Annotated in this window: 50 protein-coding genes and 2 pseudogenes; 35 read left to right on the top strand and 17 right to left on the bottom strand. The window is 67.9% G+C overall.

All coding sequences use genetic code 11. The features are described from left to right. The first annotated feature begins 96 nt into the window (after positions 1-96). Positions 97-774, top strand: a complete 678-nt coding sequence (locus tag RJ1_RS15490) for a YrhK family protein (RefSeq protein WP_073361240.1) — start codon at positions 97-99, stop codon at positions 772-774. Here RJ1_RS15490 and RJ1_RS15485 read toward each other — a convergent pair. Continuing rightward, positions 732-1,640 carry a dienelactone hydrolase family protein gene (locus RJ1_RS15485; RefSeq protein WP_073361335.1) on the bottom strand — a complete coding sequence of 303 codons (909 nt, stop codon included), beginning with the start codon at positions 1,638-1,640 and terminating at the stop codon, positions 732-734. The genes RJ1_RS15490 and RJ1_RS15485 overlap by 43 nt on opposite strands. A 193-nt stretch (positions 1,641-1,833) precedes the next feature. On the opposite strand from RJ1_RS15485, the gene RJ1_RS15480 reads away from it, so the two are divergent. The 6 genes and pseudogenes from RJ1_RS15480 to RJ1_RS15455 all read left to right on the top strand — a co-directional run. Further along, entirely contained in the window at positions 1,834-2,454 is a 621-nt protein-coding gene (locus tag RJ1_RS15480) for a flavin reductase family protein (RefSeq protein WP_073361238.1), read from the top strand. Further along, positions 2,451-3,911, top strand: coding sequence for a 4-hydroxyphenylacetate 3-hydroxylase family protein (locus RJ1_RS15475; protein WP_073361236.1), 1,461 nt, complete (start codon positions 2,451-2,453; stop codon positions 3,909-3,911). The genes RJ1_RS15480 and RJ1_RS15475 overlap by 4 nt, the downstream gene beginning before the upstream one ends. Beyond that, complete coding sequence (locus tag RJ1_RS15470) at positions 3,908-4,321, top strand: RidA family protein (RefSeq protein WP_073361234.1); 414 nt, start codon at positions 3,908-3,910, stop codon at positions 4,319-4,321. The genes RJ1_RS15475 and RJ1_RS15470 overlap by 4 nt, the downstream gene beginning before the upstream one ends. Continuing rightward, positions 4,318-4,989, top strand: coding sequence for a DUF1028 domain-containing protein (locus tag RJ1_RS15465; protein ID WP_073361232.1), 672 nt, complete (start codon positions 4,318-4,320; stop codon positions 4,987-4,989). The genes RJ1_RS15470 and RJ1_RS15465 overlap by 4 nt, the downstream gene beginning before the upstream one ends. After that, positions 4,986-6,140, top strand: a complete 1,155-nt coding sequence (locus RJ1_RS15460) for a M20 family metallopeptidase (RefSeq protein ID WP_073361230.1) — start codon at positions 4,986-4,988, stop codon at positions 6,138-6,140. The genes RJ1_RS15465 and RJ1_RS15460 overlap by 4 nt, the downstream gene beginning before the upstream one ends. A gap of 19 nt (positions 6,141-6,159) precedes the next feature. After that, positions 6,160-7,448, top strand: a pseudogene (locus tag RJ1_RS15455) (aspartate ammonia-lyase); the annotation flags it as partial. A gap of 44 nt (positions 7,449-7,492) precedes the next feature. On the opposite strand, the gene RJ1_RS15450 reads toward RJ1_RS15455, so the two are convergent. Then, positions 7,493-7,900, bottom strand: coding sequence for a VOC family protein (locus RJ1_RS15450; protein ID WP_073361228.1), 408 nt, complete (start codon positions 7,898-7,900; stop codon positions 7,493-7,495). 179 nt (positions 7,901-8,079) lie between these two features. Next, a complete protein-coding gene (locus tag RJ1_RS15445) occupies positions 8,080-9,498 on the bottom strand; it encodes a purine-cytosine permease family protein (protein WP_073361226.1) in 1,419 nt (472 codons plus the stop codon). Positions 9,499-9,643: 145 nt separating this feature from the next. On the opposite strand from RJ1_RS15445, the gene RJ1_RS15440 reads away from it, so the two are divergent. Next, positions 9,644-10,387: a DUF429 domain-containing protein gene (locus tag RJ1_RS15440; RefSeq protein WP_073361224.1), complete on the top strand. Its 744-nt coding sequence runs from the start codon at positions 9,644-9,646 to the stop codon at positions 10,385-10,387. A 111-nt stretch (positions 10,388-10,498) separates the two neighbouring features. Beyond that, positions 10,499-10,954 (top strand): tellurite resistance TerB family protein, encoded by a 456-nt coding sequence (locus RJ1_RS15435; RefSeq protein WP_073361222.1) that lies wholly within the window; start codon positions 10,499-10,501, stop codon positions 10,952-10,954. Positions 10,955-10,996: 42 nt separating this feature from the next. Here the strand turns inward: RJ1_RS15435 and RJ1_RS15430 are convergent, their stop codons facing one another. Together RJ1_RS15430 and RJ1_RS15425 are read right to left on the bottom strand one after the other, a co-directional pair. Then, positions 10,997-14,269 carry an arabinosyltransferase domain-containing protein gene (locus RJ1_RS15430; RefSeq protein ID WP_073361220.1) on the bottom strand — a complete coding sequence of 1,091 codons (3,273 nt, stop codon included), beginning with the start codon at positions 14,267-14,269 and terminating at the stop codon, positions 10,997-10,999. Positions 14,270-14,600: 331 nt separating this feature from the next. Beyond that, on the bottom strand, positions 14,601-15,233 hold the full coding sequence (locus RJ1_RS15425; RefSeq protein ID WP_073361218.1) for a DUF4232 domain-containing protein: 633 nt from the start codon (positions 15,231-15,233) through the stop codon (positions 14,601-14,603). A 163-nt stretch (positions 15,234-15,396) separates the two neighbouring features. Here RJ1_RS15425 and RJ1_RS15420 point away from each other — a divergent pair, with 163 nt between their 5' ends. Then, positions 15,397-16,821, top strand: a complete 1,425-nt coding sequence (locus tag RJ1_RS15420) for an aldehyde dehydrogenase family protein (protein WP_073361216.1) — start codon at positions 15,397-15,399, stop codon at positions 16,819-16,821. A gap of 161 nt (positions 16,822-16,982) precedes the next feature. Further along, positions 16,983-17,780: an SDR family NAD(P)-dependent oxidoreductase gene (locus tag RJ1_RS15415; protein ID WP_073361333.1), complete on the top strand. Its 798-nt coding sequence runs from the start codon at positions 16,983-16,985 to the stop codon at positions 17,778-17,780. Here the strand turns inward: RJ1_RS15415 and RJ1_RS15410 are convergent. The 3 genes from RJ1_RS15410 to RJ1_RS15400 form a co-directional block, all read right to left on the bottom strand. Further along, entirely contained in the window at positions 17,774-19,156 is a 1,383-nt protein-coding gene (locus RJ1_RS15410; protein WP_073361215.1) for a flavin monoamine oxidase family protein, read from the bottom strand. The two genes, RJ1_RS15415 and RJ1_RS15410, sit on opposite strands and share 7 nt — an antisense overlap. 179 nt (positions 19,157-19,335) lie before the next feature. Further along, positions 19,336-20,406, bottom strand: coding sequence for an LLM class flavin-dependent oxidoreductase (locus tag RJ1_RS15405; RefSeq protein ID WP_073361213.1), 1,071 nt, complete (start codon positions 20,404-20,406; stop codon positions 19,336-19,338). 1 nt (position 20,407) lies between these two features. Further along, positions 20,408-21,706 (bottom strand): O-acetylhomoserine aminocarboxypropyltransferase/cysteine synthase family protein, encoded by a 1,299-nt coding sequence (locus tag RJ1_RS15400; RefSeq protein WP_073361211.1) that lies wholly within the window; start codon positions 21,704-21,706, stop codon positions 20,408-20,410. 220 nt (positions 21,707-21,926) lie between these two features. On the opposite strand from RJ1_RS15400, the gene RJ1_RS15395 reads away from it, so the two are divergent. The 11 genes from RJ1_RS15395 (at position 21,927) to RJ1_RS15345 (ending at position 32,621) form a co-directional block, all read left to right on the top strand. After that, a complete protein-coding gene (locus RJ1_RS15395; RefSeq protein WP_073361210.1) occupies positions 21,927-22,625 on the top strand; it encodes an alpha/beta hydrolase in 699 nt (232 codons plus the stop codon). A gap of 44 nt (positions 22,626-22,669) precedes the next feature. After that, a complete protein-coding gene (locus tag RJ1_RS15390) occupies positions 22,670-24,034 on the top strand; it encodes an aminotransferase class I/II-fold pyridoxal phosphate-dependent enzyme (RefSeq protein ID WP_073361209.1) in 1,365 nt (454 codons plus the stop codon). Between the two features lie 150 nt (positions 24,035-24,184). Then, complete coding sequence (locus RJ1_RS15385) at positions 24,185-25,576, top strand: LLM class flavin-dependent oxidoreductase (protein WP_073361208.1); 1,392 nt, start codon at positions 24,185-24,187, stop codon at positions 25,574-25,576. 35 nt (positions 25,577-25,611) lie between these two features. Continuing rightward, positions 25,612-27,135, top strand: coding sequence for an ABC transporter substrate-binding protein (locus RJ1_RS15380; protein WP_073361207.1), 1,524 nt, complete (start codon positions 25,612-25,614; stop codon positions 27,133-27,135). Further along, complete coding sequence (locus RJ1_RS15375; protein ID WP_073361205.1) at positions 27,132-28,157, top strand: ABC transporter permease; 1,026 nt, start codon at positions 27,132-27,134, stop codon at positions 28,155-28,157. Before RJ1_RS15380 ends, RJ1_RS15375 begins: the two co-directional genes overlap by 4 nt. A 6-nt stretch (positions 28,158-28,163) precedes the next feature. Then, complete coding sequence (locus tag RJ1_RS15370) at positions 28,164-29,021, top strand: ABC transporter permease (RefSeq protein ID WP_073361203.1); 858 nt, start codon at positions 28,164-28,166, stop codon at positions 29,019-29,021. Continuing rightward, positions 29,011-29,877 (top strand): ABC transporter ATP-binding protein, encoded by an 867-nt coding sequence (locus RJ1_RS15365; RefSeq protein WP_073361202.1) that lies wholly within the window; start codon positions 29,011-29,013, stop codon positions 29,875-29,877. The genes RJ1_RS15370 and RJ1_RS15365 overlap by 11 nt, the downstream gene beginning before the upstream one ends. Beyond that, complete coding sequence (locus tag RJ1_RS15360) at positions 29,870-30,697, top strand: ABC transporter ATP-binding protein (RefSeq protein ID WP_073361200.1); 828 nt, start codon at positions 29,870-29,872, stop codon at positions 30,695-30,697. Before RJ1_RS15365 ends, RJ1_RS15360 begins: the two co-directional genes overlap by 8 nt. A 174-nt stretch (positions 30,698-30,871) precedes the next feature. Beyond that, on the top strand, positions 30,872-31,381 hold the full coding sequence (locus tag RJ1_RS15355; RefSeq protein WP_073361197.1) for an NADPH-dependent FMN reductase: 510 nt from the start codon (positions 30,872-30,874) through the stop codon (positions 31,379-31,381). Beyond that, the gene (locus RJ1_RS15350) at positions 31,378-31,878 is read left to right on the top strand and encodes a flavin reductase family protein (RefSeq protein ID WP_073361195.1); all 501 of its coding nucleotides are present in this window, start codon (positions 31,378-31,380) and stop codon (positions 31,876-31,878) included. The genes RJ1_RS15355 and RJ1_RS15350 overlap by 4 nt, the downstream gene beginning before the upstream one ends. Positions 31,879-31,883: 5 nt before the next feature. Next, positions 31,884-32,621, top strand: a complete 738-nt coding sequence (locus RJ1_RS15345; RefSeq protein WP_073361193.1) for a GNAT family N-acetyltransferase — start codon at positions 31,884-31,886, stop codon at positions 32,619-32,621. Between the two features lie 16 nt (positions 32,622-32,637). Here RJ1_RS15345 and RJ1_RS15340 read toward each other — a convergent pair whose 3' ends face one another. The 6 genes from RJ1_RS15340 to RJ1_RS15315 form a co-directional block, all read right to left on the bottom strand. Further along, positions 32,638-33,912 (bottom strand): NtaA/DmoA family FMN-dependent monooxygenase, encoded by a 1,275-nt coding sequence (locus tag RJ1_RS15340; RefSeq protein ID WP_073361191.1) that lies wholly within the window; start codon positions 33,910-33,912, stop codon positions 32,638-32,640. Next, on the bottom strand, positions 33,912-34,835 hold the full coding sequence (locus RJ1_RS15335; RefSeq protein ID WP_073361189.1) for a MetQ/NlpA family ABC transporter substrate-binding protein: 924 nt from the start codon (positions 34,833-34,835) through the stop codon (positions 33,912-33,914). Before RJ1_RS15335 ends, RJ1_RS15340 begins: the two co-directional genes overlap by 1 nt. A gap of 38 nt (positions 34,836-34,873) precedes the next feature. Continuing rightward, entirely contained in the window at positions 34,874-35,566 is a 693-nt protein-coding gene (locus RJ1_RS15330) for a methionine ABC transporter permease (RefSeq protein ID WP_073361187.1), read from the bottom strand. After that, positions 35,563-36,582, bottom strand: coding sequence for a methionine ABC transporter ATP-binding protein (locus RJ1_RS15325; protein ID WP_073361185.1), 1,020 nt, complete (start codon positions 36,580-36,582; stop codon positions 35,563-35,565). Before RJ1_RS15325 ends, RJ1_RS15330 begins: the two co-directional genes overlap by 4 nt. Positions 36,583-36,728: 146 nt before the next feature. Continuing rightward, on the bottom strand, positions 36,729-37,655 hold the full coding sequence (locus RJ1_RS15320) for an LLM class flavin-dependent oxidoreductase (protein WP_073361184.1): 927 nt from the start codon (positions 37,653-37,655) through the stop codon (positions 36,729-36,731). Positions 37,656-37,698: 43 nt separating this feature from the next. Beyond that, a complete protein-coding gene (locus RJ1_RS15315; protein WP_073361182.1) occupies positions 37,699-38,079 on the bottom strand; it encodes a DUF3592 domain-containing protein in 381 nt (126 codons plus the stop codon). Between the two features lie 249 nt (positions 38,080-38,328). Here RJ1_RS15315 and RJ1_RS15310 point away from each other — a divergent pair, with 249 nt between their 5' ends. From RJ1_RS15310 to RJ1_RS15260, 11 genes and pseudogenes are all read left to right on the top strand, one after another. After that, positions 38,329-39,294, top strand: coding sequence for an ABC transporter permease (locus RJ1_RS15310; protein WP_073361180.1), 966 nt, complete (start codon positions 38,329-38,331; stop codon positions 39,292-39,294). Then, a complete protein-coding gene (locus RJ1_RS15305; protein ID WP_174694991.1) occupies positions 39,291-40,160 on the top strand; it encodes an ABC transporter permease in 870 nt (289 codons plus the stop codon). The genes RJ1_RS15310 and RJ1_RS15305 overlap by 4 nt, the downstream gene beginning before the upstream one ends. Then, positions 40,160-41,842, top strand: a complete 1,683-nt coding sequence (locus RJ1_RS15300; protein WP_073361178.1) for a dipeptide ABC transporter ATP-binding protein — start codon at positions 40,160-40,162, stop codon at positions 41,840-41,842. Before RJ1_RS15305 ends, RJ1_RS15300 begins: the two co-directional genes overlap by 1 nt. Before the next feature lie 56 nt (positions 41,843-41,898). After that, positions 41,899-43,524: an ABC transporter substrate-binding protein gene (locus tag RJ1_RS15295; protein WP_073361176.1), complete on the top strand. Its 1,626-nt coding sequence runs from the start codon at positions 41,899-41,901 to the stop codon at positions 43,522-43,524. 121 nt (positions 43,525-43,645) lie between these two features. Further along, a complete protein-coding gene (locus RJ1_RS15290) occupies positions 43,646-44,578 on the top strand; it encodes an LLM class flavin-dependent oxidoreductase (protein ID WP_073361175.1) in 933 nt (310 codons plus the stop codon). A gap of 28 nt (positions 44,579-44,606) precedes the next feature. Next, positions 44,607-45,836: an acyl-CoA dehydrogenase family protein gene (locus tag RJ1_RS15285; protein WP_073361173.1), complete on the top strand. Its 1,230-nt coding sequence runs from the start codon at positions 44,607-44,609 to the stop codon at positions 45,834-45,836. Positions 45,837-45,852: 16 nt separating this feature from the next. After that, positions 45,853-47,148, top strand: coding sequence for an LLM class flavin-dependent oxidoreductase (locus RJ1_RS15280; RefSeq protein ID WP_073361171.1), 1,296 nt, complete (start codon positions 45,853-45,855; stop codon positions 47,146-47,148). Between the two features lie 26 nt (positions 47,149-47,174). Beyond that, positions 47,175-47,903, top strand: coding sequence for an IclR family transcriptional regulator (locus RJ1_RS15275; RefSeq protein ID WP_073361169.1), 729 nt, complete (start codon positions 47,175-47,177; stop codon positions 47,901-47,903). 114 nt (positions 47,904-48,017) lie between these two features. Next, a complete protein-coding gene (locus tag RJ1_RS15270) occupies positions 48,018-48,974 on the top strand; it encodes a TauD/TfdA dioxygenase family protein (RefSeq protein ID WP_073361167.1) in 957 nt (318 codons plus the stop codon). 77 nt (positions 48,975-49,051) lie between these two features. After that, a complete protein-coding gene (locus RJ1_RS15265) occupies positions 49,052-49,993 on the top strand; it encodes a TauD/TfdA dioxygenase family protein (RefSeq protein WP_073361164.1) in 942 nt (313 codons plus the stop codon). 15 nt (positions 49,994-50,008) lie between these two features. Next, a pseudogene (locus tag RJ1_RS15260) lies at positions 50,009-51,066 on the top strand (ABC transporter substrate-binding protein). A gap of 51 nt (positions 51,067-51,117) precedes the next feature. Here the strand turns inward: RJ1_RS15260 and RJ1_RS15255 are convergent. Continuing rightward, positions 51,118-51,945: an alpha/beta fold hydrolase gene (locus RJ1_RS15255; RefSeq protein WP_174694990.1), complete on the bottom strand. Its 828-nt coding sequence runs from the start codon at positions 51,943-51,945 to the stop codon at positions 51,118-51,120. Positions 51,946-52,191: 246 nt separating this feature from the next. Between RJ1_RS15255 and RJ1_RS15250 the strand changes: the two genes are divergently transcribed. Beyond that, positions 52,192-52,794, top strand: a complete 603-nt coding sequence (locus tag RJ1_RS15250) for a C40 family peptidase (RefSeq protein WP_073361160.1) — start codon at positions 52,192-52,194, stop codon at positions 52,792-52,794. A 71-nt stretch (positions 52,795-52,865) separates the two neighbouring features. Here the strand turns inward: RJ1_RS15250 and RJ1_RS15245 are convergent, their stop codons facing one another. Next, a complete protein-coding gene (locus tag RJ1_RS15245; protein WP_073361158.1) occupies positions 52,866-54,455 on the bottom strand; it encodes a GMC family oxidoreductase in 1,590 nt (529 codons plus the stop codon). Between the two features lie 49 nt (positions 54,456-54,504). After that, entirely contained in the window at positions 54,505-56,199 is a 1,695-nt protein-coding gene (locus RJ1_RS15240) for an aldehyde dehydrogenase family protein (protein WP_174694993.1), read from the bottom strand. A 249-nt stretch (positions 56,200-56,448) separates the two neighbouring features. Between RJ1_RS15240 and RJ1_RS15235 the strand changes: the two genes are divergently transcribed. Beyond that, positions 56,449-57,630, top strand: a complete 1,182-nt coding sequence (locus RJ1_RS15235) for a PucR family transcriptional regulator (protein WP_073361154.1) — start codon at positions 56,449-56,451, stop codon at positions 57,628-57,630. Positions 57,631-57,671: the final 41 nt, after the last annotated feature.

Raw genomic sequence — 57,671 nt, 5'->3', positions numbered from 1 at the left:
CTCGCAGCCGAATTTCCGTGCCCGGCCTTGACCCGGTGAGTGTCTTCGGAGAGTCTGAGATCCTGCCGACCCGGGTGGTGAGGGGGTGACGTCACGGTGTCGAACGACCACACCTCTCCCGCACCGCGCCGAACGCTCCGGCTGCGCCGGGAGTCCTGGGGATTCGTCATAGGCTCCTTCCTGTTCGGGATGGCGGCCACGCGGATGTACGGGGACGCGGTCGGCCCCGAGATCGACAACATCACCTACTTCGTCGGATCCCTGTTCTTCACCACCGCCGGGTTCATCCAGTTGCTGCTCAGTGGCAGACCGGTACCCGGGGAAGAATCCGAGACGGTCGAACGCTACGACTGGTGGGCGGCGCTGATCCAGTTCGTCGGCACCCTCCTGTTCAACGTCAGTACCGGCGTCGCGCTCATCCAGGGGCTCACCGTCGAACAGGACCGGGTGTGGGGGTGGCGGCCCGACATCTTCGGGTCGACGGCCTTCCTCGTCGCCAGCGCTCTGGCGGTGGTGGCCACCACCGAAACCGACAAGTTGTGGGATCCGCACGCCCGCAACTGGCGCAGTACCTGGTTGAACATGCTCGGGTCGGTCGCGTTCGGGGTGTCCGCGGTGGCCGCGTTCATCGTGCCCGGCACCGGCGCGCTGGAAAACGCAACGGTCGCCGATCTGGGGACGTTCGTGGGCGCGCTGTGTTTCCTCGTCGCCGCACTGCTGATGCGCCCGCCTCACCCCACGTATTCGCCGAACCAGGCGAGGACACGTTCGTAGGCCTCCGCCGCCGCGGCCGCGTTGTAGCGGGGCCCGGTGTCGTTGAAGAACGCGTGATCGGCACCCGGAACCGTGACGTTCTCGTGCGGCAGCCCCGCCTTCGCGAGTGCCGCGGCCGCGGCGTCGCGGGACGCGTTCACCCGGGCATCCAGTTCCGCGTAGATGGCGAGGACCGCGGCCTTCGAGCCGGAGAAGTCCGCGCCCTCGGGCAGGGGACCGTAGAAGGGGACGGCGGCCGCCAGTCGCGGTTCGCCGGACGCGAGGAGTTGCCACACCATGCCGCCGCCGAAGCAGAACCCGACCGCCGCGTACTTCTCGTCCGGTACCCGGCGCGCCAGTTCGTCGACGCCGGCCTTCATGTCGGCGACGAAGCGCTCCGGCGGCACCGTGGCCAGCGCGGCGGTGGCCTGAGCCTGGTCGGTGAAGGTCGCCGTCCCGCCCTCCTCCGAGAGCAGATCGATGGCCAGTGCGGGGTATCCGGCACCGGCGAATCGGCCCGCCACCGAACGGATGTGGTCGGTCAGGCCCTTGTTCTCGTGCACCACCAGAACCGCTCCGCGGGGCTCGGCCGCTTCGGCCCAGGCCCCCTGCAGGACCAGCCCGTCCGGACCGGCGAAGGTCACGGCTTCGGTTCCGACGGCGTCGGCCATGCCCGGTGGCGGCGGCGTCGCCCCTCCAGGTGTCACCGGAGCCGAGGTGGACGACTCCCCGTCGCCGTCCGTGGAGCAGGCGGCCAGTAACGACGACGCCGCCGCCACACCGAGGCCGATGAGTCCGAGTCTTCGCAGCGCCTCGCGGCGGGACAACAGTCCGTCCGCATGGTCGATCGCGATCTCTTCGGCAATGTAGCGCTGCAGTGGCGTCATGATCGTCCCCGTCCGCATCGGCTGATGTAAGGAATTATCCCTGGTCGACGCCGTGATCGACATGCCTTCGCCCCGCATCGATTTTCCTTATGCAGTGCGCCACTTATCTGTGTTGTACAGATTTCGCCGTGCGCCCCAAGATTGGTTCCACGGCACGAACTCCTCGCTCACCGCACACAGAAAGGAGCCCGTCATGCCGATCGCTGACCGTCACGCAGCCGTCGAAACGACGGCCCGAACATCGGTGGCCCCACCGATTCCGGACAGCTCGACCGCGAACTTCGTCACGGCCATGGGCGCCGTCGCGACCGGAGTCACCGTCGTCGCGACCGACGGTCCCGGCGGCCGGACGGCGCAGACCGTGAGCGCGATGTGCTCCGTCTCGGCCGATCCGGCGCTCGTGCTGGTCTGCCTCCACGGACGCAGCCCCGTCAACGACGCGATCTCCGAGAACGGCGTCTTCTGCGTCAATGTGCTTGCCACCCAGCACGATCACGTCGCAGACACCTTCGCCGGCCGGCCCTGGCCCGGCAAGCAGCGGTGGGACTTCACGTGCGGGCACTGGACCGTCGCCGAATCCGGCTCACCGCGCGTGCACGACGCGATCGCGTCCTTCGACTGCACCGTCCACGAGGTCATCGAGGCGGGCACCCACCGCATCTACATCGGCCGGGTCGCCGCCGTCGAGACCCACCCCGGCGATCCGCTCGTATACGCCTCCCACACCTACAGCACGCCCGCAGCATTCGAACCTTCCACCTTCCCCGACTACCCGGACGCACACCCCGCGCCGAGGACCAGGAGCACGAAATGATCCGCACCGGAGACGAATACAGGGATTCCATCAGGGACGGCCGCGAGGTCTGGGTCGACGGGGAACGCGTCAAGGACGTGGCGAACCACACCATGTTCAAGCCGATCGTCGACGTGCGGGCACGCATCTACGACCTCGCGCACGAGGAGGCCACGCAGGACGCGATGACCTACGTCGACCCCGAAACCGGTGAACGCAACGCCATCGCCAACAAGCTTCCCCGCACCCAGCAGGACTGGCTCGACAAGCGCGCCGCCGTCGACCTGGTCCTGGACGACACCCGAGGAGTGGTCACCCGCGTCGGCGACGAGACCATCGGCGAGATGTGGTCGCTGTTCGACGGCCAGGACGTCCTCAACGAGGTCGACCCGCGCTTCTCGGAGAACATCCGCCGCCACCTCGAGCGCTCGGTCCGCGAGGACCCGTTCCACGTGTCGGCGAACACCGACCCGAAGGGCGACCGGTCGAAGGCGCCGCAGGACCAGGACCCCGACATGCTCCTGCACGTGGTGAAGGAGACCGACAACGGGATCGTCGTGCGCGGCGCGAAATACGAGACCGCGGCCGCCTACTCCAACCAGGCGTTCACCAAACCCACCATCGCCAACTGGGGCAACAGCGAATTGTCCGACTACGCCGTCGGATTCGTGCTCGACATGGGCGCTCCCGGGCTGAAGTACATCTCCCGCAACGGGTTCGCCGGCCGGGCGCCGTCCGCCGACTACCCCCTCGCCAACCGGGTCGACGAGGTCGAATCCCTCGTCGTGTTCGACAACGTCGAGATCCCCTGGGAAGACGTGCTGTTCTACCGGCACACCCGCGCCGCCACGTTCATCCGTTCCACCCTGCACCGCTACAGCGCGTTCCCGTTCGTGCAGCGCACCCTGCACCTCGCCGATCTGATGATCGGATCGGCGCTGTGGAACGTCAAGCAGAGCGGTCTCGAGAAGCAGCAGGCGGTGCAGGAGAAGCTCGCCCAGCTCGCCTGCTACCGGGAGACGATCAACGCCCACCTCACCGCGGCGATCTCGCTCGCCGAGCCGAGCCCCGGTGGCCTGCTCATGCCCAACCAGTCCCTGCTCTACACCGGCCGGGTGATGGCGCTCAGCCAGCTGCCCGCGATGATGCACATCGCCCGGGAGCTGTGCGGCGGCCAGATCTGCATCACCCCGGACGCCGCCACGTTCGCCGACCCGGACGTCGCGCCGTGGCTGGAGAAGTTCTACTCCATCAACGACAACTGGGTGGCCGACGACCGCCGCAAGCTCCTCGCGTTCGCCCGCGACCTGCTCAACAGCGACTACGCCGGGCACCGACTGACCTTCCAGCTGTTCGCCCAGTCGCCGCCGTTCGCGCAGCTCGCGGCCGTGTACCGCAATTTCGACTTCGACGGCCCCCTCGGGCTGGTCAAGGCCGCAGCGGGGCTGTCGGACAACGTCGACGGAGGTGCGGCATGACCACCCACACCCGCATCCGCCCGTTCAACACCCGCGACACGTACCCGGAGCAGAACCTGGACAACGACCTCGCGCAGGCCGTCGTCGCCGGCGGCGTCGTGTACCTGCGCGGCCAGATCGGGCAGGACCTCGACACCCGCGAGTCCGTCGGGATCGGCGACGTCGAGGCCCAGGCCGAGAAGGCGATGGCGAACATCGCGATGCTGCTGAAGGAATCGGGCAGTCGCCTCGAGGACGTCGTCAAGGTCACCGTCTACCTGGTCGACGTCCGGTACCGGGAGGCGGTCTACCGGGTGGTCGGGCGCTGGCTGAAGGGTGTGCACCCCGTCTCCACCGGCATCGTCGTCGACGCCCTCGCCCGGCCCGAATGGCTCGTCGAGATCGACGCGACGGCAGTGATCAGCTCATGACCTTCTCACTCGTCGCCCGCGATTCCGGAGGCGCGTTCGGCATGGTCGTCTGCTCCTCCAGCCCCGCCGTGGCCTCGCGCTGCCTGTACCTGCGGTCCGGGGTCGGCGTCGTCGCCTCCCAGAACGTGACCAATCCGCGGCTCGGGCCGGTCGGACTCGACGCGCTCGCGGCGGGCGAGAACGCGGAGACGGCACTGAAATCCGCACTCTTGCAGGAGAAATTCCCGGAGTATCGGCAGCTGGTCGTCGTCGACGCGGACGGCGGCACCGCGGTGCACTCCGGGGCGCAGACCCTGGGCATCCACAGCAGCGCGCAGGGCAGCGGCGCCGCCGTCGCCGGCAACATGCTCCGCGACGAGGGCGTCATCCGGTCGCTGCTGTTCGGTTACGTGTCCAGCACGGCCCCGACCTTCGAGGGCAGACTGCTCGACGGTCTGACCGCGGCCGTCACCGCCGGCGGCGAGGCGGGGCCCGTGCACTCGGCGGGACTTCAGGTGGTCGAGGACGTGCCCTGGCCCGTCACCGACCTGCGGGTCGACTGGCACGGCGACCCGGTCGGCGAACTGCGCCGGCTGTGGACGGTGTGGGAACCGCAGAAGCGGGACTACCGGGTGCGCGGCGTCGACCCGACGGCCGCCCCGTCCTACGGCGTGCCAGGTGACCTGTGACCGCCGGCGCGGACGCCGCGATTCGTGACGGAGCCCGGCGGGCCGAAGAGCGGATCCTCGCTCTGTCGCACGATCTCCACGCTCACCCGGAGGTCGCGTGGGAGGAGGAACGCTCGTGCGTCCGGGTCGCCGGGGTGCTGTCGGACGCCGGGTTCGCGGTGGAGCAGCAGTACGTCGGGCTGCCCACCGCATTCCGCGCGCACGTCGGCTCCGGTCCGCTGCACCTCGCGGTCTGCGCGGAATACGACGCGCTCCCCGGCCTGGGGCACGCGTGCGGGCACAACGTCATCTCCGCCGTCTCGGTGGGAACGGCGCTGGCCCTCGCGCCGCTCGTCGACGACCTCGGCATCACCCTGTCGGTGCTCGGCACCCCCGCAGAGGAAGGCGGGGGCGGCAAGATCGACATGCTGAAACGCGGAGCATTCGAGGGTGTGCACGCCGCCGTCATGGCCCACCCCGGCCCGGTCGACGTCGCCCGGGCCGAGCCGTACGCCGTGTCCCACAGCCACATCCGATACGACGGCAAGGCGGCACACGCCGCGGCCTACCCCGAACGGGGTGTCAATGCGGCCGACGCATTCACCGTCGCGCAGGTCGCCATCGGACTTCTCCGGCAACAGCTTCCGCCGAGCACACGCGTGCACGGCCTGATGACCCGCGGGGGAGAAGCACCCAACGCCATCCCCCAGCGCACCGAAGGTCGCTGGTACGTGCGCGCGGAGACGCTCGACGAGCTGGCCCGGATCGAACCCCGGGTGGTGCGCTGCTTCGAGGCCGGCGCCGTCGCCACCGGCTGTGAACTCACCATCGCCCCGGAAAGCGAACCGTACTCGGAGTTCCGCACCGACGAAGCGCTGCTCGCGTCGTACGTCCGGCACGCCGAGGGGCTGGGCCGGGTGTTCCGCACCGGCGCGGACTCGCTGATGAACCGGGCGTCCACCGACATGGGCAACGTGTCGCAGGTGCTGCCCGCGATCCACCCCTACATCGGCATCGACTCCGCCCCCGCCGTCAACCATCAGGCCGAGTTCGCCGCGGCCAGCGCCGCGCCCGCGGCAGACCGCGCGGCCGTCGACGGCGCCCTGGCCCTCGCACTGACCCTGCTCGACGCGGCGACCGACCCCGGTCTCCGCACCCGTCTGCTCCACTAGTCATCCCGAAGGAAGCCCGATGTCCCGCATCGCCCAGCCCATCCGCACACGCGTCGAACACGACCTGCTGGGGGAGCGGGACGTCCCGCTCCACGCCCACTACGGGATCCACACCCTGCGGGCGCTCGAGAACTTCACCATCACCGGGTCCCCGATCGGCCGCTACCCGGAGTTGGTCGCGGCCCTGGCGTGCGTCAAGCAGGCGGCGGCGGTCGCGAACCAGCGGCTCGGGTTGCTCGACGACCGCCGCGCCAACGCCGTCGTCGCCGCCTGCGAGCAGATCCGGGACGGCGCCCTGCACGACCAGTTCGTCGTCGACGTCATCCAGGGCGGGGCGGGTACGTCGACCAATATGAACGCCAACGAGGTGATCGCCAACCGCGGTCTCGAACTGCTCGGTCACCGGCCCGGCGAATACATGTTCCTGCACCCGCTCGAACACGTGAACATGAGCCAGAGCACCAACGACGTGTACCCCACCGCGTTGAAGGTGGCGCTGCAGTTCGCGATCCGCCGCCTGCGCATGGCGATGGCAGCGCTCGCGGAGGCCTTCTCCGCGAAGGCGGCCGAGTTCGTCGACCACCTGAAGATGGGGCGGACCCAGCTGCAGGACGCCGTCCCCATGACCCTGGGGCAGGAGTTCGGGGCGTTCGCGGTGATGGTCCGGGAGGACGCCGAACGGCTCGAGGAAGCCGCGCTGCTCGTCGCGGAGATCAACCTGGGCGGCACCGCCATCGGCACCGGACTCAACGCCCACCCCGACTACGCGAGGATCGCGTGCGAGGAGCTGCGGGCCGTCACCGGTCTGCCGCTCGCGACCGCCACCGACCTCGTCGAGGCCACCCAGGACGTCGGCTCGTTCGTGCAGTTGTCGGGGGTGCTCAAGCGCTCGGCGGTGAAGCTGTCGAAGATGTGCAACGACCTGCGGCTGCTGTCCTCGGGGCCGCGCGTCGGGCTCGGGGAGATCAATCTTCCTGCGGTGCAGGCCGGCTCGTCCATCATGCCCGGCAAGGTCAACCCGGTCATCCCGGAGGTCGTGAATCAGGTGGCGTCGAGGTCATCGGCAACGACGTCACCATCACCCTCGCCGCCGAGGGCGGCCAGTTGCAGCTGAACGCGTTCGAACCGATCATCGCGCACAGCCTCTTCGCCTCGCTCAGCCACCTGTCCGCCGCCTGCGAGGCACTGACCTCGCGTTGCGTCGTCGGGATCACCGCCAACGTCGCCCACATGCGCGCCGGAGTGGAACGGTCGATCGGCCTCGTCACGGCGATGAGCCCCTACCTCGGCTACGAGACCGCAACGTCCTCCTGCGGCTCCGCCGCCCGTGAGTACTTATTAACCTGGGGCGGTTAAGAAGTACTCACGGGCGGAGCAAAGAACTCGAGCGCGATGTTGTCGGGATCGCGGAACGAGATGCCCGAGCCGTAGTGCGCTGTCTTGATGCCCCCGTGTTCGATTCCGAGGGCGTCGAGGCGCTCCACCCACCGCGGCAGTGCGTCGGGGGAACACTGGAACGCGATGTGGTCGAGTCCGACCTGCCGTTCGTCGAATCTCGTGGGAGCGCCGCTGTCGGGGTGCGTGTGGAGTCCGAAGAGCATCCCGCCGTCGAGCGCGAACACGGTGTGGTGGAAGGTGCCCGACTCCTCGTCTTCGTCGAGTACGGGTGCCGACCCGAACAATGCGGTGTACCAGGCGGTGCTGGCCGGCAGGTCGGACACGGTGATCGCGACGTGGGTGAGGCCCGGGAAACTGGACATCTGCGACAACTTTCTTCTCCGGTGGACTGTCTCCTCTTTCGACCCTAACGAGCCGGCACCGCCATGTGGTCGACAACGAGGAAACCCTGCCCGAGCGGACAGGACGCGAACACCGGCCCCGGCAGCGAACGCACACCGCCCGAGCCTGTAACAGGCTCGGGCGGTGCGGTGTTCGGACTCTACAGCCGCGCGGGTTCACGCGTGGCGGCGGTGGCCTTCGCGTCGGTGGGGCGACCGGAACCGCGCCGCGCCAGAAGCAGGTAGATGGGCCCGGTCACGACCAGTCCGGCCACCCACGACAGGTCGGCGCCGCCGAGGAACGCGGACACCGGGCCGGTGTAGAGCGACGTGGCCATGAACGGAATCTGGACGACGATGCCGAGCAGGTAGGCGGTGATGGCTGTCCAGTTGAACCGGCCGTAGATGCCGCCGTCGAAGCGGAAGATCGAATCGAGGTCGTAGACGCCCTTGTGGATGATGTAGAAGTCGATGAGGTTGATGGCCGTCCACGGCACCAGCACCACCAGCAGCACGACCACCAGATCGACGAAGTGCGAGACGAAGTCGGCCGACAGCGCGATGGCGACGACGGACGCCGCGACGAGGATGATCGTCGAGAGGATCACCCGGGCGCGTGCGGTCGGAATCCAGCGGGCACGGAACGTCTGGAAGGACGTGATGATGGCGAGGACGGCGCCGTAGAGGTTCAGTGCGTTGTGGCTGATCACGCTGAGCAGGAACAGCACCAGCATGATGCTGCCGAGGTTTCCGGTCGTCGCCTTGACTCCGTCCATCGTGCCCATGCCGACGGGTGCGGCGAGCGTGACGACCGCGCCGAACGAGAAGGCCAGGAAGGACCCCAGGGTGCAGCCGAAGTAGGTCGCCCAGAACGTCGACGGCACCCCCACGTCCTTCGGGAGGTAGCGCGAGTAGTCGGATACGTAGGGGGCGAACGCGATCTGCCAGAGCGCGCCGAGCGACACGGTGGCGAGCCACCCGGCGAAGTTGAAGTCGCCGCGCGTGAGGAAGTCCGACGGCAGGTCGCCGGTGAGGATCGCGACGAATCCGACGAGAATCCCGATTCCGAGCACCCAGGTACCGATGCGGTTGAGGATGTGGATCAACCGGTAGCCGATGATGCAGATGACGGCGGAGCCGAGAGCACCGGCGACGATGCCCGCGTCCACGGGGATGCCGTTCACGATCCCGTGCATGGACTGGCCGGCGAGCACGATGTTCGACGAGAAGAACCCGAGATACATGACGGCGGCGATCACCACGATGATGAGCGCCCCGAACGTGCCGAACTGTCCGCGGCTCTGGATCATCTGGGGGATACCCATCTGAGGTCCCTGCGCCGAATGCAACGCCATCAGGGCGCCGCCGGCCAGATGCCCGACGACGAACGCGACGAGACTCCACCAGAGCGAGAGTCCGAACAGGCTGGGACCGAGGGCGCCGGTCACGATCGGGAGCGGGGCGAGATTGCCGCCGAACCACAGCGTGAACAGGTCACGCACCTTCCCGTGGCGATCGGATTCCGGGACGAACCCGATGGTGTGCTTCTCCAGCATCGGGGCGACGTGGTTGTCGGGCATCAATCCTCCGAACGGGGCGCCGGTGCGCCACTTCTAGGCGAGTAGTGGAGACCACAATGGTCGGAGGCACTGAATCTGTACAGAACAACTAACTGATGCGTTGCATCACTTCTTCTGATTCAGCAGTTCGGACTAGCCTGGGTCGATGCGCACCGTGGGAGTCGACCTGGCGGCCGAGCCGAAGAAGACGGCCCTCGCCGTCATCGACTGGACCGACGGCGTCGCCCGCGTCGAGTCCGTTCGGCTGGGCGTCGGTAACGACGCCGTCATCGAGGCCGTCCTGGCCACCGGCAGGACCGGTATCGATGCGCCGTTCGGCTGGCCCGACGCGTTCGTCCGGATGGTGTCCGAGCACCACGCCGGGCGGCTGTCCGCGACCAACGGTCTCGCGAACCGAGAGGGCCGGCGCCCTCTGACCAAACGCCGCACCGACCTCGTGGTGCAGGCCGCGACGGGGATCTCGCCGCTCAGTGTGTCGGCGGATCTCATCGCGCACGTGGCGCTTCGCTGCGCCGGACTCCTCGCGGAACTCGGCGAACTCGGTGTCGACGTCGGACGCGTCGACGGCCGGGTGGTGGAGGCGTATCCGGCGGCCGCGCTGCGCATCTGGGGGCTGGTGTCGCGCGGATACAAGAGCGCGCAGAACCGGGTGACGCTGGGGGAGTTGGTCGACGCGCTCCTGGCGGCCGCGGACTGGTTGGAACTCGGTGCATTCCAGACGCTCTGCCGCGAATCGGACGACGCCCTCGACGCCGTGCTGGCCGCCGTCATCGCGCGGGCCGCGGCCGTCGGCTGCACCGCGCTACCCGACGGTGACGACCGCGAGACCGGAGAGCGGGAGGGGTGGATTCACCTGCCGACGGGAGGCTTGCAGTCGCTGCGGCCGTGACGCGGATTCCTGCGACCTCGCAGGTAGATCGACCGCGGCGACGCCCTCCGGCGAAACCTGGCAAATTGGACACCACACGCACCGTGCGTGGGCACATGAAGAAGGAGTCCAATGGCTTTCTGGGATCAGCTGAAGGCAAAGGCGTTCGAGATGAACGGCCAGCTCAAGACCAAGACGGCACAATTCCAGAACAAGGAGTTCGCCAACGCCAGCATGGCTATGTGCGCCCTCATCGCCGCGGCGGACGGGACCATCGACCCTTCCGAGCGGCAGAAGACCTCGGCGCTGATCACCAGCAACGAGGCGCTGAGCGTGTTCCCCTCGGACGAGCTGAGTCAGAAGTTCGACTGGTACTGCAGCAAGCTGCAGTCCGATTTCGAGTTCGGCAAGATCGAGGCCACTGCCACCATCGCGAAGCTGAAGTCCAAGGAGGATCAGGCCCGGGCCGTCATCCAGATCGGCATCGTCATCGGTGGCGCCGACGGCAACTTCGACCAGCACGAGCGAAACGTGGTGCGCGACGCCTGTTTCGCCGTCGGCATCGCTCCGGAGGAATTCGAACTCTGAGGTGATCGGTGACGCGTCCGGTGCGGGGCGCGTCACCGACGCTCAGTAAGCGGTGATGATCGGCGCCGGATTCCACAGTCCCGAACGCTGGGTCCGGGTGGTGTCGATCTCCGCCGCCGTCGCGTCGGCGTCGAGGGGGGAGTACTGCTCCACTCCGCCCCAGTCGCGGTCCCAGTCGTCCTTCAGGTACGACGGTATCGTTCGGCTCGCCCGCGTCATCTCGATCCAGCCGAGCGGCCCACCGCCGTACCGGTCCTGCCACAGGCTGGTCATGATCGCGCCGGGGCGGTCCGGGAGGATCCGGTACTGGGGAACCTCCGCGACGCCCGTGCGGTGATCGAACGGTCGCTGGCACGGAAACGCAAGTCCCACAGCCCAGTCGATCATCACGGGCGCCTCGGATCCGATGACGTCGTTCAGCGTCTGCGTCCGCGGAACACGCGGCGGTGTCACCGCCAGCCATTGCTGCGGATCGCTGTCCGAGTCCGAGGCCACCAGGCGGATGACGTCCGTATTGCCCGGCAGCGAATCGAGTGGGACGCGCAGATTGCGCCAGGACGGTGCCGGGCCGATATCGATCGGCGTCACCCGCCCGGCCGCCGCGACCGTGCCGTCCGGCTGCGCGGTGCCGTACTCCACCTCGAGGTTCTGGCCGTAGGTGACGACGCCGTCCGCGTCGACGGAGCGGATGCGACCCGCGGCGGCGATGGAGATGATGTCACCCGCCCCGGCGTCCGAGTCGGGATTCGGCAGTCGGTACCAGCCGCTGGTCAGTGACGCGTCGCCCTCGCTGCCGTCACTACCGAGGACCGGCGTGCGGTCGGGGTCGAGTCCGAACGGCAGGGCCACGGCGCTGCCGTTGACACCCACAGCGCCGGCGCCGCCGCCGGTGCCTGCGGCGTTCCTGGACGCGGTCTGCTCGGTGTTGTCGGTCTTGACGGAGTTGGCGACGCCGGCATCCGACGATTCCTCGTCGGCGCTCAGATCTCCGGCGACGCCGTTCGGGGTGAAGCCGACGCTGTCGGTGCCCGCGAGTGCGGTCGCCGTGTCACCGGACAGCGGTTGCAGCAGCGACGCGTTGGGATCGGTTTCGAGCAGGACGTCGTTGGCGAGGCCGCACGGGGCGTCGGTGACGGCGTCGACGTTGGAGCGGGCGAGGGAGAACGCGGGGTACTGCGCGACCGCGCCCTTCGCCATCGACAGCACCTCGAACAGCACCATCGCGGCGGCCGCCACCGTCAAGGGCGGGATCGCCCACAGCCGTCCCGGCCGCGCGGATCCGCTCCGGGTGTAGGGCTCGCGGAAGTAGCACCACGCCGCGATCAGCAGCATCAGCAGAGTCGCGCCGAGCAGGATGGTGCCGGCACCGAGACCGCCGATCGACACCGGTTTGTCCCACCACGGGACGCTGTAACTGGACACGTACCACCACCCGTTGGTGCTGGTGAAACACATCGCCAGCAGGAACAGCACGGCGGCCGCGAACAGGGCGCGGTTGCGCGGCGAGCGCACCACTGCGGTGCTCACCGCCACCGACGCCAGCACCGCGAGCGACCCCGCCAGACCCGCGTAGATGCCGAAGTGATGGGTCCACTTGGTGGGCGTGAACATCATCAGTCCCATCGCGGCCAGCGTGATGCCGATGAGCCGCCGCGATGGTCCGGCCGCGGTCCCGGGGATCCGGCCCCCCTTGCGCAGCATCACCAGGACCGTCACCGCCAGGCACAGCACCATGGCGAACACCCCGAACCGGCGCGACAGCGAACCGTCCACGGAAATGTTCAGCAGGTACTGGTAGCGGAGGTACTCGTCGAACCAGGGGACGTTCGGGCCGATGGCGTGCACGTGCTGCATCTCCAGGACGGCGGCGAGCGTCTGGTCGGCGAACACCGCCACCAGGATCACGGTTCCCGACGCGACGAGCGGTGCCAGCAATGCGATGTATCCCACCGTCTTGGCCCGCGCGATCACGATCTGCAGGATCGGCCGGGCACCCGCGACCAGGGCGCCGAAAGAGATCAACCCGGACGGGCCCGCGGTCAGCGTCGCCGCGCCGACCAGGATCGCCACCGCGGCGGGCAGCAGACGCCGGGTGGCCACGGCGCGTTCCACCGAGCACCACGTGAGCAGGACGCCCACCGCGACGATCGGTTCGGGCCGCAGACCGTTGTTGTACGGGAGCCAGAACGCGAGGAACACCAGGCCACCCGTCCACAGCGCGAGCCGGTTGCCACGGACGGCGGCGCCGAGTCGCGGCGCCACCTCACGGCTGATCACCAGCCACGCGACGATGCCGGCGAGAAGCGCGGGCAGCCGGACGAACGGGCTGGCCGGTGTGATGTTCGCCAGCACCGCGAGGACGTCGTAGTACGGAGATCCGAACGGCGCCTCCGGGACGCCGTACCAGCGGAAGTAGTTGGCCATATAGCCGGCGGCCTCGGACGTGCGGGCCATGTTGAACTGATAGCCGTCGTCGGAGGTGGACGCGCCGATGAAATGCCACAGCACCAGCGTGCCGAGGACGACGGCGTCGACCGCTCCGAACGACCACCAGCGCGTGGGCAGGAATCGTCGGGCCCGGCGGCCGTCGACGTTGTCGAGGCGGTGTAGCGCCACCAGCGCCAGAATCGTCGCGAGCGCGCCCACCACCATGGCCACGAATTTGATCGTCGACGGCGTGGACGAGAAGCGGCTGTCGATCTGCGCGGTCATCTGCAGCCCGTCGGGCACTGGTCCGTCGAGGTCGCTGAAGATGCCCACCATCTGCGGGCGGAGGTCACCGTCGACGACGGTCGGTGCGTCCTGGCCCGCCGTGACGAATCCGGCGGCAGTTCGCGCGGAATCCGAGGACACCACGAGCGTGCAGCCGTCGGGCAGCTGGTCCAGCGGTGACGACAGGAGCACCCGGTTCCGCAGCAGCACCGCGACGCCCGCGGGACCGTCGGCGGTCTCCGGATTCACCTTGGCGACCAGTCCGTACTTCGCGGCGTCGGCGGCTCCGGCGGGGGCGGTGGAAGTCAGGATCCCGCCACTGTCGGCGAGCTCACCGACCGCGGAGCAGGGGATCCGGACGTCGAGGGTCAGCGGCGCATAGGAGACGAGCGGTGCTTCGACGCTTCCGGTGTTGCCGTTCTGCGGCCACGTGAGGGTGGCACTGTCCTGCTCGACCGGAAGGAACGGCAGCGAGAGCGTGAGCAGGATTCCGAAGACGGAGGCGATGACGGCGAGAAGGCGAGCGGAGCGGACCGACTGTCGACGGGGCGACGACTGCGGCGAGGTCCCGATCGGCGACTCGTCCGAGTCGTCTCTGGACACATTCGCCGATTCCAGCCTGCTCTCAGTCACGACGTCGGATAGTACCCATCCGCGCCGATGGTGAGCGAAGGCAAGGAACCGGCCTGGTCAGAGGGCTACCGGTCCCGGCCGGTCACTGAAAGAGGTGTCTCAGGATCCGCGACCGGCGTTCGGCGCGGGTCAGAAGATGATGGTGGTGGTGCCGCGGACCGCGGCGGTGCCGAACCTCGGAATGCACTTCGCGGATGATCTCGAACATGCCTCCGCCCTTCCTTCGGTGTGACCACGGTCAGTAGCCCGACGTTAGGTCGGGAACAGGGGTAGCCGATTCACCCGGGGCGGGTGAACCAGCTCACCCGGTCACGGGCTGCACCGACAGTTGCTTCACGCCGGTCTGCGCGCATCCGGTGGTGGGGTAGGGAAGGAACACCGACCCCGTGTCGTTCGGCGGGTACACCCTGAACCCGGCGACGGGGGTGGGTCCACACGTCTCGGCCGGGTAGTTCTGCACCACTGTCGCGCGCACCGCGGCGGTGGCCCGCGCGCGCGGAGCCACCGTCACAGGAGTCTCCGTCCCGCCGTCCCGGGCTGCGGCGGCCCCCACCTGCGGACCGTCCGGTGCCGCCAGGTACGAGACCCCGGGATACCCGTGGAGGACACAGCTGCGGGTGCCCGTGTTGGTGAACACGATCGGGATCTCCTGCGACCCGGCGGCCCCGCTCGCCTCCCCGAGCGTCACCTGCAGTTCGCCGATGAGGCAGCGGTCGGGGTGCGGTGCGGTCGTCTCGGACGGCGTGGACTCGGATGCGGTGGCCGTTGGCGTCGTCGTGGTGGTCGTCGCCGCGGTCGTCGTCGGGGTGGCGCCGCCGCCGGGCGACGGCTCGGCGGTCCCCGACTCGTCCGTCGACCCACACGCCGACGCGGTGAGCGCGGCAGCGACCGCGACCACCCCGAGAAGGGTGCGTGCCGGTGACTGTGTGCGCATGGATCACTCCTCCTGATGAACGTGCGGCGTACGTCGATGGTCCGCGATCGGTGGCATCCCGGTATGTGGTTCCGGGAGATCGCAATCGCCCCGGGCCGGCGGATCCCGGCCGTAGGCTCTGGGCGGACAAGGATCCGCGACACTTTCACTGGAGGCTGAACCGATGAGCGAAGTTCTGGACCGGACCAAGATCTACATCGACGGATCCTGGGTCGATTCGCAGGGGACGGGCCGTATCGACGTGGTGAACCCGGCCACCGAGGACGTCATCGCGGTGGTGGCCGAGGGCACCGCCGACGACGTCGATCGGGCCGCGAAGGCCGCGCGGGCCGCCTTCCCCGCGTGGTCCGCGCTCAGCGGCAAGGAACGGGGCGAGTACCTCCAGAAGGCCGCCACTCTGATTTATGAACGGCTCGACGACTTCACCGCGCTGGTGTCCCGCGACATGGGCATGCCGCTCGGATTCGCGAAGCCCATCCAGATCGGCATGCCGCTCGCGAACCTCGCCGCCTTCGCCGAATTGGCCGCGACCTACGACTTCGACGCCCACGAGGTCGGCAACTCGCTGATCGTGCGTGAGCCGATCGGGGTGGTCGGTGCGATCACCCCGTGGAACTTCCCGCTCCACCAGGTGGTGCTCAAGGTCGGCGGTGCACTGGCAGCCGGGTGCACCGTGGTGCTCAAGCCCACCGAGGTGGCTCCGCTCGCCACGTACGCGCTCGCCGACATCTTCGACGAAATCGGTGTGCCGGCAGGCGTGTTCAACCTCGTCAGCGGGTACGGACCCGTCGTGGGCGAGGCGATCGCCGGCCACCCGGAGGTCGACATGGTCTCCTTCACCGGCTCCACCCGCGCCGGCAAACGGGTCGCGGTCGTTGCGGCCGAGACGGTGAAGAAGGTGGCGCTCGAACTGGGCGGCAAGTCGGCCAACGTCATTCTCGACGACGCCGACCTGACGAAGGCCGTCACCGACGGCGTCGCCAAGTGCTTCCTCAACTCCGGCCAGACCTGCTCGGCGCTCACCCGGATGCTCGTCCCTTCGGACAAGGTCGACGAGGCGGCCGCCATCGCGGTGCAGGTCGCGCAGAACTACTCCGTCGGCGACCCGACGGCCGCCACCTCCGTGCTGGGCCCGCTGGTGAACTCGAACCAGCTGAAGCGGGTGCGCGGCTACATCGAACAGGGCATCGCGGAAGGTGCGCGTCCGGTCCTCGACGGCCGGGAGACCGGCCAGGACTCCGGCTACTTCGTCGGCCCCACCGTGTTCGCCGGCGTCACCGAGGACATGACCATCGCCAAGGAAGAGATCTTCGGGCCCGTCCTGTCGATCATCGGATACCGGGACGAGGACGACGCCGTACGGATCGCCAACGCAACGGAATACGGGCTCGCCGCCGGCGTCTGGTCCGGTGACCAGGACCGCGCCGACCGCGTCGCACGGCAGCTCCGCGCCGGTCAGGTCGAGGTGAACGGCGGCGCGTTCAACACCAACGCCCCGTTCGGCGGATACAAGCAGTCGGGCATCGGCCGCGAGGCGGGCGTCCTCGGCTTCGAGGAGTTCTTGGAGATCAAGTCGATCCAGCGGTAGGCGGCTTCGCCGCCCGTGCGTGGTTGACGAGTCTCTGGACTCGTTAACCACGCACGGGCGCGGAGAGCAATTGGCCTCACACTGAACCGAATCCGTGACTCCCAACCATCGCGGTCCTACCCTCGAACCGAGGGGTGGACAGCGGAAACGAGGAGAATGACATGGATCTCGGTCTGAGCGGCAAGCGGGCGATCGTCACCGGCGGCAGTCGCGGAATCGGTCTCGCGATAGCGCGCAGTCTCGCGTCGGAGGGGGTCGACGTGGTGCTCGCTGCCAGGAGTGTCGAGGCGCTGGAGTTGGCGGCGAAGACGCTGTCGCAGGAGACCGGACGGCGGGTGCTCGGGGTTCCCACCGACACCGGCGACGACAACTCGGTGCGCGCCCTCGTGCAGCGGACGGTGGACGAACTCGGCGGCGTCGACATCCTCGTGAACGCCGCCGCGACCCCGTGGAGTGCGGGCAAGCCGAGCGACTTCGCGTCCACCACCGACGACGTGGTGCGCGAGGAACTCGAGATCAAGGTGCTCGGATACCTGCGGACCGCCCGGGCCGTGGCACCGCACCTCGTGGAGCAGGGGTGGGGCCGGATCATCAACATCAGTGGACTCGGTGCGCGCCAAGCCAACTCCATCGCCCAGACCGTGCGAAACGTCGGTGTGTCGGCGCTGACGAAGAACCTCGCGGACGAACTCGGACCGCACGGCGTCAACGTCACCGTGGTGCACCCCGGACTGACGCGGACGGAACGACTCGTCGACCGCCTGGCGAAGCAGTCCGAGGACGAAGGTGTGCCGGTGGCCGAACTGGAGTCGCGGCTGGCCACCAACTCGATCCACCGGCTGATCGACGCCGGCGAGGTCGCCGACGTCGTCACCTTCCTGGCGTCACCGCGCAGCATCGCCATCACCGGCGACGCGGTCGCCGTCGGCGGTGGTGTTCCGGGGGCCGTCTACTACTGAGGTCGGGCGAGTGACAGCGCGCCGTCGCGTTCGGTGACCTCCCGTGCGGCGCGCTCACCGGACCGGACGGCTCCGTCGACCCAGCCGCACATCACGGACGAACTCTCCGTGCCGGCCCAGTGAATGCGACCGCAGGGCTCGCGGAGGGTGTAACCGAACTGGGTGAGGACGCCCGTCGGCGCGTGACTGAGCATGCCGCCGCCGGAGTACCGCTCGACGCTCCAGTTCTGCTCGATGTAGTCGACGGGTGACGCCGCCTTGCTTCCGAACCTCGCGGTCAGATCGTCGAGCACCGCCTTTTTCCGCTCCGCCTCCGACAGTCGTCCCAGCCTGCGGGCGACGGGGCCCTCGACGATCACGCACAGAACCCCGGGACGTCCGGTGTCGGTGCCGGCGTCGACGGTGATGGTGGCCGGGGATTCGGGTGCCGCCGACTGCCCCGACAATCCGTCGGCACGCCAGAAGGGTTCGTCGTAGAGGACGGCGATCTTGAAGATGGCACCGCTCGGCATTCTCTGGTGCAGGAAGGATCGATCCATCGGGAGCATGGGTTCGTAGCGGATCTGGCTCGCGATCGCGAGCGGCACCGCGACGATCGCCCGTCGGGCGCGTACCGACATCTCCGCGGAGCGGACGGTCACGCCGTCGCCGTCCTGCGCGATCTCACGGACGGGCTGCGACAGATGGAGCGAGTCGCCGATCTCGGCCGCCATCGGACGGTAGATGGCACCCATTCCGCCGACCGGCCGGGAGTCCTGCGCGCCGCCCTTCACACCGAGAACGAAACCCGGACCACCGCCGGACGCCATCTGGTACAGGACGAACAACATCGACACCTCGGACGCCGCGGACGTGTAGCAGCCGGCGATGGCGGTTTCGAGGAGGTCGTGGGCGGGCTTGGACAACGTGTTGTCGCCGAGCCACTTCGCGAGGCTGATCGAGTCCCACTTGGCGGCCTTCTTCGCCTCCCACGGCGCCTCGAGCGGGATCGTCTTACACATCTCACCGAGTTCGACGAAGACCGCGCCGAGGTTCGCGGCGGCCCAGGGGCTCATCGTCAACGGGATCGTGCCCTGGTACCGGTACTGCTTGCCGTCGACGACCATCATCGCTTCGCCGTCGGTGTACTGCTTGTAGGTCTTGACGCCGAATTCGTCCATGAGGGCGTAGATCCGGTCCTGCCCGGGTCCGACCCATGCGCCGCCCCGATCGATCCACGAACCGTCGTCGCGGACCTCGGTGAAGGTTCGCCCGCCGATCCGGTCACGCGCCTCCAGCAGCGCGACCGATTGTCCGGCCTGTTTCACGCGCAGTGCCGCAGTCAGTCCCGCGAACCCTGCGCCGACGACGCAATAGTCGACCTCGATGTCTGCCATGACAAATCCCCTCGCGCTCGCCCCGCGGCCCTCGTGCGGCCGTATGCAATGGATGCGTCGCGATTAGTCCTGGGGGTGTGAATTCCTCTCTCCGGGAATGAAACCGCCGCGCACAGAACGTATTCATCCTTACTCGCGGGTCGTCGTGCGGTCAAGGGCGTCCCGCCCGTGAGTACTTCTTAACCGCCCGTGGTTAACAAGTACTCACGGGCGGGGACCAGCGGGAACACCTGCTCGGCGATGCGTTCGAGTTCCTCGTGCGCGGGGGAGCACTGGATGAGCAGGAGTGTGAGACCGGCGTCCTGGTACGCGCGGATCTTCTCGGCGACCTGCTCCGGTGTGCCGACGAGGTCGGGCCGCAGTCCGCGGGTGCCGACCGAGTATTCGCGCTTGGACAGCTCGACGTCGAGTTCGGAGTTCTTCACGAACTCCTCGAACGACGCGTACCCGGGCGAGTGGGGGTCGACGGTGGTGATGCGGTCGAGTTCGGCGCGGGCTTCGGCTTCGGTATCGCGCACGATGACGTACGTGGACATACCGAATTCGGCCATGTCCCGCTGGTGGATTCGCTGCGACCGCGCGTTCATGTCCGCGATCTTCGATCGCACCTCGTCGACGGTGCCGCCGTGGAGGACGTACGAGTCGGCGAACGTCGCGATCGATTCACGGCCGCTCTCGCTTTCACCGCCCGCGAAGACCGGCGGGTGGATCGAGGGTTTCGGCGACAGGATCGAGTCGCGCACCGTGAAGTGCTCGCCCTGGTGGGTGAACGGGGTGTGTTCCCACAGTCCGCGGAGAACGTCGACGAACTCGGTGGCCTGCCGGTACCGGTCGTCGTGCCGGGTGAAGGCGCCGCCGTACTGTCGCGCCTCCTCCTCCCACCACGCGGCGACGACGTTGAGCGCGAACCGTGCCGCACTGGCTTCAGTTGTTCCGGCGATGTCGGTGATGGTCGCCGACTCCTTCGCGGTCACCGCGGGCAGGTGGAACCCGGGTCGCACCGCCGTCATCACCCGGAGTTGTTCGGTGACCGCAAGGATCGCCGACGACAGCGACCAAGCCTCGAGGCTGGGTGCGTCGACGCCCTTGCGGTCGTTGAGATAGAGCTCGGGCACGAGCGTGGTGTGATACCCGAGCCGGTCGGCCAGCTGCGAGAGTTGCTTGACGTAGTCCCAGGTGGCGGGCATCCCTTCGTCGCCGAGGTTGCGCAGGAAGCCGCCGTAGATGGGGGTCCAGTAGCCGAAGTGCATGTCATTCCTCCGTGATGGCGTCGAGCGAAGCACGCAGATCGTCGACGAGGTCTTCCAGGTTTTCCAGTCCGATCGACAGCCGGACGGTGCGGTAGCCGAATCCGGCGTCGCGGAGTTGCGCGTCGTCGAGATGGCTGTGCGTGGTGGTGGCGGGGTGCACGACCAGGGAACGGGCGTCGCCGATGTTGGCGACGATGGCGAACAGCTGCAGCGAATCGACGAACTTCGCGACCCGCGAGTCGTCGACGGCGAGATCGAAGGAGAAGACGGAGCCCGCGCCTCGCGGCAGGTACTGCTGGGCGGCGGCGTGCCACCGGTTGTCCGGCAGTCCGGGGTAGTTGACTTTGGCGACGGCGGGATGACCGTCGAGGAACCGGGCGATCGCCAGCGCGGAGCCGACCTGCCGGTCCAGGCGCAGGTCCAGGGTCTCCAGACCCTGAAGCAGCTGAAACGAATTGAACGGTGACAGCGCGGGACCGAGATCGTGGACGAGCTTGGTCTTCGCATACACGAGGTAGGCGCTCCGCTCGCGACCGAATTCCTCCCACAGCACGAGGTCGCCGATCCGGGGGTACGGCTCGGTGAACTGGATCCACCGCTGCGGCTCCGCACCGAAGTCGAACGTGCCGAGGTCCACGATCACGCCACCGAGCGACGTACCGTGCCCACCGATGAACTTGGTGGCCGAGTACACCGCGATGTCGGCGCCGAAGTCCTTCGGGCGGAGCAGATACGGGGTGGCGATCGTGTTGTCGACGATCAGCGGAACCCCGGCCTCGTGCGCGATGTCGGCCACGGCCCGGACGTCGAGCACGGAGGCGACGGGATTGCCGATCGTCTCGGCGAAGAACGCCCGGGTCTCGGGGCGCGCGGCCGCCCGCCAGCCGTCGAGGTCGTCCTGATCGACGAGAGTGACCTCGATCCCGAAGTCCGCGAACGTGTCGGTGAGGAGATCGATCGTCCCGCCGTACAGCTGCCGTGCCGCGACGATGTGCTGCCCCGACTTCGCGAGCGTGAGGAGTGCGACCGCGACCGCAGACTGCCCGGAACCCGTGGCCAGTGCCGCGACACCACCGTCGAGGTCGGCGAGGCGCTGCTCGAACACGGCCTGGGTCGGATTCCCGGTGCGGCTGTACAGGTTTCCCTTCCGCCGCAAAGAGAAGATGTCGCGAGCCTGCTCGAAGCTGCCGAAGTCGTAGGCAACCGATTGGTAGATCGGGGGGATCGCGGTGTTCTGCGCAGTTCCGGGTTGATAGCCGGTGCGGACCTGCCGGGTCGCGAACCCTGTGGTCTCGGGCATCGGTGTGCCTGTCCCTTCGTCGATACTTCTGATGGGGCCTGGGTGAATGGCAAAGCGGGTGAATGGCAGAGCAAAACAAATATGTTCGGAACAAAACACGAAGTACGCCGAGAAGGCACGTGTTTTGTTCTGCTCGAGCATTAGTCTTGTTCCGCCTCGCGCGTGTGGGTCAGGGTGACGCTGTCAATCCCGTGAACAAGCACCCCGAATGAGGTAATCAGTGGACATCGACTGGCTGGAACCCGAAGCGACCACACGAGGCTCGGTGATCGTCATCGCCGGCCGCGGCGAGCGTGCTCACGTGTACCGCCGGTTCGCCCGCCGGATCGCATTCGACGGTTACCGCGTCGCGGTGGTTGAAAACGACCTTGGGGCGGCCGGTCGGGTGATCGCAGATGCCGAGGCCGATCTCCCTGTCGTCGTGGTCGGATCGGACAGTGGTGCCCTCACCGCCCTCGACGTTGCTGCCGGTCACCCGGCGGTCACCGGGGTGGTGGCGGCCGGTCTTCTCGTCGCGGGTGCCGATACGTTCTCGGGAGAGTGGGACGGCGAACTCGAGATCCGCTCCGCCTGTCCGGTGCACCGGGGCGTCCTGTCCTCGACCGATGCCCTCGATCCGGGGGCACTCGGTGGGGAAACGCCGGTGGCCACGGCAGACTCGGTGGCCCACGTGCAGGTTCCCGTCCTCGTCGTGCACGGAGGCGCCGACGTCCTGAGCCGGGCAGCGGACGTGCGCACCGTCATCTCCGCGTTGCCCGACGCTCGGGTCGTCGTCGTTCACGAGGGGCGCCACGACATCCTCAACGACGTGTCGCACCGGTCGGTCGCCGCCGAGATCGTGCAGTTCCTCGAGCGACTCCGCCTGCCCGGCACACCGGACGTCATTCTCCGCGAACCGGCCGGTGCACTCGCGACCTGACCGCGCCCAGGGGCCGGTGGTGGTTGTCGATCGAAGGGGTGTGGATGTCAGCGGTGCTGGAGTCGGAGACGATTTCTCCGAAGTGGTTGCTCGAACGGGTCGACGGCCGCACCGGGGAACTGGCCGATGCCGTCGCCGACCTCATCCGGTCGGGCGACCTCAGCCCGGGCGATCGACTGCCGACCGTCCGCGCACTCGCGAAATCGACCGATCTCAGTGTCGGTGCGATCGTCAGCGCCTGGGGCCGGCTGCAGGAGCAGGGATTCGTGCAGACCCGCCGCCGTGGCGGCACCGTCGTCCTTCCCCCGCTCGACAGCGTGCCCGAGCGCGGCATCCCCGACTGGCGTGGCGTCGACCTGGCGCAGAATGCGCCCGACCTGGCACTGCAGCCGTCCCTGTCCGACGCCCTGCTGTCCAGTCTGGACGCGGAGACGTTGAATGTTTTCGGCCGTGAACTGATGACCGAGCGTTTGAAGGATGCCGTCGCTCCGGGGTGGCCGTTCGAACCGGAGGCCTGGGCGACCGCGGGCGGGGGTACCGAGGCATTGTTGCTGGCCGTGGAGGCGGCAGCTCCGCCCGGATCGATCGTGGCCGTCGACGAGCCCCTCGGTCCGGGCGTTCTCGACACCCTCCGCGACCTGGGGCTGGATGCAATCGGTGTCGGCGCCGACCGCGACGGGCCCCGGCCGGACGCTCTCGACGCGGCCCTGACGGCCGGTGCCGTCGCGTTCGTGTTCCAGCCCGGTGCGCCGTTCGCGGTCGATCATGCGGTCAGCGCGGAGCGCACGCGTGAACTCGCCGAGGTGCTGCGCCGGCATCCGTCGGCGTGGATCGTCGAGGACGACTCGATCGGTCCACTCGAACCCGAACAACCCCCGTCCGTCGGAGGCGAACTACCGCAACGGGTGGTCCGGATCCGCAGCTACTGCAAGGCATATGGGATCGACGTGCGGACCTCGGTTCTCGCCGGGTCGCGCGAACTGATCGAGAAGGCGATGAAGGTGCGCAGCCACGGGGTGGGCTCGAACAGCCGCATCCTGCAGAACACCCTCGCCCACCTGGTCGGCAGCGCCGACGCCGAACGCGTGGTCACCGCCGCGCACGAGCGCTACGCCACCAGGCGAGCGTCTTTGCTGGCGGCCCTGATCGACCGCGGCATCGACGCATTCGCCGGCCCGCACAGTCTGGTCGTGTGGGTCGCGGTGTCGGACGAGACGGCGGCGCTCGTCGCGTTGGCGCGGCAGGGGATTTCCGTGGGGGCGGGCTCCCGCTCGTTCGTCGCGACACCCGCACGGCCACTTCTCCGACTGTCGGCCACCCAGCTACCGGACGACGCGGAACAGATCGGGCAGCTCGCGGACGTGGTCGCGACGGCTGTCGCGGAGTCGTCGCGGGAGTTCTTCGACTGATCCGACTTTGTTCGACAGCGTTGCCGGACATACGAAATATGTTTTGAAACATCGAGAATTTAATACTCTGCACGCGGCATTTTGCTCCATACACTTCAACCCGGCGTGCCGAGGCAGGTGCCTGACGGCGGACGACGAAGGAGCGAGATCATGACGAGACGGCAACTGAAATTGGGTGCTGTCCTCACGCCCACCGGTGGGCCGGGGCACCCGTACACCTGGTTGGACCCGGACATTGCCGGTGACGCGAGCGTCGACATCGACTGGTACATCCGCTATGCGCGTCTGGCCGAGCAGGCGAAGTTCGATCTCGTGTTCATCGTCGACAGCCAGTTCATCACCCCCGACTCGCCCCCGCACTACCTCAACCGGCTCGAGCCGCTGACGCTGCTGTCGGCCCTCGCGGTGGCCACCGAGCGCATCGGTCTCGTCGGAACGCTCACCACCTCGTTCAATCAGCCGTTCAACCTCGCCCGGCGTTTCGCGTCCCTCGATCTGATCAGCCGCGGCCGCGCCGGGTGGAACGTGGTCACCAGTGGCGACTCGGGTACCGCCGGAAACTACGGCCTCGAGGAACATTACGACTACGCCACCCGCTACGGCCGGGCACTCGAGTACGTCGAGGTCGTCAAGGCGCTGTGGGACTCCTACGAGGACGATGCCTTCCCGCGTGACCGGGAAGCCCGCCGCTTCCTCGACCCGGACAAGCTGCACACCCTCGATCACCGGGGTGAGCACTTCTCGGTGGTGGGCCCGCTCAACATCGAACGCTCGCGGCAGGGGCAGCCGGTGATCTTCCAGGCCGGCGACTCCGACCAGGGCCGTGACCTCGGAGCGCGGATCGCCGACGGGATCTTCACGCACGCGCCGAGTTTCGAGGCCGGTGCCGCGTTCTACGCCGACCTCAAGTCCCGGGCCGCGGCCTACGGTCGCGCTCCCGAGGACATCGTGATCCTGCCCGGCGTGACGGTCACGGTGGGCGACACCGACGCCGACGCACGCGAAATCGAGCGCACAACTCAGCTCGCGGACAACGACTTCGGTAAGTCTCTCCGGGAATTGGGCCGGCCCTTCGGCTGGCACGACTTCCGGCAGTACGACCTCGACGCGCCGTTCCCCACCGAGGCCCTGCAGCACGCCGAGCGGAGTTTCTACACGCAAGCGAAGAAGATCGCGGACCTCGCCGCCGATCGGGGGCTGACTTTGCGGCAGACGGTCGAGGCGCTCAGCGCGCCCAAGGTGTCGCCATTCACGGGCAGCGCCGAGACCGTCGCGAACGAGCTGCAGCGCTGGCTGGACGGCCACGCCCTGGACGGCATCAACATTCACATCGGGCACCCGGCACAGTTCCAGCGCTTCGTCGACGAGGTGCTGCCGATCCTGCGTGAGCGCGGGGTCGTCCGGGACGACTACGAGCAGGACACCCTGCGCGGCAACCTCGGGCTCCCCTTCGCAGAGAACCGGTACACCCGTGCCCGGAGGGACGGCATCGACCCCGCCCCGCTGCCCGGCACCACCGCATCGCTGTCCGCGAGCGTCTGAAACACCACCCCCTTTTGCATGGTCAGGAGCACCCAGTGAGCAAGAAGAGCCGGCGGATCGTCGGCGCCGTAATACTCGGAGTGATCGTCGGGCTCGTCGCCACCGCATGCGGCGGCGGCAGCAGTTCGGACGGCGCCGAGGTCAAGTGGGCGTTCAGCCTCCCGACCTCCTGGGACCCGGTGACGAGCCGGACCGGAAACGACATCAACACCATCAGCCTCGCGTACGCGTCGCTGACCCGGCTCGACGCCGAGGGGAACGTCGAACCCTCGCTCGCCGAGAGCTGGAAATACAACGGCGACGGCACCGCGGTGACCTTCACCCTGCGTGACGGTCTGACCTTCTCCGACGGAACCGCGCTCGACGCCCAGGCGGTGAAGGCGTTCTTCGACCGCGGCAAGACCCAGGACGATTCGTTCCTCCGGGACCAGCTCGCGGGTGTCGCCGACGTCTCGGCCGACAGCGCCACCGACGTGACGTTGCACCTGACCGACGCCGACTATCAGATCCCCTACCTGGTCGCCGGACGCACCGGTGCCATCGCCAGCCCGACCGCGGCAGCCGACCCGCAGAAGCTCAGCGTGTGGCCGGTCGGGGCGGGCCCGTTCACGATCACCGATTTCGTCGCCGAGGACCACGCGTACTTCGAGAAGAACCCGAACTACTGGGACGCCGACAACATCCACATCGACCACTTCGACCTCAGCGTCGCACCCGACCCGGCGACGCTCGTCGCCGGTGTCCAGTCCGGCTCCATCGACTTCGCGACGCTGCCGGCACTGCAGTCCAAGGAAGCCGAGGCCGCCGGTCTCGACGTCACCGTGAAGCCGTCGCTGGCCGCGAACGACGTCTCCATCAACCTGAACAAGGCCCCGTTCGACAACCCGAAGGTGGTCGAGGCGTTCCGCTACGCATTCGACCGCCAGGCGTTCGTGGACGTCGTCACCAACGGTCTGGGGAGCACGACGAGCCAGCCGTTCCCCGACGGGTACCTCGCGTTCAATCCCGAGATCGAGAAGCTCTGGAACTACGATCCCGACAGGGCATCTCGCCTCCTCAACGAAGCGGGCTTCGCCCCCGGACAGTTGTCGATCGAGATCACCGCGCAGTCGGCGGCCACCAACCGGGCCGAGCTGGTGCAGTCGCAGCTGAAGAAGATCGGCGTCGAGTCCACCATCAAGGTGGTCCCGCCGGGATCGTCGACGTGGCAGAGCGAGGTCTACATCGCGAAGAACCCGCAGCTGGCGACGGACGGCACCATCGGGCGTGAATCCCCGGTGCAGAACCTGCTCGCCGTCTACGGTCCGGAAGGCATCATGAACCTCAGCGGCCCCCACGCGTCGCCGGAGTTCACCACCGCGCTCGATGCCGTGCGTCGCACACCTCTCGAGGATCCGGAGTACAAGCCGCGGTTGTGGCAGGCCGTCAAGGTAGGTGTCGAGCAGTCGCCGACGAACTACCTCTTCAGCAACCCGTGGATCATCGTGTCCAACCCGGACCTGAAGAACCTGAACATCCTGCCGTCCCAGGTGCGGTGGGAAGGCGTCACGGTCTCGTGACCACCGCAGACGTCCAGGCCGCCGGCACCGGGAGAACATTCGCTCTCCCGGTACCGGCGGGTGCCCTCGGCGCGGTGCTACGGGTCGTGCTCGGCACCGTGCTGATCGTGGTCCCGGTGTTCCTGTTCTCCACCCTGATCACCTTCCTGCTCGGCGCGGCCAGCGGGCTGAATCCGGCCGCCGGGATCGCCGGCGACGCCGCGACCCCGGAGACGATTGCCCGCATCAACGCCGAATTCGGGCTGGACAAGCCGGTCTGGCAGCAGTACGTCGACTGGATGTCGAGCATGCTGAGCGGCGACCTCGGGGTGTCGTGGTTCAGCAAGATCCCGGTCAGCGAGTTGATCGGGGAGCGGCTGGCCGTCAGTGCCTCGATCGCGGGTGTCGCGCTGGTCATCGGACTCGTGCTCGGCGTCGGACTCGGGGTGCTCGCCGCCGTCTACAAGGGCAGCCTGCTCGACCGGTCGATCACCGCCTACACGTCGGTGGTCTCGACGCTGCCGCCGTTCGTCATCTCGATCGGACTGATCCTCGTTCTCAGCGTGTGGTTGCACTGGCTGCCGTCGGCCGGGTACGTCCCGCCGGACGAGGACTTCGGTCGGTGGCTGTCGCTGATCATCATGCCCGCGATCGCGTTGAGCATGGACGTCGTCGCCGACATCGCGCGGCAACTCCGCACCGGATTGGTCGCGGAACTGGATCAGAACTACGTCACCGGCGCGGTGGTGCGGGGCATCAGCCCGTCGCGGATCCTGTTCGTGCACACACTGCGTAACGGCAGCGGGCCGGCGCTGTCGATTCTGGGGATGAAGATCCCCACGCTCATCGGCGGCGCCGTCGTGATGGAGACCATGTTCTCGATGCCCGGCTTCGGTCGCCTCGCCGCCGACTCCGCCCTGCGCGGAGACGTTCCCATCGTTCAGGGAACGCTCGTCGTGGCGATCGTGTTCGTGCTGTTCTGCAACATCGTCGTCAATATCGCTCAGAGCGCCCTGCAGCCGGCAACCAAGCGGAGAGACTGAAATCCCATGCTCACAGCAATCCTGCGGTACCACTCCGCTCGCGCCGCGCTGGTCGTCCTCGGGCTGATCGTGGTGCTCGCGGTGTTCGGACCCGCGCTCGCACCGTTCGACCCGCTCGAGCAGGACACGTCGGCAATCCTGCAGGGCCCGAGCGGAACTCACTGGCTCGGGACGGACAACGTCGGACGGGACGTGTTCAGCCGACTGCTGGCCGGTTCGACCGTGTCGGTGCTGTCGGCGCTGCAGTGCGTCGTCGTCGGATTTCTCCTCGGAGTGATCCCGGGGTTCCTGTCGGTGTACCTGGGGCGCAGCGTGGAATGGTTCACGCTGCGGCTGATGGATGCGCTCATCACGCTGCCGTTCCTCGTGTTCGCCGTCGCGATGACCGCGCTGCTCGGAAACGGGCTCGCGCAGGCGATGTTCGCGGTCGGCATTCTCATCGCACCCGCCTTCTACCGGGTCACGCGCGCCGCGGCACTGACCGTCGCCAACTCCCAGTACGTCGAGGCCGCCGAACTGATGGGGGCCGACACGTCCTGGATCATCCGTCGTCACGCGGTGCGCAAGGTGCTGCCGGCGGTGGGGGTGACGTTCGCGGCGATGACCGGAGCCAGCCTCGTCATCGTGTCTTCGCTGACGTTCCTCGGGATCGGCGTCGTTCCGCCGGACCCGACGTGGGGCGGACTCCTCGCCAGCGGACTGCAGTACTTGTACCAGGTTCCGTTCGGCCCCGTGGTTCCCGCGCTGTTGATCGTGGCGACCGTCTGGGCGCTCAACGCCATCGCCGACGCGCTGCGGGATGCGACCGGCCAACCCCAACGACGTGCCCGCAGGAAACAGGAGGTCACCTCGGATGTCCACTGACACATTGGATGCCACGTCGGCACCCGCACCCACCCGGCCCGACCGGCCCGTGCTCACCGTGAGCGATCTGCGCATCGCGCTCGACGACGGAACCGAACTGGTCCACGGCGTCGACTTCTCCCTCGCGCGCGGCGAGGCCCTCGGGATCGTCGGCGAATCGGGCAGCGGTAAGTCGCTGACCTGCCGGGCCATCCTCGGAATCCTGCCCGGCGGAATCGGTGTCACCGCAGGCTCGATCGACTTCGACGGCATCGAACTCAGCGACCTCGGTCGCACACACTGGCGGCCACTGCGGGGCACCCGAATCTCCGCGGTATTCCAGGACCCGGCGTCCTATCTGAACCCCTCCATCCGAGTCGGGGAACAACTCGCCGAGGCGCTCCGGTCGACCCTCGGGCTGTCCCGCGCCGATGCGAAACGCCGCGGCCTCGAACTGTTCCGGAAGATGGGCCTGAACGATGCCGACGCCGTGTACCGCCAGTACCCGCACGAATTGTCCGGGGGCATGCTCCAGCGGGTGCTCATCGCGATCGCGGTCTCCGCGGAACCGGAACTCCTGATCGCGGACGAGGCGACCACCGCCCTGGACGTCACCGTGCAGGCCGAGGTGCTCGACCTCCTCGAAGACCTGCGCCACGAACTGGGTCTCGCTCTCGTCCTCGTCTCGCACGACCTCGCCGTGGTGGCTCAGGTCTGCGACAGCGTGATCGTCATGCGGGACGGTGCCGTCGTCGAGTCCGGGCGTGCGGAGGACCTGCTCACCGCGCCCCGGCACGAGTACACCCGCCAACTCGTCGACAACCATCGGGAGTACGGGCTCGAGTCGTTCATCGGGAAGGAGTCGGCTCGTGTCTGAGTCGTTGCTGCGCCTGACCGACGTCCGGGTGGAGCGTGGGACCCGTGGGAACCGCAAGCAGATCCTGCACGGCGTCGACCTGACCATCGGCGCCGGCGAGAAGGTGGGACTCATAGGTGAAAGCGGCTCCGGGAAAACGACACTGGCCCGGACAATTCTCGGGCTGATTCCGACGACGTCCGGGTCCGTCGAGATCCGTGGTCAGCGGGTCGACGACCTGTCCACGGCGCAACGCAGGGCGCACCGTCGCGCCGGGGCCGTGCAGTACGTGTTCCAGGATCCGCTGCTGAGCCTCGACCCGGACATTCCGGTGGGCGAATCGATCGCCGAGGGACTGATCGTGCGCGGCGGGCTCGACCGCGACGTGGTGCGGTCACGCGTGGCAGCGGTGGTGAGCAGTGTCGGGCTCGACGCCGATATCGCGGCGCGGATTCCCGCGGAGCTGTCGGGCGGACAGCGGCAGCGGATCGCGATCGCGCGGGCCCTCGTCCTGGATCCGGCGCTGTTGCTGCTCGACGAACCGGTGAGCGCCCTCGATTCGGTCAACCGCATCCAGATCCTCAAACTGCTCGCCGAATTCGGGGACTCGAGGCAACTCGCTCAGCTGTTCATCTCGCACGACCTGGGGGCGGTCGCGGCGCTGGTCGACCGGATCGTCGTGCTGCACCGCGGCAACATCGTCGAGGACGGACCCACCCACCAGGTGATCTCTGATCCTCAGCATCCCTACACCGCGCTCCTCGTCGGGTCGGCTCCCACGTTGAGCGGCGGCGCCGTGTCGCGGGAACGTCGCCGCGAACTGAGGCTCCGCCTCCCGTGAGTACTTGTTAACCGCGGGCGGTTAACAAGTACTCACGGGCGCCGAAGGCGCAAGGGTTCCGATCGCCGTGATTCGAAAGATGAGTCGCGACTTCCGTTCCAGCCCTGCAATATTCGACCGGAACCGCCGAGTGCTCTAGGGTGGCTGGGTAGACACGCGAGAGGTGATGTAGCGATGAAGGTAACGGTAGTGGCGGGCAATCCCAAACCCGGTTCACGGACGCTGGACGCAGCCGGTCTGGTCGCGACCGCGGTCACGGGGGCGGCCGCGGGTTCCACGGTCGACGTGATCGAGCTCGGGGCGGGTCTGCTCGGGTGGGGTGACGAGAAGGTCGCGGCGGCGGTGGACACCGTCGCATCGTCGGATCTCGTCGTCTTCGCGAGTCCGACGTTCAAGGCGTCGTACACGGGTGTGTTGAAGCTGTTCCTCGACCAGTTCGCAACGGGGGACGGGTTGAAGGACGTCGTGGTGGTGCCGCTGATGCTCGGTGCCGGACCGGCGCACGCCATGGCGCCGGACCTGCTGCTCAAGCCGGTGCTCGTCGAACTCGGTGCGACGGCCCCCGCGCCGGGTCTCTACCTCATCGACACCACCTACACGACCGACACACGTATCGCCGACTACGCCGAGCGGTGGGGTTCGATCCTCACCGCGGCGGCCCGCACCCGGACGGAACTCGCATGACACACACAGACGGCACGCTGGACCAGACATCGCTTCGGGAGGCCTTCGGACATTTCCCGAGCGGCGTCGTCGCCGTCTGCGCCGAGGTCGACGGCGAGCGCGTCGGGATGGCGGCGAGCACGTTCGTGCCCGTGTCGCTGGAGCCGCCGCTGGTCGCGTTCTGCGTGCAGAACACGTCGTCGACGTGGCCGAAGCTCGCCGACCTCGACCACGTCGGGATCAGCGTGCTCGGTGAGGCGCACGACGCGGCCGCGCGTGTGCTGGCGGCGAAGACCGGTGATCGGTTCGCCGGGCTCGACACCGAGACCACCGACGGCGGCGCGTTGTTCATCGACGGCGCGTCGGTGTGGCTCGACACCACCGTCACCCAGCAGGTGCCCGCGGGAGACCACGCGATCGTGGTCCTGCGGATCAACGAGCTGAGGGTGCAGTCGGAGATCGAGCCGATCGTGTTCCACCGCAGCCGCTTCCGCTGGTTGCGCACCGTCGCGTCGTAAGCCCCGTGGCGACGGAACTGACCGTGCCGGCGAAGACGGGCGTCCATCCTCTGGACGACGCAATTCGTGAATCCCTGCGCGGCGCGCACGAACATTTTGCCAGGTGGTCGGGCAGGGTGGCGCGGTACCACCCGGATGTCGCGCCGCACGTCGGCCACCCGGCGACATTGGGGGACGAGGACTGGGCGGATCTCGCGACGCTGCTCGGTCCGTCGGCGACGGCCGCACTGCGCGGATTCGGGCACACCCCGCCGCCGGGCTGGGAGGTGGTGGATTCCTTCGGTCTGGTGCAGATGGACGGCACTGCGCTGGACGTCGAGCCGGATTCTCGAGCGGAGGTTCTCGGACCGTCGGACGTGCCGGAGATCCTGGACTTGATCGGCCGCACCCGGCCCGGACCGTATCTTCCGCGCACCATCGAGATGGGAACCTACCTCGGGTTTCGGGTCGACGGTGAACTGGTCGCGATGGCCGGCGAGCGGTTGCATCCGCCCGGCTGGACCGAGATCAGCGCGGTCTGCACCGACGAGCGTTTCCGGGGCCGTGGATTCGGCGCCCGCCTGGTGCGTGCCGTCGGCGCCGGCATCCGTGCACGCGGTGAGATCCCGTTCCTGCACGCCGCGCAGGCGAATACGACGGCGATCCGCCTGTACGAGAGCCTCGGCTTCACTCTTCGGCAGCAGTCCGCGCTCACCGTCGTCCGGACACCCGCGGAGGCGGCTCCGCCGCCCGTGCGCGGTTAGCGAGTCCCTACACTCGTTAACCACTCACGGGGAGCGGAGCGCCCTCGAAGCGCTCGCGGAGGGTGGACTCGGCGTATTCGTACCGGAAGATCCCCTTCTCGCGGAGGAGCGGCACGACGTGATCGACGAAATCGGTGAGCCCGGAGGGGAATCCGTCCGGCATCAGGTTGAAGCCGTCCGCCGCGCCCGCCAGGAACCACGCCTCGATGGTGTCGGCGATCTGTTCGGGCGAGCCGACGACGAGCCGGTGGCCGAAACCTCCCGCCTTGCGAAGCAGTTCGGACACGGAATACCGGCTTTCGAGGGCCAGTCGCACGACCGCTTCCCGGAACCCGAGGGACCCGGAGAACGACGGATCGACCGGAGCCAGCAGCAAGTCCTCCGGGATCGGCCGGTCCGGGTCGAGCGAGCTCAGGTCGACGCCGAGCATGCCGCCGAGACGTTCGGCGGAGAAGCCGTCGGCGGCCTTGGATTCCCAGTCCTCGTACCGGGCGATCGCCTCGGCCTCGGTGCTGCCGACGACGGTGACGAGGCCGGGAAGGATCTTCACTGCCCCGGGATCGCGACCGTCGGCGCGCGCGACATCCTTCACCTCCCGGTAGTGCTGCCGCCCGGCGTCGAGCGTGAGCTCCGCCGAGAACACCGCGTCGGCGCTGCGACCTGCCAGCGCGCGGCCCTGCGGGGAACCACCGGCCTGCACGAGCAGGGGGTGGCGCTGCGGCGACGGCGGCACGGGCAGCACGCCGTGAACGTGGAAGTACTCCCCGTCGTGGTGCACCGGGACCTGCGTGGTCGCCGATACCCACAACGCGGTGACGACGTCCACGAACTCGGTGGCCCTGCGGTAACGCGACTCGCGGTCGGGAATTTCGGAGAGCCCGAAGTTGTGGGCGGTGCCGGCGTGGAACGTCGTGACCACGTTCCATGCCACCCGACCACCGGACACGACGTCGAGGGAGAGGAACCGGTCCGCCAACTCGACCGGGTCGTTGAACGTCGTCGACGCCGTGCCGATCAGCCCGAGATGTTCCGTCGCGCTCGCCACCACCCCGAGAACGGTGGTCGGTTCGAGGGCCCGCGTGGGCTTGACGGCGGGATCCTCGCGGAGGGCCGGGCCGTCCGCGAGGAACAGGGCGTCGAGTGTGCCGCGCTCGGCGATCTGCGCGACCTCGGTGTAGTAGTCCGGGTCGATGAACGACGTCGGGTGCAGGTCGGGTGCCCGCCACGCGGACGGGTGGAACCCGACGTCCAGCACGTTGACGTTGAGGATGACCTCTCGCTGCCCGGACATCAGCCGGCAGGCTTCGCGGCCGCGCCGTCGACGTTGGTCTGGCTCCGGTCGGTGGCCCGCGCCGATTCGATGCTCTGCGCCACCCGGGAGAAGAACGGGTCGCTGTCGATGAGCTGACCGATCCGCGGGTCGTGGTAGGTGTCGAGCAGCGGCGCGAAGTCGGGGTTGTCCTTGTTCTTCTCGTTGATGACGACCTCGATCCAGTACAACTCGTAGGCGGGGGCGTTGAAGACGATCTTGTCGTCGGGGACGTCGGCGAGGTCGAAGTTGGATCGCCAGCCCAGCGCCAGATCGACGTCGGGGAGTGTGCGCGGCAGCTGCGCCAGCGCTGCCTCGGTGAACTCGAACGACTTCGGGTTGTCCTTCACGTCGCGGATGGTGACGCGGGACGGGTCGACACCGTCCTTCAGTGTCAGCTGGCCGAGGTCCTGCAGGGTCTGCAGCGCCTGCGCCTGATTCGACGGGTCGTCGGGGATGGCGACCTTGGCGCCCTTGGGTAGATCCTCGAGCTTGTCGTACTTCTCGGAGTAGCCCGAGAACTTGAGGACGTACCAGTCGCCGGCCGCATACAGTCCGAGGTTGCCGTCCTCGTTCTGCACCCGCATCCACTCCTGGTGCTGGCTGTGGTTGGCGTCGATGTCGCCCTGGGAGACGGCGAGGTTCTTGAGCTTCGAATCCTCGATCTGCACCGGTTCGACGGTGATGCCGTGGTCGGGGGCGAGTTTCGCGACTTCCTTGGCGAGTTTCTCGTCCAGGATCGATCCGGCGGTGTAGCCGATCTTGAACGTGGTCTGCGGGCCGTCGCCTTCGGTTCGGTCGTTGCCTCCGGCGCCGCACGCGGTGAGGAGGAGTAGCACGGTGGCCGTCAGTCCGCCTGCCGCCACAGCGCGGGCGCGCGTCACCGAGCGGGGTCGAGTCGTCATGGGAGTTGTCCTCTGATCTGTGTGGGGTGAAGGGGGATTCAGCGCCGGTTGGTGAGACGGGCGGCAAGGTCGCCGACGAGCTGGATGACCTGGACCAGCACCACGAGCGCGATGACCGTTGTGATCATCACCGTGTTGTCGAATCGGTTGTAGCCGTACGCGATGGCCAGGTTGCCGATGCCGCCGGCTCCCACCGCCCCGGCGATCGCCGACATGTCGAGGATGCCGATCAACGCGATGGTCAGAGCGCCAATGATGGTCGGAACCGCCTCGTGCAGTTGCACTTTGCGGATGATCTGGAAGTTCGACCCCGCCGACGCCCGCCCCACTTCCACCACTTCGGGGGGTACGTCCCGCAGCGAGTTCTCGATCAGGCGCGCGACATACGGCGTGGCGGCCAGCGTCATCGGAACCGCCGCCGCCTGCACCCCGAGCGACGTGCCGACGACGAATCGGGTGAACGGGATGATGGCGGCCATCAGTACCAGGAAGGGAAGTGACCGGCCGAGGTTGACCACCCAGCCCGCCACCGCGTTGATCGTCGGGTTGGGGAACAGTCCGCGAGGCGCGGTGTTGTGCAGGACGACCGCCAGCGGAGTGCCCAGCAGGATCGCGAGGATCACCGTGATCCCGACCATCTGCACGGTTTGCTGCAGGGCGGGGAGGAACAGTTCCGGAAGTTCCTCGACCGGCGTCGAAATGGCCAGAACCGCAGTGCCCGGGGCGCTCATGCCGCGGCCTCCTCGGTGGCCTCGTCGGATGCCGACGTGTCGTCGACCCGTGTTCCGTGGAGGCCCCAGGACGACAGAAGCTCGCCGACGGACGGGTGCTCACCGCCGACCGAGATGGTGACGCGCCCGGCCGGGCGTCCGCCGACCGATTCCACCGTCCCGGACAGCACGCCGATCGACCGTCCGGTGGCCGCGCCGAGAAGCTCGATCCAGTTGGCGGGGACTGCGTCGGAGCCGTAGGTGACGTGCCAGAGCACGTCCCGGGCGTCCGCGGTGATGTGTGAGCGGTCGGGGAGAAGTCCGACGCCGAGTTCGGAGTGGGGATTGCGGAGGAGTTCGATCACCGGGCCGGATTCGACGACGCGCCCCGCGTCGAGAACGGTGACCACGTCGGCGACCTGGCGGACGACGTCCATTTCGTGGGTGATCAGCACGATCGTCAGCCCGAGGTCGTCGCGCAGTTCGCTCAGCAACGCGAGGATGGATCGTGTGGCGGTGGGGTCCAGTCCGGAGGTCGCCTCGTCCGACACGAGGACCTTGGGGGCGAGGGCCAGCGAGCGGGCGATCCCCACCCGCTGCCGCTGCCCACCCGACAGTTGCCGGGGATAGAGGTCCGCCTTGTCGGACAGACCCACGCGCTCGAGCAATTCCTCCACCCGCGCCCGCCGCTCGGAACGCCCGACACCGGCGAATTCGAGTGGCAACGCAACATTCTCGGCGGCGGTGCGCCGCGCGAGGAGGCTCGACGCCTGGAAGATGGTGCCGATTGCGCGCCGCTGCTCCCGCAGCCGGCGTTCGGACAGTCCGGAGACGTCGGTCCCGTCGAGAAGGATGCGACCTTCCGTCGGACGCTCCAACAGGCTGATGATGCGCGACAGCGTGGTCTTGCCCGCACCGCTCTGGCCGATCACGGCCGCGATCTGGCCGGTACCGACGGAGAAGTCGATCTCATGGAGGACTTCGACGGAGCGGGCCCTCTTCCCGAATCGTTTCGTGACGGAACGGACTTCGATCATGCTGCACCACCTGTGTCGGGCGACGGCACCTCGGATCGGCCGTCTGGAGGGGATCCTGGCCTGCGGACGGGCCAGTGGATTCCCGAAACGATAGGCGGAGGTAAACGGAAAGTCATGTCTAAGAATCGACTTGATCGGAAGGACTGCTAGTTCTGCGTGCCCGGGTAGACCGGACGGGGATGGGACGGCGCCGGGGCAGGTTCGGGCAACCGCAGCGTCGCCCTGAGCGACCGCTGCCGGTATCCGCCGGGCCGGGAGGGCCTCGGCCATGCGGAGAACCCCCCGCCGATGTCGGTGACCGTCGCGATGTGACCATCCACCTCGGAGGCGTCGGGATCGTCGACGACGAAGAGAAGCGCGTGGTCGCGTACCGCCCGGCCGTGACGTTCGGCATCGCGGCGATCCAGCACGACGATGTCGGAAACCTCGGCAGCAGAAACGATATCGTCGCCCTCCTGCGCCCACCAGGCGACGGGTATCTTCTGCTGCGGGGGTGTGGGGACGTTGAGGGGGCCGGCGATGTCGAAGATGCCGTGGTGATCGGCGTAGACGATCCGGTCGGAATCGGCGAAGCGCACGTCGTCCGGGCGTCCACGGATTGTGTCGGCCGGCCAGCTCTCCCACAGTGTGCGGGAGGCGTGGATCGCGTCGGTCGTGACCGCGGAACTCGGCCCGGACTCGATCCACACCCCTGCCCGGGCCAGGTTGCCCGGCGCCGAGCGGTCTTCCGCACCGGTGAGCCAGCCGACGCGCCCGCGGCTGGTGTGATCGAGTGAGGCCAGCCGGCGGGCAAGGTTGTACGGGTGGTCGAGGTGGGGGACCGCGGTGACGAAGACGCCGACGTCGTCCGTGGCGGCGATCAGTGCTGCGGCGGACACGCTGGGCGACAGGGCCGCGGTGGGCCGGGGAGCGGTCCGCGACACGCGTTCGACACCGAGCAGGACGAAGTCCGCCCCCGTTCGGTTGACGAACGCGGCGAGTTGGTCGACCCGTCCGCGACGTATGGCGTCGACGAGCACATGCTCACCGAGCGCAAGCCCGTAGAAGGTCCTGCTGCGCTGGATCACGCTCATCGGAGTTCTCCCGTTCTCGGGTCGAGGGGCAGCTGTCGTGGGGTCAAGGGGTGCCTCCTGAGAAGAGGGTGGAGATCGCGAGGGTGAGGGACGTGAGTCCCAGCGCGACCAGGAGTATCGATACGGACGCACTGCGCCGGAGGACGCTGGTCCGGGGATTCTGCGGGTCGTACCACAGCCAGAGAACCTGTCCGACAACGAATTCTCGGCTGCCAGTGTCGTTCAGGGATGCGCCGGGGTCGAATGTCCTTCGCCGGCCGACGAACTCGTCGGCTCCGACCCGGTACGAGTAGCTGACCGGGCGTCGCGCGTCGACGACCTCGCACTCGGACTCGGTCCACGACCTGGATCTCCACAGCGCGAGAACGCCCGGAACCCCGCGGAGCAGGAGGAACGCGCCCGAGACGATCCAGACGGTGATCACACTGCGACGCTACGACCGCGACAGTGACGCCGTACACCTTTCTCCGCAGCGTGAGCGGAATGGTGCGCTTCCCTGGTTCCCTGCCCGTCGGGCAGGTCTCGAATAGTGTTGACTGACAGTAAATTAATCAGTGGTTGAAATCAGGACGAGTGGAACGCTCGGAGAACGCGGGGCCGAAGCTCTACGGTTGCTGCGCAGACGAATATCGCAGAACTTCCCTATCCGGCAGCATTCCCGAAGGTGCGCGTAATGAGACAGAACTACTGGTACCTGGCGCGAAGGGTGGGGCAGGCGTTCGTCGTGATCGCCCTGGCCTACACCCTCGTGTTCTTCGTACTCAACGTTCTTCCGGGCAACCCGATCGAATCGCAGATCAACAGTCCCGAGAACCCGATTTCGGTGGAGGACGCCGAGGTGCTCATCGCCTATTACAACCTCGACAAATCGGCGTTCGAGCAGTTCTTCCTCTCCGTGCAGCGTCTGGTCGTGCACGGCGACCTCGGTTACTCGCTGACCTCGGGCAAATCCGTGGAGCACCTGCTGTTCTCGGCCCTCCCGTCGACTCTGAAGCTGGCATCCGCGGCGTTGCTACTCGCCATCGTGTTCGCCTTCGGCATTGCCCTGACCGCGGTGTTCGCCAAGGCGGCGCGCATCCGTGAGGCCGCCCGCGCCATACCGGCGGCGTTCCTGTCGACGCCCTCGTTCATCGTCGGGTTGTTGCTGCTGCAGTTCTTCGCGTTCGGACTCGGTCTCGTCTCGGCCATCAGAGACGAGGGTGTGCGCTCGGTGCTTCTGCCTGCCGTCGCGCTGGCCATCCCGGTGTCGGCGCCCATCGCGCAGGTCCTCATTCAGGGGTTGCAGAACGCGTCGGGGCAACCGTACGTCGATGTGCTCCGGTCGAAGGGGCTGACGGAGAACCGGATCATCTTTCGGCACGTCCTCAAGAACGGGTCGATCCCGACGATCACGATCGTGGCCATCACGATCGGCGAACTCCTCGCGGGTTCGGTGATCACCGAGACCGTGTTCTCCCGCACCGGAATCGGCTATCTCACGGAGCAGGCCGTCCGCAACCAGGACACCCCGGTCATTCAGGCGGTGGTGATTGTGGTGTCGGTCATCTTCGTGGTCGCGAACCTCTTCGCGGATCTCGCGTACCCGCTCGTCGATACCCGTATCTCCCTCGCGCCGGACAAGAAGGTGGTCACAGCATGAGCGTTCAGGCGACCGTTCGGTGCCCAGAGGCCGGTCCCGCGGCCGCAGTGCGGGTGTCGTGGGTGCGCAGGCACGGACTGAGCGTCGGCGACGTCCTGTCGGTGGTGTTCCTGCTCCTGGTGCTGGTGTGCATTGTCCTGCCAGGAGTGCTGGCCCCCTTCGATCCGCTGGCGGAGTCCCCGGATCATCCGCTGGAGGCGCCGAGTCTCGGGCATCCGTTCGGTACCGACTACATCGGCCGCGACGTGCTCAGCCGCGTCATCCACGGGTCGGCGACCACGATCAGCGGATCGATCGTCGCGGTGATTCTCGGACTGGTGGTCGGCAGTCTGCTCGGCCTGACCTCTGCGTACTTCGGCCGAGCGTACGACACAGCCGTCAGCCGTGTCGTCGACGTGTTGCTGTCCATTCCGGCACTGCTGCTGGCGATCACCATCATCGTCGCGCTGGGCTTCGGAACGGTCAACGCCGCCATCGCCGTGGGCGTCTCCTCCGTGGCGATCTTCTGCCGGTTGATGCGCTCGGAGGTCCTCACGATCAAGCACCAGCCGTTCGTCGAGGCCAGCGAACATCTCGGCGCCAACAGAATCTGGCTGCTGGGACGCCACATTCTCCCCAACGCATACTCCTCGGTGCTGTCCCTGGCGGCGCTGCAGTTCGGCTCCGCGATCCTCTCCATCGCGGCACTGAGTTTCCTCGGGTACGGCGCACAGCCGCCGAATCCGGAGTGGGGCCTTCTCATCGCGGAGGGCCGCAACTACATCGCCACCGCACCGTGGTTGGTGGCGTTTCCGAGCGCGGTCATCATTCTGACCGTGCTCAGCGTCGGCAAGTTGAGTCAGATCGTCCGGAAGCAGGTGGGTTGATGACAGCGGTTGCGGAAGCACCGGCCACGAGTTCTGCCGCGCAGCAGGAGAACGGTCCGTTGTTCGTGGCCAAGTCCCTGCACATCGAATACGCGCCCGAGTCCCCGCACCTCCCGGCCATACAGGTGGTGGACGATGTGAGCTTCCGACTCGAGCGCGGGCAGACGCTCGCGGTGGTCGGCCAGTCGGGTTCGGGCAAGACGACCATCGCGCGGGCGGCCATCGGACTCCTCCCGGGCAACGGCCGGATCTCCTCCGGGAGTGTGCACATCCTCGGCCGGGACGTGACCCGGTACGGGCAGAACCAGTGGCGCGACCTGCGCGGCGGCACCATCGGTTTCGTGCCGCAGGATCCGCTCGGATCGCTCGACCCCTTGCAGCGCGTCGGCGACCAGGTCGCGGAAACGCTCCTCGTGCACGGGCGAGCCTCCCGCCGGGACGTCCGGGCGAAGGTGACCCGTCTGCTCGATCGCGTCGGTATTCGCAATCCGGCCGAACGAGCACGGTCGTACCCGCACCAACTGTCGGGTGGCCAGTTGCAGCGCGTCCTGATCGCCATCGCGATCGCCGTCGAGCCGGCGGTGCTGGTGGCGGACGAACCGACGTCGGCGCTCGACGTCACGGTGCAGAAGCGCATCCTCGATCTGCTCGCCGACCTGCAGGAAGAACTGGGCCTCGGCATCCTGTTCGTCACCCACGACCTGGCGCTGGTGCGCGAGCACAGCGATTCGGTCTTGGTCCTCAACGAGGGTCGTGTCCGTGAGTCCGGACCCGCGAGCGACGTCCTCGATCGTCCGAAGGACGCCTACACCGTCACGCTCATGAGCGACGCACCCGCGCTGTCACCCGACAAGTATGCCGACCGTCGCGCGGGCGCCGACGTGTCCGGGCCATCACTCCTCGATGTCCGGAACCTGACGAAGACGTTCCCGACCGGTAGGCGTGGCAAGGGGCAACCGTCCAGGGTGGCGGCGCTCGACTCGGTGTCGTTCTCCGTCGCCCGGGGCACCACGCACGCACTGGTGGGTGAGTCGGGCTCAGGCAAGACCACGACGGCCCGAATCGTCGCCGGACTCAGCACGTTCGATTCCGGTGAGGTGTTCGTCGACGGCCGGCCACTCGGCACCGATCCGCGGTCGTACCGTCAGAATGCGCGAGTCCTGCAGACGGTGCAGCAGAACCCGTTGGCCGCGATGGACCCGCGCTACACCATCTTCGACGTGATCGAGGAGCCCCTGCGCATCGCCGGATCGGGTGACCGGGCACGTCGGCGGTCCGCGGTGCGTGACGTGCTCGACCGGGTCGCGTTGCCGTCCGACGTGCTCGGGCGGAGGCCACTGGAGATCTCGGGAGGTCAACGTCAACGGGTGGTCCTGGCGCGCGCGCTCGTCCTGGCCCCGCAGATCCTGGTGCTCGACGAGCCGACGTCGGCACTGGACGTCACGGTACAGGCGCAGATCGTCGACCTTCTGGTCGATCTGCAGGCTCAGCTCGGTTTGACGTACCTGTTCATCTCCCATGATCTCAGCCTGGTTCGTCAGATCTCGGACACGGTGACCGTGCTCGAGCACGGCCGCCTCGTCGAGTCCGGTTCGATCGCGCAGGTTTTCGGCAACCCGGCGGATCCGTACACGGCGCGCCTGATCGATGCGGTCCCCGGCAGGATTCCGCTCACCGCGTGAATGCCGCCGCCCATCGAATTCGACGCCACTTCACACAACTCGGAGGTTCACAGCTCATGGCACGCAGGTTCGGACGCTTCCGCGTGGCGGCGTGCATCGCGGCGACTGCGGTGGTGGTGGCATCCTGCGGTCAGGCGCACGGCGTCACCGGAGCGGGATCGCAGGCCAAGGACGGCGGAAACCTGGTGTATCTCGACGCCGAGGTGACGGCGTCCATGCAGATCCAGGTGTCGTATTGGCAGAACAGCCTGGTCAAGGATCAGCTTCTCGACAGGCTGGTGTACCAGGATCCGGACACATTCGAGTTCGTGCCGTGGATCGCGGAGAGCTGGACTGTCGACGCGCCCGGCACCACCTACCAGTTCGTCATCCGCGACGGTGTCACCTACAGCGACGGCACTCCGCTGGACGTGGCGAGCGTCAAACGCAACATCGAGTGGCTCGCCGAAGGTGACAAGCCGAAAGGGATTCCCCGCAACGCCTGGTTCCCGAAGGTGACGGCTGTGGACACGGATCCGGGTGCACGAACTGTGACGGTGCGCCTCGCCGAGCCGAATGCACCGTTCCTGGCCGCGTTGTCGATGAACACCGCCGGCCTAGTTGCGGACGCGACCATCGACGCGAGCAAGGAGGATCAGTCTGTGGTGACCAATCTGATCGGCAGCGGTCCGTTCGTCGCGGAGTCGGAGATCCTGAACAAGGAAATCAAGCTGGTCAAGCGTCGCGGGTACGACTGGGCGCCCGCCACGGCGAAGCACCAGGGTGAGGCGTACCTGGATTCGGTGACGGTCGTACCGATCGAGGAGGACAGCATCCGCGTGGGTGCGCTGCGCTCGGGAGAGGGCGACGCCCTCCGGTACACCCAGCCGCCGGACGAAGCGCTGCTGCAGACGGAGGGCTTCACGGTTCTGGGCCTGCGCACTCCGGGTCTGGCCAACGTCCTGGACGTGCGACAGACCGCCGATTTCGTCGACGACGTCAACGTGCGCAAGGCAGTGATGTACGGGATCGACCGGGATCAGATCGTGTCCACGCTGTATTCGGACAACTGGAAACCCGCGAACAGCATCATCACCGAGGGCGCGCTGGGGTGGAAGGACCGTTCCGACGAGGTGCGATTCGACCCGGACGAGGCCAATCGTCGGCTCGACGCGTCGGGTTGGACCACGCGGAACGCCGACGGGATCCGGCAGAAGGACGGCAGGCCACTCGAACTCAGCCTGTACATCGACGTCTATGACCACACGTCGAAACCGTTGTACGAACTCGTCCAGCGGCAACTGCGTGCGGTCGGGATCTCGCTCCAGCTGAAACAGACCGACTTCGCGAACTATCCGAAGGCGACCGCGGATCCGAAACTGAGCCTGCGCCGCAACGGGTGGCCCACGGCCGACACCTTCCGCCTGACTCAGAACTACGACAGCGACCAGGGTGATCTGTTCCAGCTCGAAGGCACCGATCCGTATCTCGACGGCCTGCTCCGTTCGCAGGTCACCGAAACCGACCGGAACAAGCGGATCGCGTTGATCGAACAAATCCAGGATCACGTGATCGACAACGCCTACACGATCCCACTGCTGCTGGATACCCAGATCTTCGCCGTCGCCCCGCACATCCACGACTTCCGCAATGCCGCCAACTCGGTGCCCTGGTTCTACGACACGTGGACCGAGCGGAAGTGAGTGCTGCTGCGGAACAGTCTGTTTCGCTGGGCCGTGAAACCAGAATCAGACTGAGTGCAACGCTCGTCCCGGGGCCGATGCTCTGGGAAGGTGACGACAATCGCGGAAAAGGGGAACCGTCATGAGCCGTCATTCCGTCGTCGGGCTGCATCTCGACGCGACCGTCGTCACCGAGCTGCTCGACGCGCGGCAGCGGGTGCGGCGAGAAGAGTTCGGGCGCACCGTCGACGAGTCGGGCATCGACTTCCTCGTCCTCGGCGGTGATCGCCAGGACGAGACGGAACCCGGCCGTACGACGATCGACGCGACCGTGGCTGCCACTGTTCTGGCTCGTCACACGACGTCGGTGGGACTGGTCGTGGCCGCCGCACCCGTGCGTGATCATCCGTTCAATCTCGCGCGTCGGCTCGGCTCGCTCGATCACGGGTCCCACGGCAGGGTCGGTTGGCTGGTCGGACCCGCCGATCAGACGAGCGGGCCGTGGACCAACGCCGATCCGGTGGTGGCTGCGGTCGACGCGGTGTCGGTCGTCCGGGAGCTGTGGGAGAGCTGGCCGGGCGACAGCATCGTCGACGACGCCGACCGCGGCGTCTTCGCGGAATCCGAGCGGATCGTCTACATCGATCATGCGGGACCGTTCTCCGTGTCCGGACCGCTGAACGTTCCCGAGCCACCGCAACGCAAACCGCCCGTGTTCTGGCGCCCCGCGAACGAGGCCGAACTGGTGACGGCGCGGCGCACGGCCGACGCCCTGGTTCTTCCGGACGAGGACGCGGTACGACGCCACCGCGCGTATTTCGACCCGGATGCGGCCCGTGACCAGGTGGTACTGGTCGACCGATGGTGGGCACCCGGCGGCGATCCGTCTCCGGCGACGGAGGCTGACGGCGTCGTCTTCCGCGGGGCCACCACGACCACCTTGCCCGCCCTGCTCGACGCGGTGCGGCGGGAGCCGATCTTCCAGGACCCGCGGCACACCCTGCGTGACCGCCTGGGCTTGCAGACGGCGGAGACCCTACTGGCCGGCGGCCGCAGCGCATTCCCGGCCAGCTGAAAAATCCACCGAAGACAGGAGATTCACCATGACAGCGGTATCCGAGGCCCCCGCGCCGGGAGCGGTGCGTCCACCGGCACGCGGCTCCGCCGAACTGGCGGCCGTGATCGCCGAGATAGCCGAGGACGCAGCGCGGCGGCGTGCCCGTGGCGGGACGGAAGGACCGCACCGGGCGATCGACCTGATCCGCGAGCACCGCCTCGGTGCGGTGCGCGTGCCTCGGGAATACGGCGGCGGCGGGTACACGCTGCAGGATCTGTTCGACCTGGTCGTCGACCTCGCCGAGGCCGATCCCGATGTGCCGCACGTCGTCCGCGTTCACTACGCGTTCGTCGAGGAGCTGTTGCGGGTTCCGCGGACCGAGCGCAAGGACGCCTGGCTTCCGGAGATCCTGGTGGGCAAACTGTTCGGTGGAGCGTCCTCCGAGCTGAGCACCCGCGCCGTGGGCTCCTACAGCTTCGAATCGACGCTGACGCCGAACCCCGGCGGGTACCGTCTCGACGGAGTCAAGTTCTACAGCACCGGTTCGCTGTATTCCGATTACATCCGGGTCTCCGCGAACGTTCCGGACGGAAAGGCTCTCAGCGCCATTGTTCCCGCCGACCGTCCCGGCATCGTCCACAAGGACGACTGGGACGGAATCGGCCAGCGCCACACCGGCAGCGGCACGACGGTGTTCGAGAACGTCGCCGTCGACGAGTCCGAGACCCTGCCGTTCCGCGGTGGTGACGGCCAGACCCGGCCGCGGCAGGCACTTCCGCAGTTGTATCTGCACGCGATCGCGGCGGGCATCCTCCGCACCGTCACGACCGAGTCCGCCGAGCTGATTCGCGGCCGGGAGCGCAGCTTCGTGTACGCCGTCGCCGAGGAACCGCGTCACGACCCGCAACTGCTCGAGATCGTCGGCGCGCTGTCGGCGGCAGCGTTCGCGGCGGAATCGGTGGTCCGCGCCGCTGCGGCCGCACAGGATGTAGCCGCGGACGTCGCGCGCACCTCCGGTGTCGATCCCCGGCTCGAGCAGGAGGCCGCGGTACTGGCCGCCAAGGTGAAAATCTCCATCGAGGACGTCGCGCTCCGGGCGGCCACCCGGTTGTTCGAGGTGGGCGGGGCCTCCGCAACCCGGGAGTCGGCGCACCTGGACAGGCATTGGCGCAATCTGCGAACCCTGTTCTCCCACAACCCGACGGTGTACAAGGCGCGGGTGATCGGCGACCTCGTGGTCAACGACACTCCGCTCCCCGACACCGGATACTTCTGATTCGGAAGGCAACGCCGTGAGTAGATCCCGACGCCAACTGGTGCTCAATGTGAACGTCCTCGACGTGGGAATCGCGCCCGGAGCGTGGACGCTCGACGACGTCGATTCGCACTCGTTCGTCGATCTCGACCACTTCACCCGGGTCGCCCGGATCGCCGAGCGGGGCACTCTCGACGCCTTCTTCCTCGCCGACGGGCCGGGATTCTGGGAGAACCCCAGGGTGAAGCCGACCCGCGCATTGGAACCGTCGGTGATTCTGGCGGCAGTGGCCGAGGCCACCGAGAACCTGGGTCTGATCGGGACCGCCTCCACCACGTTCAACGACCCGCTCGACCTCGCCGAACGGTTCCTCACCCTCGACTACCTCAGCGGCGGGAGGGTGGCGTGGAACGTGGTCACCACCTACTCGCCGACGGCGGCAGCGAATTTCGGATTCGAGCAGATCCCGGACCGCGATCACCGCTATCGCCGCGCGGAGGCGTTCGTCGAGGTGGTGACCGCACTGTGGGAGAGCGCTCGGAGCGGGATCCCGGTGTCGCATCACAGCGAGTTCTTCGATCTCGACGGTGTGCTGCGGGTGCCGCCGTCGGAGCAGGGGCAGCCGCCGCTCGTCCAGGCAGGCGGGTCGCCCGCCGGGCGTGACCTCGCCGGCCGGACCGCGCACGGCGTCTTCTCCGCAGAACTGACACTCGACGCCGGGCGCAGGCACTACAAGCACGTCAAGGATGTGGCGCGTGCCGCCGGCCGCAACCCCGAGGACGTGAAGATCCTGCCCGGGCTGATCACGGTCATCGGCTCGACCGAAGCGGAGGCCGTCGCTCGGCACGAGCAGCTCCGCGCCCACGTCCCAGCCCGGTTCGGCTGGGACCGGCTGAGTCTGACTCTCGGTGTGCCGCTAGAGGAACTCGACCTCGACCGTCCCGTCCCGCAGTCGCTGCTGGACGGACCGCCCGACCCGGCGACGTTCGCGGGTTCCCTCGGGTTCCGCGAATCGGTGGTCGGGCTGGCGCGGGAGCGGAATCTGACCGTCGCCCAGCTCCTGCGCGAGTTGGACGGTGGCGGCGGACACCGCGCCGTGATCGGCACACCGGCACAGGTGGCCGACACCATCGAGGCGTGGTTCCGCGCCGAGGCAGCCGACGGATTCAACCTCATGCCCGACGCATTCCCGTCCGGGCTCGAGACCTTCGTCGACGAGGTGGTTCCGCTGCTCCGCAGGCGGGGGCTCTTCCGCCACGAGTACGCGGAGAAGACCCTGCGCGACCGTTTCGCGGTGCCGCTTCCCGAGTACACCGCCGCCCGGTCGGCCTGACTTCGTTCAGACGGTAAGGAGGCCTCGTGAATTCACCGCGTTCGGGGTCGCAGGCGGTGGAACGGGCGATCGCCGTACTCGCCTGCTTCGAGGGCGGGCCCAGCGACCTGACCGTCAGCGCGCTCGCCGCCCGCACCGGATTGGCGGTCAGCACTGCGTATCGCATCGTGCAGGCGCTCGTCCGCGGCGGATTGCTCGAACGCGACGAGCGGACCGACTGCTACCGGGTGGGTCCGAGTCTGATCTCCCTGGCCGTGCCGTCGCTGGCGCGAATCGACACCGAGTCGTTCGCCCCGCACCTGTATTCACTCGCGGCGCGGTTGAGGCTGACCGCCAGCTTCGGTGTCGTGAAGGACGATGTCGCGGTCACCGTGTTCTCCGCGCGCCCACCCGAGCGGTTCTGCGCGCACCAAGTGCCCGGTGCCCGCCAGCCTCTGGGGAGCAGCGCGATGGGGATGGCCATTCTGGCGTTCGGCTCCGCGTCGTCGCGTCGCGGCGGTTCGGTGACGGCCCCCTCGGACCTCGACCGGATCCGGCGGGTCGGCTATGCCGCAACGCTGTCGGAGGATCGGGAGGTCCGTGCCGTCGCGGTCCCCGTCCTGGACGCCCACGGGCAGCCTCGCGGCGCGCTGGGTGTCCAGGCTCTCCGTCGGCGACTGACCGACGACCTGGTGCGGGACATCGTGCCCTCGATGCGGGGCGTCGCGGCGCGAATCGGTGTGAATACAGGAACGGCATTTCCCGCGTTCCGGTAGGGAAAAACTCAGGATGAACCTTTTTCGCATTGTGAAAAGGCCGTTGTACCAATCGGGTTCGGGATTCGATGATGATCGCGACGTTTCGATTCAGCCCGAACCCAAGGAGTATTCATGACACTCACCACCGCCGCGCCCGCCGCATCGGATCAGATCGCGGACACCGCGCTCGAGGTCCGCCCCGTCGCCGGGCACATCGGCGCCGAAATCTCCGGGATCGACCTCCGGAAAGAACTGAACGAGAACGAGGTTGTGCAGGTGCGCGACGCCCTGCACCGCTACAAGGTTCTGTTCTTCCGCGATCAGGAGATCGGGCACGCCGAACAGATCGCGTTCTCCCGGAAGTTCGGTGACGTGACCCCGTCGCACCCGTACGACGACGAAGCACCCGAGGGTTTCCCGCAGATCCTCGCCGTCGACAGTCGCAAGTACGAGAAGCGCTTCGGGCGCAAGAAGTACAGCTACGACAACAAGTGGCACACCGATGTCACCGCGCTGATCAACCCGCCGGCCGGCACGATCCTGCGCGCGCACATCGTCCCGGAACAGGGCGGCGACACCCAGTGGACGAACCTCGTCGCCGCGTACGAGGGTCTGCCGGAATCACTGAAGCGCCTCGTCGACGGACTCCGCGCCGAGCACCGTTTCGGCGGACGTCACCCGCAGTGGGCCGAGGACAGCAGCTACGCCCAGAAGACGCGGGAGAACCCGCTCGTCACCGAACACCCGGTGGTCCGCGTGCACCCGGTGACGGGGGAGCGGGCCCTGTTCGTGACGCCCGGATTCACCGCCCGGATTGTGGGAGTCTCTCCGTCCCAGAGCGACCGCCTGCTGGATCTGCTCTTCGCCGAGGTGACGAACCCCGCCTACACGGTGCGTTTCCGCTGGGCGCCGGGCAGCCTCGCATTCTGGGACAACCGTGCCACAGCCCACCTCGCGCCCACCGACCTCGACCACCTCGACGTCACCCGCGTGCTGTACCGCACCACCCTCGAGGGCGACGTTCCCGTCGGCCCCGACGGCAAGGAGTCCACGTCCATCGCCGGTGCCGCGTTCCGCGGCGAGAAGTAGGCGGCTCCGCCGCCCGTGCGTGGTTAGCGAGTCTCTGGACTCGTCAACCACGCACAGAACTCGAGGAGACAGTAGACATGACAGTTATCGACGACCGTCCCGGTGTCGCGACCGGGTTCGAGATCGCGCCCATCGCCGGCTACATCGGTGCCGAGATCAGCGGGGTGGATCTCGCGGGTGAACTGGACGAGGCCACCGCGACACGACTGCGGCAGGCGTTGCTCGACCACAAGGTGCTGTTCTTCCGCGACCAGCCCCTCGACCACGCCGCGCAGATTCGGTTCTCCCGTCACTTCGGGAAGGTGACGCCTGCCCATCCGTACGACTACAACGCCCCCGAGGGCTATCCGGAAATCCTGGAGGTGGACAGTCGCAAGTACGCCGCCCGAGGCGGTGCCCGTAAGTACAGCTACGCGAACTTCTGGCACACCGACGTGTCGGCGCTGGTCAATCCACCGGCCGTCACGTTCTTGCGGTCGGAGCTGGTGCCGGACGTCGGGGGAGACACCACCTGGACCAATCTCGCTGCGGCGTACGCGAATCTGCCGGATTCGTTGAAGACGTTCGTGGACGGCCTGCGCGCCGAGCACCGCTTCGGGGGGCGGCAGAAACGCTGGGAGGCGGGCAGTGACGCCGAACAGAACGTGACCACCAAGCCGATCGTGACGGAGCATCCGGTGGTCCGGGTGCATCCCGAAACCGGTGAGCGCGGGCTTTTCGTCACGCCGGGCTTCACGAGCCGCATCCTCGGTGTCTCTCCGGCGCAGAGCGACCGGATTCTCGATCTGCTGTTCGAGGAGGTGACGAATCCGGCCTACACCGTGCGGGTTCGCTGGCAGAACAACAGCATCGGGGTGTGGGACAACCGCATCACCGCACATCTCGCGCCGGCCGATCTCGACCACCTCGACGTCGTGCGGGTGCTGTACCGCACCACCGTCGAAGGCGATGTTCCGGTCGGTGTCGACGGTGAGCCGTCGCGGTCGGTGGTCGGCAGCGCGTTCCACGGCGCCGACTGAGCCCGGGGAGAGGACATGAGGGCTGGGTCACCGATCGGGTTGCGCCGCATCAGATCGATCGTTGCGGCGGTTGTGGCCGCGGGCATGGCGCTGGTGATGGCCGCGTGTGGTGGGTCGGCGTCCGGCGGCGGCACCACGGCGGACGGCAAGACGGTGCTGCGGTACGAGGGCAGCCCGGCCAGTGTCACGTTCCCGGAGCTCGCGGAGGATCTGGGCTTCTTCGAGAAGGTGCAGCTGGAATGGCTGGGTGACACCACGAGTGGACCGCAGAGCATTCAGTCCGCTGCCACCGGCGACACCGATTTCGGGTCCGCGTTCAACGGCGCCATCGCGAAACTCGTCGACGCCGGGGCACCGTTGACCGGTGTCGTGTCGGTGTACGGCTCGGATGGCGACACGGAGGCCGACAGCTTCAACGGCTACTACGTGCTCGAGGGCAGCCCCATCCGGACTGCCCGCGACCTGATCGGCAAGAAGGTGGGGATCAATACCCTCGGCGCCTACCACGAGTACGTCATCAAGGAATGGCTGTTCCGCGCCGGACTGTCGAACGACGAGATCAACCAGGTCGAGCTGACGGTCGTGCCGCCGAACAACACGGAGCAGGCGCTGAGGTCGGGACAGATCGATGTGGGGAATCTCGGCGGGATCGTCAAGGATGCGGCACTCGGCCGGGGTGGGCTGACGCCGCTGTTCACGGACGTCGATCTCACCGGCCCGTTAGGCATCGGGGCGGTGGTTTCCGGGACGACTTCATCGCGAAGAACGAGGACGCCGTCCGCGACTTCGTGCAGGGTGTCGCGCGTGCCGTGCGATGGACGCAGACGGTGCCGAAGGAGGAGGTGGTCGACAGATTCGTGAAGATCATCGAGGGTCGTGGGCGGAACGAATCCACGGAGTTCGTCCGGCAGTGGAAGAGCGCCGGCGTGCCCGCACCCGGGGGAGTGATCGATCCCGGGGAGTTCCGGATCTGGATCGACCAGGGCGTGCGGTTGGGGGTGCTGAAACCGGGGGGAGCGAGGGCGGAGGATCTCTTCACGAACGCGTACAACCCGTACGCGAACGGTACGTAGGCGGCTCCGCCGCCCGTGCGTGGTTGACGAGTCTCTGGACTCGTCAACCACTCACGGGGCGCGGAGCGTCCGGCGGATCGCGTCGGCGAAACGGGTGGGATCGTGGATCAGCCAACCGTGGCCGCCCGTGACGGTGACGACGGGCGGATTGCGCAGCGCCTTCCGCAGCGACTCGAAGCTGGCGAGGGGAATCATCCGGTCGCCGCGACCCCACACCAGGGACACCGGGAGACCCCGATCGGCGAGGACGCCGAGTTCGTGGCGCAGGTCCGCGCGCCGGGCCAGGTGCGCGGTGCGCCAGACCGCACCCGGATCGCGCAACGTGTTGGGCAGGAAGCCGTTGACGAACGATGCCGTCGTGTGAGCGATGGATCGGATCGACAGCGCCTCACCCAGTATCGACGCGCCCCAGTCCCACAGTGGTCTTTCGCCGATGGGCCGGGTTCCCCAGCCGTCGGGCGACCACGCGCCGCCGCCGACGGAGTTGACGAGTACCAGGCGTGCGATCCGCTCGGGAAGGTCGTGGGCGGCCTGAATCGCGACGCCCCCGCCGAAGGAGTGGCCGACGAGCGTGACCGGTTCGTCGATTCCCGCCGAGTCCAGGAAGCGTCCCAGCCAGGCCGCGTAGCCGGCGAAGCCGCGTTCCTCGGGTGGATGGTCGGGAGTTCCGCCGAACCCGGGGAGCGTCGGAGTGATGACGCGATGGCCCTGCTGGGCGAGCATCGACAGGCTGCGGCCGTACACCCGCGGGGTGAGCCCCCAGCCGTGGAGGAACACGACAGGCGAACCTCGCCCCACGACGGTGAGGGTCGCGGCCTCCGCGCCTGCGGGTTCCCCGAAGATCTCGGGTTCTGAGTTCTGGGTCAGTGACACGCTCAACAGCGTGGACGACGCGCATGCCGTCGGGAACGGGCCGAATTGCCTGAAGGCATACCTGTTTTTGGTGTTTCGTGACAGACTGGTCGGTACGAGACCCGATCGTTATATACCTGTATTGCGAAAACAGGTATGTGTATGGGCCATTCGGCCGTTGTCCCCCGACTCCGTGACCGGGATGTTATCTAACATCTCGTCCGAATGGCACGGATGCCGCCGGACACCGAATGAATCGAAGGACTCAGCTCAATGGCCAAGCATAGATTGCGTCGGGGCAATCGTCTGCAGTTTTCGACCGGCGGTCTTCTGATCGCCGCCGGTGTGGGAGTGGGAGCGTTCATGCTGCCCGCCGCTCCCGCTGCAGCGGAGCCGATCACCATCCCAGGGATTGGGACGTTCGAGGTACCGGGTGTTCCGCCACTGCCTCCGGCTCCGGCTCCGGCTCCTGCCCCGGGCCCCGGCCCTGCGCCACTTCCGGGGCCGCTGCCCGCGCCGCCGGCGATGCCGTCCACCCACGGTTCCCAAGCCCTCGCGGCCGCCGAGTCGAAGCTCGGCTCGCCCTACGTCTGGGGTGCGACCGGTCCGAATGCCTTCGACTGCTCGGGTCTCGTGCAGTGCGCGTACAAGCAGGCAGGCGTCTCGCTGCCCCGCACCACGTACGACCAGGTGAACGGCGGATCGCCGGTGGACAAGGGCAGCCTGCAGCCCGGCGACCTCGTCCTCTTCAACGGTGCGCAGCATGTCGGGCTCTATGCCGGAAACGGCACGGTCGTCCACGCGCCGACCGCCGGACAGCCGGTGAAGGAAGCGCCGCTCGACTCGATGCCGTTCTACGCGGCGCGCCGGTACTGAGGCGGCTCCGCCGCCCGTGCGTGGTTGACGAGTCTCTGCACTCGCGAACCACGCACGGGGCGCGCAGCGCCCTACGAGTTCCGGATCAGATCCGACGCACGCTCACCGATGAGGACGCAGGGTGCGTGGGTGTGCCCGCGGATGATGGCGGGCATGATCGACGCGTCGGCCACCCGCAGTTTGTCGACGCCGCGCACCTTCAGCTCGGGTGTGACGACGCTCGCGTCATCGGTGCCCATGCGGCATGTTCCGACCGGGTGGTACAGCGTGTGCGCGTTCTCCTCCAGCGCGCGTTCGAGGATCTCGTCGAGGGGAGTGCTCGGTTCGACCGCCGGTCGAATCAGAGTGCCGAGCTTCGACTTCAGTGCCGGCGCCGAGGCGAAGGCGTCGCACTGTCGCAGGCCTTCGATCATCGCCTGCCGGTCTACTCCGCCGCTGTCGCTGAGGTAGCGGGGATCGATGATCGGTTTGGCGAGGGGATCGGCCGACTGCAGCGAGATCTCGCCGCGGCTCTCGGGTTTGAGGAGGATGGTGCCGAGCACCGCGGCGTGACTGGTCGCCGCGATGAGACCTTCGTCGAAGAACGGTGCGGGTCCGAAGATCATCTCCAGGTCGGGCAGTGTCAGGCCGTCCCGGCTGTGTGTGAAGCCGTACGCCTCACCGACATTCGACGTCAGCATGCCTCGGCGCCGGGTCAGGTAGTTGAGCAACTCCGGGATCCTCTCCGCCGCGTACAGCGAGTCCGAGTCGACGCGGTAGCCGAGGAACGACACCAGGTGATCGAGCAGGTTCTTCCCGACCGCCGGCCGGTGCTGCTGCACCGCGATGCCGTGCTCACGCAGTTGCTGCTCGTCGCCGATGCCCGACAGCATGAGGAGTTGCGGGGTGTTGATCGCCCCGCCGGAGAGGATCACTTCCTTCGCGGCGCGCACCGTGTGCCGGACCCCGTCCTTCTCGTATTCGACGCCGACCGCGGCGGATCCCTCGAAGAGGACCCGGGTGGCCTGGGCGCCGGTGAGGACGGTCAGGTTCTTCCGCTTCAGGGCGGGCCTGAGGTAAGCGTCGGCGGTGCTCCAGCGGGCGCCCCGCTTCTGTGTGACCATGGTCTGCGAGAAGCCCTCGGGTCGATTGGTGTTCGCCCGTTCGACGGGGTATCCGGTCTCCTGGGCCGCTTCGAGGAACGACCCGGTGAGCGCCCGCGGGCTCCGCTGGTGCGAGACGACGATCGGCCCGCCGGTTCCGCTGTCGGCGGCCGACGCGTCCTGCACGTTCTCGATGCGGCGGAAGTATTTGACCACTTCCTTGAACGACCAGGAGTCGTCGGTGAGTTCGGCCCACTCGTCGTAGTCGGCGGCGAATCCGCGCACCCACATCATCGCGTTCATCGACGACGAGCCGCCGAGCATCTTGCCGCGCGGCCAGTAGATCTTGCGCCCACCGAGTCCGGGTTGCGGTTCCGTCAGGTAATCCCAATCCATCTCACTGCGAAACAGTTTCGAGAATGCGGCGGGAATGTGCGCGAACTTGTCCTTGTCCTCACATCCCGCCTCGAGGACCACGACCTGGCTGCCGGAGTCGGCGCTGAGCCGATCCGCGAGCACCGCGCCTGCCGAACCCGACCCCACGATCACGTAGTCGGCCACTGACAGTTCCTGATTCATCGGTCATCTCCACTTCGACGGGGGGTGAGGGATCGAGGACGCACTGCCCTCATCCGCGCAGCGCGGACGCGAAGATCGCGGGGAGCCGGGTCCACGAGGGTGCACCGGCAAATCCTGTCAGCAATCGACCCGTCGTGGCAGCGGTTCGGTTGTTGACGAACCACGGGGGCTTGGGGGAGATGGACATCTCGCGGTTCAGGATCGACCGTGGCGACGGGCGGAACGGGCCGCGGACGACGGTGCGCTCGGGCCGGTCGATGAGCAGCGCGTTGTGGACGACGCCGATGCCGCTCTGGACGTCGTTCAGGGTGTGGCCGGGGAAGGCGCCCCACGTCGCGGTGGCGGTGAGGTACCCGACGCCGGTCCACGCGTTGACCGCGATGGTCCCGTACTGCAGGCTCTCGAGCAGCGAGTCGAACGCCGCGCCCATCGCGTGGATGGTCTTCGGTGCGGCGACGATGTTGACTCCGAGGGTGCCGATGAAGTCCTCGTTCACGAGGTCGGCGGCGTGTGCCGCGAACGCGGAGCCGCCGTGCGGGAGGTCGATCACGCCGAGTACCGGCGCGAAGTATTCGGTCTGCAGGAGTGGCGCGTAATCGCCGGGTTCGAGATCGGTGACCAGGACGCGGCCGCCGCTCTTGCCGAGGTGTGCCGCGGTGGGGAACGAGGCGGTGGCGCCGGCGACTCGGGCGTCGCTGCCGGGGTAGTACGCCGCGCGTTCCGGCGCCCGGTCGAGGGCGTCCCGCAACGCCGCGACGAATTCGTCGCGCTGCTTCCACTCGGACGAGACGACGACGGCCTGCGCGGCGACACAGTTGTAGCCGCCGTTGTGGAGTCGTTGCGTCGCAATGTGTTCGGCCTGGAATTTGATGTCGGCGCTGCTCCATTCGCCGGGTAGGACGATGGTGGGGGAGACGCCGCCGAGTTCGCTGGAGATGGCCTTGCCGAGTATGGGCTCGTTCGCTGCCTTGCGGCGCGCGCCCTCCTCGCCGGTGCCGAACACGATCGCGTCGTGCGTGAGCGCGCTGCCGGTCATGTGCACGTGGTCGACGAGGTCGTGGTGCACCAGATACGTCCCGACCTCGGCGCCGCCGGTGAGCAACCGGACCGCGCCGATGGAGACGAGCGGTTCCAGGACCCGCGTCAGGACGGGCAGCAGTCGGTCGGTGATGGGGTTGAGCTTGAGCGCGACGACGCGGTTGTGCGCGAACAGTTCGTAGAGGGTGTCGAGCGGGGCGATCGAGGTGATGTTGCCGGCGCCCAGCACGACGCCGATGCCCTGGGTCCGCGACGGGTCGCGCTGGGCAAGGCCGGCGTCGCGCTGTGCCGTCGCACGATCGATTCCCGGTTGCAGCCACACGTCCGCACTGAATCCATTGAGCAGCAGCTTGTCGAAGATGTTCAGGGGCAGCACCTTGACGGTGGTGCGACCTCCGGGTGCGGTGCCGAACGCGGCGCCGTCGAGGGGGCTGGTTCCCGATTCGAGCTTCGCGAGGCTGGCGGACAGCGCCGCGGTGCCGGTGGCCAGGGGGTACGGTCCGGACATCCATTCCTCGCCGACCAGCGGCGACTTCGGGTCCAGCCCCTTGATCGCGACCGCGGCGTCCACCCAGTCGGCGGCGTGCTGCACGGTGAGGTCGTGCACCTTGTCGAGCAGTTCCCGGCGGTCTGTGAGGGAGAGGCCGGCCCACGTCTTCTCGCCCTCGGCGAGGGCGGCGAGGGCGGCGTCGACGTCCGGGTACAGAGAGGTGGCGTCGGGGGTGTTGGAGGTGGCCTCGGGTTCTGTGGTGCTCACTGTGGACAGCTCCGCTCGGGTCGAGTTGCATGGTGGACCGCGCCACAGAACGAGAAGAACACTGTGGCGTAGAACACTGATTCTCGTCCTGTTCCGGCTCCCCGCGCCATAGGCGGCGGCTGACAATGTCGTCGTGGGCGCTATGCCGTCGCACAAACGGGTATGGCGTGGACCACGGCAGGTGGATAGTCTTGCCGGATGACCGTCAGCCCGGATGTCGCGCCGTCGCCCACCGATCTCCTGGGATCGATGCTCGATTCCGTCGATCAGTTGTCCGAGGAACTCGTGTCGCGCATCCTGTCGGCCGAGCACGGCTATGTGGAGGCGACGCTCCTGACTCCCGAGCAGTTGTACGGGGCGTGCGTCGACAATCTGACGGCGATGCTCGGCAACCTGTCGGGCAGCGCCCCGATCCGGCTGGAGGCGGCGCGGGCGGCGGGGCAGCTGAAGGCCGAACAGGGCGTGCCGCTGGCGGCGCTGTTGCACGCGTTCCGGCTCGGCGGCCGCCTGATCTGGGACGAACTGATGAACCGTTCGGAGGGCCGCGCCACCAACGCCCTGCTCGACATGGCCGCCCAGGTGTGGGCGCTCGTGGACGTCTACTCGGACAGCGCGGCGGAGGCGTATCGGGAGACCGCCGACATGCGCGCACGCGAGGACGCCGAGTCGCGTGGCCGGCTGATCAGGACCCTGTTCGGTGACCACGCCGCCAATCCGGCCGGTGCCGCCGATGCGCTCCGCACGTTCCGGATCCCGGAGAGCAGCACGTTCGTCGTCGTGTCCGTGGAGGCGGCGGCCTCACCGTCCGCCGCGGACGTCGTGCAGTCGGATCTTCGCGGCGCGGGTGTCGATTCGGTGTGGGACACGGAGGTCGACGGTCGGGTCGGACTGCTGTGGGCCGCAGGCGGCGAGGTGCTGGAGTCCGCGCTCGACGTTCTCGGCCGCACCGGTCACGGCCGGATCGGGGTCAGCTCGGTATTCGGCCGCCCCGGTGGAACCGGTCAGGCCGTGGAGCAGGCGCGGATCGCCCGCCGCTGCGCGGGACACTCCGGCAGCCCGATCACCCGCTACGAGTCGGTGCCGGTGTCGCTACTGCTGGTCAGCGTCCCCGACGCCGGGAAGCTCGCGTCGACCCAGATCCTCGGACCGGTGCTGGCTTTGCCCGCCGAGGAGCAGGAAAGCCTGCTCGCCACCCTCGACGCCTGGTTCTCCTGCCGCGGCTCCACCACCGCGGCAGCCACCCAACTGCACTACCACCGCAACACCGTCCTGTACCGGCTGCGGAGAATCCACACCCTCACCGGACGCGACTTCTCCGACCCGATCGACGCCGCCGAGCTGTACGTCGGACTGCGGGCGCATCAGCTGCTCGGACGGTAACCGCGGCGATCGCGCGACGCCGGGTGTATCAGAACTGTCGA

Source organism: Rhodococcus jostii NBRC 16295 (assembly GCF_001894825.1).
Lineage (GTDB): Bacteria > Actinomycetota > Actinomycetes > Mycobacteriales > Mycobacteriaceae > Rhodococcus_F > Rhodococcus_F jostii.
This window is presented reverse-complemented; position numbering and strand designations above follow the sequence as displayed.

Coding starts and splice junctions, on each gene's coding strand:
- RJ1_RS15480 (WP_073361238.1), top strand. CDS start 1,834: ATGCCGATCGCTGACCGTCACGCAGCCGTCGAAACGACGGCCCGAACA.
- RJ1_RS15365 (WP_073361202.1), top strand. CDS start 29,011: ATGTCCACTGACACATTGGATGCCACGTCGGCACCCGCACCCACCCGG.
- RJ1_RS15300 (WP_073361178.1), top strand. CDS start 40,160: ATGACAGCGGTTGCGGAAGCACCGGCCACGAGTTCTGCCGCGCAGCAG.
- RJ1_RS15385 (WP_073361208.1), top strand. CDS start 24,185: ATGACGAGACGGCAACTGAAATTGGGTGCTGTCCTCACGCCCACCGGT.
- RJ1_RS15355 (WP_073361197.1), top strand. CDS start 30,872: ATGAAGGTAACGGTAGTGGCGGGCAATCCCAAACCCGGTTCACGGACG.
- RJ1_RS15390 (WP_073361209.1), top strand. CDS start 22,670: ATGTCAGCGGTGCTGGAGTCGGAGACGATTTCTCCGAAGTGGTTGCTC.
- RJ1_RS15285 (WP_073361173.1), top strand. CDS start 44,607: ATGACAGCGGTATCCGAGGCCCCCGCGCCGGGAGCGGTGCGTCCACCG.
- RJ1_RS15335 (WP_073361189.1), bottom strand. CDS start 34,835: ATGACGACTCGACCCCGCTCGGTGACGCGCGCCCGCGCTGTGGCGGCA.
- RJ1_RS15485 (WP_073361335.1), bottom strand. CDS start 1,640: ATGACGCCACTGCAGCGCTACATTGCCGAAGAGATCGCGATCGACCAT.
- RJ1_RS15370 (WP_073361203.1), top strand. CDS start 28,164: ATGCTCACAGCAATCCTGCGGTACCACTCCGCTCGCGCCGCGCTGGTC.
- RJ1_RS15310 (WP_073361180.1), top strand. CDS start 38,329: ATGAGACAGAACTACTGGTACCTGGCGCGAAGGGTGGGGCAGGCGTTC.
- RJ1_RS15325 (WP_073361185.1), bottom strand. CDS start 36,582: ATGATCGAAGTCCGTTCCGTCACGAAACGATTCGGGAAGAGGGCCCGC.
- RJ1_RS15295 (WP_073361176.1), top strand. CDS start 41,899: ATGGCACGCAGGTTCGGACGCTTCCGCGTGGCGGCGTGCATCGCGGCG.
- RJ1_RS15435 (WP_073361222.1), top strand. CDS start 10,499: ATGGCTTTCTGGGATCAGCTGAAGGCAAAGGCGTTCGAGATGAACGGC.
- RJ1_RS15405 (WP_073361213.1), bottom strand. CDS start 20,406: ATGCACTTCGGCTACTGGACCCCCATCTACGGCGGCTTCCTGCGCAAC.
- RJ1_RS15465 (WP_073361232.1), top strand. CDS start 4,318: ATGACCTTCTCACTCGTCGCCCGCGATTCCGGAGGCGCGTTCGGCATG.
- RJ1_RS15245 (WP_073361158.1), bottom strand. CDS start 54,455: ATGAATCAGGAACTGTCAGTGGCCGACTACGTGATCGTGGGGTCGGGT.
- RJ1_RS15320 (WP_073361184.1), bottom strand. CDS start 37,655: ATGAGCGTGATCCAGCGCAGCAGGACCTTCTACGGGCTTGCGCTCGGT.
- RJ1_RS15265 (WP_073361164.1), top strand. CDS start 49,052: ATGACAGTTATCGACGACCGTCCCGGTGTCGCGACCGGGTTCGAGATC.
- RJ1_RS15415 (WP_073361333.1), top strand. CDS start 16,983: ATGGATCTCGGTCTGAGCGGCAAGCGGGCGATCGTCACCGGCGGCAGT.
- RJ1_RS15420 (WP_073361216.1), top strand. CDS start 15,397: ATGAGCGAAGTTCTGGACCGGACCAAGATCTACATCGACGGATCCTGG.
- RJ1_RS15470 (WP_073361234.1), top strand. CDS start 3,908: ATGACCACCCACACCCGCATCCGCCCGTTCAACACCCGCGACACGTAC.
- RJ1_RS15270 (WP_073361167.1), top strand. CDS start 48,018: ATGACACTCACCACCGCCGCGCCCGCCGCATCGGATCAGATCGCGGAC.
- RJ1_RS15330 (WP_073361187.1), bottom strand. CDS start 35,566: ATGAGCGCCCCGGGCACTGCGGTTCTGGCCATTTCGACGCCGGTCGAG.
- RJ1_RS15340 (WP_073361191.1), bottom strand. CDS start 33,912: ATGTCCGGGCAGCGAGAGGTCATCCTCAACGTCAACGTGCTGGACGTC.
- RJ1_RS15445 (WP_073361226.1), bottom strand. CDS start 9,498: ATGCCCGACAACCACGTCGCCCCGATGCTGGAGAAGCACACCATCGGG.
- RJ1_RS15475 (WP_073361236.1), top strand. CDS start 2,451: ATGATCCGCACCGGAGACGAATACAGGGATTCCATCAGGGACGGCCGC.
- RJ1_RS15290 (WP_073361175.1), top strand. CDS start 43,646: ATGAGCCGTCATTCCGTCGTCGGGCTGCATCTCGACGCGACCGTCGTC.
- RJ1_RS15305 (WP_174694991.1), top strand. CDS start 39,291: ATGAGCGTTCAGGCGACCGTTCGGTGCCCAGAGGCCGGTCCCGCGGCC.
- RJ1_RS15350 (WP_073361195.1), top strand. CDS start 31,378: ATGACACACACAGACGGCACGCTGGACCAGACATCGCTTCGGGAGGCC.
- RJ1_RS15450 (WP_073361228.1), bottom strand. CDS start 7,900: ATGTCCAGTTTCCCGGGCCTCACCCACGTCGCGATCACCGTGTCCGAC.
- RJ1_RS15235 (WP_073361154.1), top strand. CDS start 56,449: ATGACCGTCAGCCCGGATGTCGCGCCGTCGCCCACCGATCTCCTGGGA.
- RJ1_RS15250 (WP_073361160.1), top strand. CDS start 52,192: ATGGCCAAGCATAGATTGCGTCGGGGCAATCGTCTGCAGTTTTCGACC.
- RJ1_RS15410 (WP_073361215.1), bottom strand. CDS start 19,156: ATGGCAGACATCGAGGTCGACTATTGCGTCGTCGGCGCAGGGTTCGCG.
- RJ1_RS15400 (WP_073361211.1), bottom strand. CDS start 21,706: ATGCCCGAGACCACAGGGTTCGCGACCCGGCAGGTCCGCACCGGCTAT.
- RJ1_RS15440 (WP_073361224.1), top strand. CDS start 9,644: ATGCGCACCGTGGGAGTCGACCTGGCGGCCGAGCCGAAGAAGACGGCC.
- RJ1_RS15425 (WP_073361218.1), bottom strand. CDS start 15,233: ATGCGCACACAGTCACCGGCACGCACCCTTCTCGGGGTGGTCGCGGTC.